The 57,671-nt window shown below is 38.9% G+C and carries 55 protein-coding genes and 3 tRNA genes (2 of these 58 cut by a window edge); 22 read left to right on the plus strand and 36 right to left on the minus strand.

All coding sequences use genetic code 11. The annotated features are described in order from the left end of the window. From trpA to UXI14_RS11150, 6 genes are all read left to right on the plus strand, one after another. Positions 1 to 442 carry the 3' portion of a tryptophan synthase subunit alpha gene (gene trpA / locus UXI14_RS11125; RefSeq protein ID WP_335966193.1) on the plus strand. The gene continues 326 nt to the left of window position 1, outside the view, so 442 of the gene's 768 nt are visible here — the last part of the coding sequence; its start codon lies beyond the left edge, outside the window; its stop codon occupies positions 440 to 442. Positions 443 to 1,380: 938 nt separating this feature from the next. Continuing rightward, positions 1,381 to 2,013, plus strand: a complete 633-nt coding sequence (locus UXI14_RS11130) for a TetR family transcriptional regulator (protein ID WP_335966194.1) — start codon at positions 1,381 to 1,383, stop codon at positions 2,011 to 2,013. A 56-nt stretch (positions 2,014 to 2,069) separates the two neighbouring features. Then, positions 2,070 to 3,377 carry a TolC family protein gene (locus UXI14_RS11135; RefSeq protein WP_335966195.1) on the plus strand — a complete coding sequence of 436 codons (1,308 nt, stop codon included), beginning with the start codon at positions 2,070 to 2,072 and terminating at the stop codon, positions 3,375 to 3,377. A gap of 18 nt (positions 3,378 to 3,395) precedes the next feature. Next, a complete protein-coding gene (locus tag UXI14_RS11140; RefSeq protein WP_277900936.1) occupies positions 3,396 to 4,478 on the plus strand; it encodes an HlyD family secretion protein in 1,083 nt (360 codons plus the stop codon). Positions 4,479 to 4,481: 3 nt separating this feature from the next. After that, entirely contained in the window at positions 4,482 to 6,077 is a 1,596-nt protein-coding gene (locus tag UXI14_RS11145; RefSeq protein ID WP_335966196.1) for a DHA2 family efflux MFS transporter permease subunit, read from the plus strand. A gap of 100 nt (positions 6,078 to 6,177) precedes the next feature. Next, positions 6,178 to 6,318 (plus strand): hypothetical protein, encoded by a 141-nt coding sequence (locus tag UXI14_RS11150; RefSeq protein ID WP_277900934.1) that lies wholly within the window; start codon positions 6,178 to 6,180, stop codon positions 6,316 to 6,318. 32 nt (positions 6,319 to 6,350) lie between these two features. Here UXI14_RS11150 and UXI14_RS11155 read toward each other — a convergent pair whose 3' ends face one another. Further along, positions 6,351 to 7,007 carry a uracil-DNA glycosylase family protein gene (locus UXI14_RS11155; RefSeq protein ID WP_335966236.1) on the minus strand — a complete coding sequence of 219 codons (657 nt, stop codon included), beginning with the start codon at positions 7,005 to 7,007 and terminating at the stop codon, positions 6,351 to 6,353. A gap of 61 nt (positions 7,008 to 7,068) precedes the next feature. On the opposite strand from UXI14_RS11155, the gene UXI14_RS11160 reads away from it, so the two are divergent. Continuing rightward, a complete protein-coding gene (locus UXI14_RS11160; protein ID WP_277900933.1) occupies positions 7,069 to 7,197 on the plus strand; it encodes a 30S ribosomal protein THX in 129 nt (42 codons plus the stop codon). A gap of 46 nt (positions 7,198 to 7,243) precedes the next feature. Here the strand turns inward: UXI14_RS11160 and yaaA are convergent, their stop codons facing one another. After that, entirely contained in the window at positions 7,244 to 8,005 is a 762-nt protein-coding gene (gene yaaA, locus UXI14_RS11165) for a peroxide stress protein YaaA (RefSeq protein WP_335966197.1), read from the minus strand. A 254-nt stretch (positions 8,006 to 8,259) separates the two neighbouring features. On the opposite strand from yaaA, the gene UXI14_RS11170 reads away from it, so the two are divergent. Further along, on the plus strand, positions 8,260 to 8,991 hold the full coding sequence (locus UXI14_RS11170; RefSeq protein ID WP_335966198.1) for a hypothetical protein: 732 nt from the start codon (positions 8,260 to 8,262) through the stop codon (positions 8,989 to 8,991). Here UXI14_RS11170 and UXI14_RS11175 read toward each other — a convergent pair. Together UXI14_RS11175 and UXI14_RS11180 are read right to left on the minus strand one after the other, a co-directional pair. After that, on the minus strand, positions 8,986 to 10,017 hold the full coding sequence (locus UXI14_RS11175) for an RluA family pseudouridine synthase (protein ID WP_335966199.1): 1,032 nt from the start codon (positions 10,015 to 10,017) through the stop codon (positions 8,986 to 8,988). The two genes, UXI14_RS11170 and UXI14_RS11175, sit on opposite strands and share 6 nt — an antisense overlap. A gap of 15 nt (positions 10,018 to 10,032) precedes the next feature. Then, entirely contained in the window at positions 10,033 to 10,602 is a 570-nt protein-coding gene (locus tag UXI14_RS11180) for a PASTA domain-containing protein (RefSeq protein ID WP_335966200.1), read from the minus strand. Between the two features lie 149 nt (positions 10,603 to 10,751). On the opposite strand from UXI14_RS11180, the gene UXI14_RS11185 reads away from it, so the two are divergent. From UXI14_RS11185 to UXI14_RS11200, 4 genes are read left to right on the plus strand one after another with little or no spacing between them, the layout of a single operon-like run. Beyond that, a complete protein-coding gene (locus UXI14_RS11185; RefSeq protein ID WP_335966201.1) occupies positions 10,752 to 11,726 on the plus strand; it encodes a D-alanine--D-alanine ligase in 975 nt (324 codons plus the stop codon). A 57-nt stretch (positions 11,727 to 11,783) separates the two neighbouring features. Continuing rightward, complete coding sequence (gene coaD, locus UXI14_RS11190; protein ID WP_277900927.1) at positions 11,784 to 12,248, plus strand: pantetheine-phosphate adenylyltransferase; 465 nt, start codon at positions 11,784 to 11,786, stop codon at positions 12,246 to 12,248. Between the two features lie 34 nt (positions 12,249 to 12,282). Beyond that, positions 12,283 to 14,505, plus strand: a complete 2,223-nt coding sequence (locus tag UXI14_RS11195) for a PAS domain S-box protein (RefSeq protein ID WP_335966202.1) — start codon at positions 12,283 to 12,285, stop codon at positions 14,503 to 14,505. Beyond that, on the plus strand, positions 14,492 to 14,899 hold the full coding sequence (locus UXI14_RS11200; protein WP_335966203.1) for a response regulator: 408 nt from the start codon (positions 14,492 to 14,494) through the stop codon (positions 14,897 to 14,899). The genes UXI14_RS11195 and UXI14_RS11200 overlap by 14 nt, the downstream gene beginning before the upstream one ends. A gap of 43 nt (positions 14,900 to 14,942) precedes the next feature. Here the strand turns inward: UXI14_RS11200 and UXI14_RS11205 are convergent, their stop codons facing one another. Then, positions 14,943 to 16,604 (minus strand): SulP family inorganic anion transporter, encoded by a 1,662-nt coding sequence (locus UXI14_RS11205; protein WP_335966204.1) that lies wholly within the window; start codon positions 16,602 to 16,604, stop codon positions 14,943 to 14,945. Between the two features lie 167 nt (positions 16,605 to 16,771). Here UXI14_RS11205 and UXI14_RS11210 point away from each other — a divergent pair, with 167 nt between their 5' ends. Continuing rightward, positions 16,772 to 18,511 (plus strand): M14 family metallopeptidase, encoded by a 1,740-nt coding sequence (locus UXI14_RS11210; protein WP_335966205.1) that lies wholly within the window; start codon positions 16,772 to 16,774, stop codon positions 18,509 to 18,511. Positions 18,512 to 18,533: 22 nt separating this feature from the next. Here the strand turns inward: UXI14_RS11210 and UXI14_RS11215 are convergent, their stop codons facing one another. Further along, positions 18,534 to 19,115, minus strand: coding sequence for an NUDIX domain-containing protein (locus tag UXI14_RS11215; protein ID WP_335966206.1), 582 nt, complete (start codon positions 19,113 to 19,115; stop codon positions 18,534 to 18,536). A 7-nt stretch (positions 19,116 to 19,122) separates the two neighbouring features. On the opposite strand from UXI14_RS11215, the gene pyrE reads away from it, so the two are divergent. After that, positions 19,123 to 19,761, plus strand: coding sequence for an orotate phosphoribosyltransferase (pyrE, locus tag UXI14_RS11220; protein WP_335966207.1), 639 nt, complete (start codon positions 19,123 to 19,125; stop codon positions 19,759 to 19,761). A gap of 15 nt (positions 19,762 to 19,776) precedes the next feature. Continuing rightward, on the plus strand, positions 19,777 to 20,169 hold the full coding sequence (locus UXI14_RS11225; protein WP_335966208.1) for an SRPBCC family protein: 393 nt from the start codon (positions 19,777 to 19,779) through the stop codon (positions 20,167 to 20,169). Positions 20,170 to 20,250: 81 nt separating this feature from the next. Here the strand turns inward: UXI14_RS11225 and UXI14_RS11230 are convergent, their stop codons facing one another. The 9 genes from UXI14_RS11230 to porV all read right to left on the minus strand — a co-directional run bounded on the left by UXI14_RS11230 (position 20,251) and on the right by porV (position 29,929). Beyond that, positions 20,251 to 21,729: a DUF389 domain-containing protein gene (locus UXI14_RS11230; RefSeq protein WP_335966209.1), complete on the minus strand. Its 1,479-nt coding sequence runs from the start codon at positions 21,727 to 21,729 to the stop codon at positions 20,251 to 20,253. Positions 21,730 to 21,740: 11 nt separating this feature from the next. Then, on the minus strand, positions 21,741 to 22,814 hold the full coding sequence (locus UXI14_RS11235) for a mannose-1-phosphate guanylyltransferase (RefSeq protein ID WP_335966210.1): 1,074 nt from the start codon (positions 22,812 to 22,814) through the stop codon (positions 21,741 to 21,743). A gap of 5 nt (positions 22,815 to 22,819) precedes the next feature. Continuing rightward, positions 22,820 to 23,419, minus strand: coding sequence for a SprT-like domain-containing protein (locus UXI14_RS11240; protein WP_277900917.1), 600 nt, complete (start codon positions 23,417 to 23,419; stop codon positions 22,820 to 22,822). Between the two features lie 12 nt (positions 23,420 to 23,431). Next, positions 23,432 to 24,115: an SDR family oxidoreductase gene (locus UXI14_RS11245; protein ID WP_277900916.1), complete on the minus strand. Its 684-nt coding sequence runs from the start codon at positions 24,113 to 24,115 to the stop codon at positions 23,432 to 23,434. Between the two features lie 20 nt (positions 24,116 to 24,135). Beyond that, positions 24,136 to 25,137: a M28 family peptidase gene (locus UXI14_RS11250; protein WP_277900915.1), complete on the minus strand. Its 1,002-nt coding sequence runs from the start codon at positions 25,135 to 25,137 to the stop codon at positions 24,136 to 24,138. Positions 25,138 to 25,299: 162 nt separating this feature from the next. After that, positions 25,300 to 26,943, minus strand: a complete 1,644-nt coding sequence (locus UXI14_RS11255; RefSeq protein WP_335966211.1) for a pyruvate dehydrogenase complex dihydrolipoamide acetyltransferase — start codon at positions 26,941 to 26,943, stop codon at positions 25,300 to 25,302. A gap of 5 nt (positions 26,944 to 26,948) precedes the next feature. Beyond that, a complete protein-coding gene (gene pdhA, locus UXI14_RS11260) occupies positions 26,949 to 27,947 on the minus strand; it encodes a pyruvate dehydrogenase (acetyl-transferring) E1 component subunit alpha (protein ID WP_277900913.1) in 999 nt (332 codons plus the stop codon). 153 nt (positions 27,948 to 28,100) lie between these two features. After that, positions 28,101 to 28,592, minus strand: coding sequence for a cytidine deaminase (cdd, locus tag UXI14_RS11265; protein ID WP_277900912.1), 492 nt, complete (start codon positions 28,590 to 28,592; stop codon positions 28,101 to 28,103). A gap of 188 nt (positions 28,593 to 28,780) precedes the next feature. Then, positions 28,781 to 29,929: a type IX secretion system outer membrane channel protein PorV gene (gene porV / locus UXI14_RS11270; RefSeq protein WP_335966212.1), complete on the minus strand. Its 1,149-nt coding sequence runs from the start codon at positions 29,927 to 29,929 to the stop codon at positions 28,781 to 28,783. A gap of 475 nt (positions 29,930 to 30,404) precedes the next feature. Here porV and gldJ point away from each other — a divergent pair, with 475 nt between their 5' ends. Then, entirely contained in the window at positions 30,405 to 32,048 is a 1,644-nt protein-coding gene (gldJ, locus tag UXI14_RS11275; protein ID WP_335966213.1) for a gliding motility lipoprotein GldJ, read from the plus strand. 67 nt (positions 32,049 to 32,115) lie between these two features. Continuing rightward, positions 32,116 to 33,393 (plus strand): UDP-N-acetylmuramoyl-tripeptide--D-alanyl-D-alanine ligase, encoded by a 1,278-nt coding sequence (gene murF, locus UXI14_RS11280; protein WP_335966214.1) that lies wholly within the window; start codon positions 32,116 to 32,118, stop codon positions 33,391 to 33,393. Positions 33,394 to 33,482: 89 nt separating this feature from the next. On the opposite strand, the gene UXI14_RS11285 is transcribed toward murF, so the two are convergent. The 12 genes from UXI14_RS11285 to UXI14_RS11340 all read right to left on the minus strand — a co-directional run bounded on the left by UXI14_RS11285 (position 33,483) and on the right by UXI14_RS11340 (position 43,051). After that, the gene (locus UXI14_RS11285; protein ID WP_335966215.1) at positions 33,483 to 34,316 is read right to left on the minus strand and encodes a ferritin-like domain-containing protein; all 834 of its coding nucleotides are present in this window, start codon (positions 34,314 to 34,316) and stop codon (positions 33,483 to 33,485) included. Positions 34,317 to 34,337: 21 nt separating this feature from the next. After that, the gene (locus tag UXI14_RS11290) at positions 34,338 to 35,066 is read right to left on the minus strand and encodes a ferritin-like domain-containing protein (RefSeq protein ID WP_335966216.1); all 729 of its coding nucleotides are present in this window, start codon (positions 35,064 to 35,066) and stop codon (positions 34,338 to 34,340) included. 333 nt (positions 35,067 to 35,399) lie between these two features. Further along, a complete protein-coding gene (locus UXI14_RS11295) occupies positions 35,400 to 35,675 on the minus strand; it encodes a GIY-YIG nuclease family protein (protein WP_335966217.1) in 276 nt (91 codons plus the stop codon). A gap of 27 nt (positions 35,676 to 35,702) precedes the next feature. Continuing rightward, positions 35,703 to 35,777, minus strand: a tRNA-Val gene (locus UXI14_RS11300). 58 nt (positions 35,778 to 35,835) lie between these two features. Beyond that, a tRNA-Val gene (locus UXI14_RS11305) sits at positions 35,836 to 35,913 on the minus strand. A 69-nt stretch (positions 35,914 to 35,982) separates the two neighbouring features. Then, a complete protein-coding gene (locus tag UXI14_RS11310) occupies positions 35,983 to 37,191 on the minus strand; it encodes a folylpolyglutamate synthase/dihydrofolate synthase family protein (protein WP_335966218.1) in 1,209 nt (402 codons plus the stop codon). Positions 37,192 to 37,196: 5 nt separating this feature from the next. After that, complete coding sequence (locus tag UXI14_RS11315) at positions 37,197 to 38,093, minus strand: energy transducer TonB (protein ID WP_335966219.1); 897 nt, start codon at positions 38,091 to 38,093, stop codon at positions 37,197 to 37,199. A 1-nt stretch (position 38,094) separates the two neighbouring features. After that, positions 38,095 to 38,481 carry a biopolymer transporter ExbD gene (locus UXI14_RS11320; RefSeq protein WP_277900904.1) on the minus strand — a complete coding sequence of 129 codons (387 nt, stop codon included), beginning with the start codon at positions 38,479 to 38,481 and terminating at the stop codon, positions 38,095 to 38,097. A gap of 81 nt (positions 38,482 to 38,562) precedes the next feature. Continuing rightward, positions 38,563 to 39,252 (minus strand): MotA/TolQ/ExbB proton channel family protein, encoded by a 690-nt coding sequence (locus UXI14_RS11325; RefSeq protein WP_277900903.1) that lies wholly within the window; start codon positions 39,250 to 39,252, stop codon positions 38,563 to 38,565. A gap of 54 nt (positions 39,253 to 39,306) precedes the next feature. Next, positions 39,307 to 40,671, minus strand: a complete 1,365-nt coding sequence (gene nhaD, locus UXI14_RS11330) for a sodium:proton antiporter NhaD (protein WP_277900902.1) — start codon at positions 40,669 to 40,671, stop codon at positions 39,307 to 39,309. A 30-nt stretch (positions 40,672 to 40,701) separates the two neighbouring features. Beyond that, positions 40,702 to 41,928: a Glu/Leu/Phe/Val dehydrogenase dimerization domain-containing protein gene (locus UXI14_RS11335; RefSeq protein WP_335966220.1), complete on the minus strand. Its 1,227-nt coding sequence runs from the start codon at positions 41,926 to 41,928 to the stop codon at positions 40,702 to 40,704. Between the two features lie 64 nt (positions 41,929 to 41,992). Continuing rightward, positions 41,993 to 43,051 carry an anhydro-N-acetylmuramic acid kinase gene (locus UXI14_RS11340; RefSeq protein WP_335966221.1) on the minus strand — a complete coding sequence of 353 codons (1,059 nt, stop codon included), beginning with the start codon at positions 43,049 to 43,051 and terminating at the stop codon, positions 41,993 to 41,995. Between the two features lie 85 nt (positions 43,052 to 43,136). Here UXI14_RS11340 and UXI14_RS11345 point away from each other — a divergent pair, with 85 nt between their 5' ends. From UXI14_RS11345 to UXI14_RS11365, 5 genes are all read left to right on the plus strand, one after another. Further along, a complete protein-coding gene (locus UXI14_RS11345; RefSeq protein WP_335966222.1) occupies positions 43,137 to 44,279 on the plus strand; it encodes an acyl-CoA dehydrogenase in 1,143 nt (380 codons plus the stop codon). Between the two features lie 347 nt (positions 44,280 to 44,626). Continuing rightward, positions 44,627 to 49,147, plus strand: a complete 4,521-nt coding sequence (gene gltB, locus UXI14_RS11350; protein WP_335966223.1) for a glutamate synthase large subunit — start codon at positions 44,627 to 44,629, stop codon at positions 49,145 to 49,147. A gap of 1 nt (position 49,148) precedes the next feature. After that, a complete protein-coding gene (locus UXI14_RS11355; protein WP_335966224.1) occupies positions 49,149 to 50,609 on the plus strand; it encodes a glutamate synthase subunit beta in 1,461 nt (486 codons plus the stop codon). 178 nt (positions 50,610 to 50,787) lie between these two features. Then, positions 50,788 to 52,053, plus strand: a complete 1,266-nt coding sequence (locus UXI14_RS11360) for a DUF819 family protein (protein ID WP_335966225.1) — start codon at positions 50,788 to 50,790, stop codon at positions 52,051 to 52,053. Positions 52,054 to 52,102: 49 nt separating this feature from the next. Then, positions 52,103 to 52,834 carry a DUF4369 domain-containing protein gene (locus UXI14_RS11365; protein WP_335966226.1) on the plus strand — a complete coding sequence of 244 codons (732 nt, stop codon included), beginning with the start codon at positions 52,103 to 52,105 and terminating at the stop codon, positions 52,832 to 52,834. Positions 52,835 to 52,971: 137 nt separating this feature from the next. Here UXI14_RS11365 and UXI14_RS11370 read toward each other — a convergent pair whose 3' ends face one another. The 9 genes from UXI14_RS11370 to UXI14_RS11410 all read right to left on the minus strand — a co-directional run. Beyond that, on the minus strand, positions 52,972 to 53,409 hold the full coding sequence (locus UXI14_RS11370) for a hypothetical protein (RefSeq protein WP_277900894.1): 438 nt from the start codon (positions 53,407 to 53,409) through the stop codon (positions 52,972 to 52,974). A gap of 119 nt (positions 53,410 to 53,528) precedes the next feature. Further along, positions 53,529 to 53,966, minus strand: a complete 438-nt coding sequence (locus tag UXI14_RS11375) for a hypothetical protein (protein ID WP_335966227.1) — start codon at positions 53,964 to 53,966, stop codon at positions 53,529 to 53,531. A gap of 106 nt (positions 53,967 to 54,072) precedes the next feature. After that, entirely contained in the window at positions 54,073 to 54,687 is a 615-nt protein-coding gene (locus UXI14_RS11380) for a MarC family protein (RefSeq protein WP_335966228.1), read from the minus strand. 173 nt (positions 54,688 to 54,860) lie between these two features. Next, a tRNA-Thr gene (locus UXI14_RS11385) sits at positions 54,861 to 54,934 on the minus strand. A 102-nt stretch (positions 54,935 to 55,036) separates the two neighbouring features. Then, the gene (locus UXI14_RS11390; protein WP_335966229.1) at positions 55,037 to 55,312 is read right to left on the minus strand and encodes a hypothetical protein; all 276 of its coding nucleotides are present in this window, start codon (positions 55,310 to 55,312) and stop codon (positions 55,037 to 55,039) included. Positions 55,313 to 55,359: 47 nt separating this feature from the next. After that, a complete protein-coding gene (locus tag UXI14_RS11395; protein WP_335966230.1) occupies positions 55,360 to 56,328 on the minus strand; it encodes a type I phosphomannose isomerase catalytic subunit in 969 nt (322 codons plus the stop codon). A 30-nt stretch (positions 56,329 to 56,358) separates the two neighbouring features. Beyond that, positions 56,359 to 56,766, minus strand: a complete 408-nt coding sequence (locus UXI14_RS11400) for a 6-carboxytetrahydropterin synthase (RefSeq protein WP_335966231.1) — start codon at positions 56,764 to 56,766, stop codon at positions 56,359 to 56,361. Continuing rightward, complete coding sequence (gene idi, locus UXI14_RS11405) at positions 56,763 to 57,299, minus strand: isopentenyl-diphosphate Delta-isomerase (RefSeq protein WP_335966232.1); 537 nt, start codon at positions 57,297 to 57,299, stop codon at positions 56,763 to 56,765. The genes UXI14_RS11400 and idi overlap by 4 nt, the downstream gene beginning before the upstream one ends. Positions 57,300 to 57,502: 203 nt before the next feature. Then, a protein-coding gene (locus UXI14_RS11410) for a type IX secretion system membrane protein PorP/SprF (protein ID WP_277900887.1) crosses the window boundary here: on the minus strand, positions 57,503 to 57,671 show its 3' end. It continues 779 nt past the right edge of the window; only the last 169 of its 948 coding nucleotides appear in the window; its start codon lies beyond the right edge, outside the window; the stop codon is at positions 57,503 to 57,505.

Here is a 57,671-nt window from a genome sequence, read left to right on the forward strand (position 1 = left end):
TTGTAAAAAATGTGCCGAAATAGGGATCGATGGCCTTATTGTTCCCGACCTTCCCGTAGATGTGTACCACGAAGAGTATCAACAAATATTCGAAAAGTATGGGCTCATTAATATATTTTTAATTACGCCGCAAACTTCTAATGAGCGCATCCGGTTTATAGATTCGGTTTCCAACGGATTTATTTACATGGTGAGCTCGGCAAGTGTTACCGGGGCCAAAAATACTTTCGGGAATGCACAAACCGAGTATTTTAAAAGAATAGACGGCATGCAATTAAAAGCACCGCAAATTGTTGGCTTTGGTATTAGCAACAACCACACGTTTAATGCCGCAACGCATTATGCCAAAGGCGCCATTATTGGCTCTGCATTTATTAAAATGATTACCGAAAAGGGAATTGAAGGCATACCAGCGTTTGTTTCGTCCATTAAAAATACTTAAAATCAAGGTTTCATTGTATATAAAATCCGATGGTTTTAACTATCGGATTTTTTTTATGCCGCTATCACCTTGAATTGTATGGTGCGGGCTTTGCATCATCTATTTTTCAATTAATTGTTTTCATTAGGCATATCTTATCGTAATAATTCAACCTAAACTATGCTACTTGACCATTCAGAAATTCAACTTCAGTAAAAAAATTTTATTCTTATAAATAAAGAAACAGCATATAACCATGTAGGGGACTAAAATTTGTTTATTCCTGCAAGGTTTTTGAAACCTTGTAGGTATTCTATTGTGGCAATGTACTCCTACAAGGTAAAAAGAAGACCTTGCAGGAGTTCTCGAAATTCAACTTCAGCAAAAAGATTTTATTCATATAAATAAAGCAACAGCATATAACCATATAAGGCCCATACCTAAGTGCGTAGATGCCGTACCTAAGTACGTAGGGACTACACTTAGGTGCGTAGGGACAATACTTTACAACGTAGGAACCGTACTTAGGTGCGTAGGGATAGAACCTATCTATCACGGCGTCTTACTTAGATAGGTAGTTTCTATACTTAGCATGGTAGGAGCCGTACTTAGCTCGGTAGGAACTGTACTTAACACCGTAGGGAACGTACTTATAACCGTAGGGACAATACTTAACTGTTATGGTATTATACTTTAATAACAAAACTCTATTAGTATTAATAAAGTAATAAAACCTTGTGGCAAAGCAATACAACCTATGGGCTAAGCTATTGTTAATGTAGCAATTTTTATGGAAGCCTGTAGGGTTTATATCCCGCTTGTGCCCTGCTCCTTCTAGTACGGCGTGAGCCTTGCTACAACTATAACGTTATATGTTAAAATTTGATTATTTAAAAATTAAACAAACGTTTAAATTAAACAATTGTTTAATTTTGCATCGGTTTTTAAAAACTAGGAAAATGGAGTTTAACGAAAAGCAAATACACATATTTGAAGTTGCAGAGCGGATGTTTGCAGAAAACAGCTATGACGGCACCTCCATACGGGCCATTGCCAAAGAAGCAGGCATTAACATTGCCATGATTTCGTATTATTTTGGTTCGAAAGAAAAATTGTTGGAACAATTATTAAACTATAAAACAGCTAATTTTACCATTGAACTGGAAAGTGCCTTGTCTTCCAGTGATGATTATCTAAAAAAGGTAGACAATATTATTACCCTTCTTGTAAGGAGGATACATAAAAACAGGCGGGTATATAAAATTATCCATTTTGAATATTCCAACGGCAACAGGCAAATAGATTTTGAAAGTTACCTAAAAACAAAAAAGGAAAATTATGCCATTATAGAGCGGTTTATTAAAGATGGTCAACTAGCCGGTGTTTTTAGTAAAGATGTAAATATCCCTTTGATTGTCCCCACCGTTTTGGGCACTTATTTCAATTTTTATTACAACAAAAGATCGTATGAAGCAACCTATCAATTAGACCCAAATGTTTCGTTGGACGATTTTGTCCACACCACTTTAACAGATCATATAAAAAGAACAATTAAAGCATTATTGACCTATGAAATGCCCATTGGCAATTAACTACCAATTAAAAACAGGGCACTACATACGGCTATAAAACAAATAAACAACAACAGATGAAAATTAAAATTATACTCATATGCCTACTTGGCATACTAGGTATTAAGACCATGGAGGCGCAACAAACTACGTTAACGCTGGAAGAAGCCATAAAACTGGCCCTTTTAAACAGCGATGCCTCTAAAATAGCAGATACTAAGGTGAATACTGCCGAATACGAAGTAAAATCGGCCAAAAGCAACCGGTACCCAGATTTAGATATCTCGGGGCAATATCAACATTTAACAAAAGTAAATGCCGACATAAAACTAGACACAGGCCAAGATGCCGATGCCGGTGGTGCAGCCCCGCCGGACATTAGTTATTTAATGCTCGGGCAGGCAACGGCATCGGTACCGCTATTTACCGGTTTTAAACTCTCTAATTTGGTAAAGGCAAGCCAGAACAGTTTACAGGCGGCAGTCTATAATGCCAAAAGCGAAAAGGAAAAAATAGCCCTTAATACCGTAAGCACCTATGTAAATTTATACAAAGCACATAAAACCGTTGAACTTATTGAAGAAAACCTTAAAAGTGCACAACAGCGGGTCAAGGATTTTACGGCAATGGAGCAAAACGGCCTGTTGGCCAGAAACGATTTATTGAAGGCACAATTGCAGGAATCTAACATTGAAGTAAGTCTGGAAGAAGCTAGGAAAAACGAAAGCATTTTAAACTACAATCTTATTACCATGCTAAAAATGCCTTCGGATGCCCAAATATCCATAGGCGATGCCAATTTTGAACTGGTTTCAACCGCACAATTGTCGGACAGTATTCAACGTAACGACCTTAAATCGTTGTATTTTCAAGAAGAAGCGGCCAAAAACAATATTAAAATAGCACAAAGCAAATATTACCCAAGTCTTTCATTAATGGGCGGTTATGTAGCCCTTGACGTTCAAAATGTAATGACCATTACCGATGCCATGAATTTTGGTGTTGGCGTGTCGTACAACCTGGCCGATATTTTTAAGGCAAAAAGCGATGTAAAAGTTGCCAAGAGCAAGGCCCGGGAACTAGAATATACCATTGATATGGTAAGAGATCAAATAGATGTACAGATAGAAGATGCCAATCAAAGCTATAACCTGGCAACTAAAAAATACGAAGTTTACCGGAAAGCAGAAGAGCAGGCCACGGAAAACTACCGGATCGTAAAAGATAAATATGATAACGGCCTGGTAGATACCAACGATTTGCTAGAAGCAGACATCGACCAGCTTCAGTCTAAAATAAACCTGGCTTATGCCAAGGCAGACATTACCCTGAAATTTTACGAGCTTCTAGATGCTCAAGGACAAATAAATACAGATATAAAATAAACTACTATCAGCAATAAAATGGAACAGAAGAAAAAAACAAATAAGAAATTTGCCATTATAATTGGTGCTTTAATCGTTATCGGGATTATTTATGGAGCATACAAGTTTGTGCATTCATTATCTCACGAAGAAACAGACGATGCACAAATAGAAGCCAACATGAACCCAATTATACCCCATGTAGGCGGTTATATTGAAAAAGTAATGGTAACCGATAACGACAGGGTAAAAAAAGGCGATACCCTTTTTATTATAAACGATCAGGATTACCAGGTAAAACTGGAGCAGGCAAAAGCCGCATTGGCCGCCGCCGAAAGTCAACTGGTAGTTGCGCAAGCCAGTGTTGGCTCCTACAAGGCCAATGTGCAAACCTCAACAGCGCAGGTAAGCTCGGCAAAAGGGAATATAGAAACTGCGGAAATTAAATTATGGAGAGCAGAAAACGATTTTAAACGTTACGAAAACCTGTATAAAAATCATTCCATTACCGCACAACAATACGAAGAAGCACTGGCCGCCAAACAAGCCGCAGAAAAAGAGCTGGAAGTACTTAAAAGCCAACAAAAAGCAAGTGCCAGCCAGCGTAACGCTGCTGTTTCCCAAACAGAAATATCGCAAAAGCAAATTGCTGTTGCAGAAGCCAACGTAAAAAGTGCTCAAGCACAACTGGATGCAGCAAAACTAGATATAGGTTATACCATTGTTACCGCCCCGATAGACGGTCAGCTTTCCAATGTAGATTTACAAGTGGGGCAATTTGTACAGCCCGGACAATCGTTGTTTTATTTAGTAAACACAACCGATAAATGGATTGTTGCCAATTTTAAAGAAACACAACTTGAAAAAATGGCTATTGGCCAAAAAGTAACCATCGAGGTAGATGCCTATCCCGGCGAAGATTTTGAAGGTACCATAACCGCTTTTTCGCCCGCAACCGGAGCCAAGTTTTCTTTACTTCCGCCAGACAATGCTTCTGGAAACTTTGTAAAAACCATTCAGCGTTTACCGGTAAAAATAGACTTTACCAAGGATAACGATGCCGAAAAACTGGCAAAACTTCGTTCGGGAATGAACGTAATTGTAGATGTACATTTAAAATAAGATATGGCCGAAGCACAAGTTAAAGTTCAAGATGAAAATAGTTTGGTGGAATATGGTTTCACCAGGGTCATTATAACCATTACGGCTATTCTTTGTGCCCTTTTAGAAATTATTGACACTACTATTGTCAACGTTGCGCTAAATGACATGAGAGGAAGCTTGGGAGCCTCCCTTACCGATATTGCATGGGTAATTACCGCTTATGCCATTGCCAATGTAATTATTATCCCGATGACCAGCTGGTTGTCTAAACAATTTGGAAGGCGTAATTATTTTGCGGCTTCCATAATGATATTTACCATTGCTTCTTTTTTATGTGGTAATGCCACCAATTTATGGGAGTTGGTTGCTTTTCGTTTTATACAAGGAATGGGAGGCGGTGCCCTGTTGGTTACCGCACAGACCATTATTACAGAAACCTACCCCGTTGAAAAAAGAGGAATGGCACAGGCTATTTATGGTATGGGCGTTATTGTAGGCCCAACACTGGGACCGCCATTGGGAGGATATCTGGTAGATAATTTCTCGTGGCCCTATATATTTTATATCAACGTGCCCATTGGTATAATTGCCACTTTTTTAACTATTCTTTATATTAAAAGCCCTAAATACGGTGAAAAACTGAAGGCCTATCAAGTAGATTGGTGGGGCATCGTTTTTCTGGCATCGTTTATTGGCTCGTTACAATTTGTCTTGGAACACGGCCAACAAGACGACTGGTTTGCCGATCCTACCATCTTGATATTAAGTATTGTATCTATATTTGGTTTGTTATTGTTTATTTGGAGGGAATTGGTCTATGAGCATCCAATTGTAAATCTCCGGGTGCTTAAAGATTACAACCTGAAAATAGGGACTATTTTAACCTTCATCCTTGGCTTTGGACTGTATGGTTCCACGTTTATAATCCCGATATATACACAATCTATTTTAGGATGGACAGCAACCGATGCCGGGTTATTACTGGTCCCAAGCTCCATAACCACAGCTTTAATGATGCCTATTATTGGGAAATTATTGGAGCGGGGAGTTCCGCAAAAATATTTGGCCGCCATTGGTTTTGTAGTGTTCTTTGTTTATAGCTATTGGATGTTTAACCTCATGACCCCCGACACAGGTTCTGAGCATATGTTCTGGCCATTGGTAGCCCGTGGTTTTGGCTTGGGGTTATTATTTGTGCCCATAACCACGCTCTCGCTTTCTACCTTGAGGGGAAAGGACATTGGCGATGGCGCTGCATTTACGGGTATGATGCGCCAATTGGGAGGATCTTTCGGGATTGCCATTATAACCACTTTTGTGGCGCGTTTTACACAACAGCACCGTGTGGACCTTATCCCGAACCTGTCTAAAGTAGATTTTGAGGTACAAGAGCGTCTTCATGCCTATCAACAAATGTTTATGTCCAAAGGTTTCAGTGTTAACGAATCGCTCCAAAAAGCCTATCAATTAATGGAAGGGTCCATTACCTTACAAAGCACTGTATTATCCTACATGGACATATTTTTATACTTGGGTATTTTGTTTTTAATATGTGTGCCATTTGTATTGATGATTAAAAAGGGAAGCAGTAAGGTAAATGCCTCAGCAGCTCATTAAAATAGTAACTGTTAAATAGTTAACAAGATTTTACAATAGCTTTAATAAGGTTTTCATGTTTAGTTTTGTACCTTGAATATAACTTAAAAAAGCAAAAGTTATGAGCAAGATTAAAGATAAGAAATGGAAACGCAAACACGAGCAGAACAACCCGACCAATCCAACGGGTAACAGAAATATCGACACCAACAAGTTTGATATTGATGAAGAAACGATTAAAGATCAGCAGAATAAAAAGTAAAATCCCCTATAGAAAAATGTTAAGCAAAAAGTTTACTTAAAATGCTTGACATACTGAAGCACCCTAAAATCGATTGTATTGAAATTGGGGTGCTTCTTTTTTAACGCCTTGTAGGCAGGAATTGCCCCTACCGCCCTATTTGCAGCCCCGGACGGCGACGTTAACGAAACCGCTTTTACCATACGGTTTGCTATATAAAATTGATAAATGCGGGGAATGTTCAACGAAATTGCCTCTAATTTAATTTGATGCTCTTTTAATTGCTTTCTGAAGAGATATTCAGGTCCGTTTTTGCTGTTCCCGCCCATGAACAGCAATGTGTCGATAAAAGGAAATTCTTTTAAGTACCAAAGAATGTTACGGGTCTGGACATTCTTCATTCCAAGATCTGAAGCATCTACTTTTTCCCTTTCCGCGGAAGCGACAATATCGCATATACCAATGCCATAATCGTTCAAAAATTGTTTCCGTTGGGCAATGGCTTCTGGCGTTGGCTCAAAGAGTAAATTCAGTTTAAAAATCCTGTTCAATATTATCCATAGGTAACCATCGCGGCTTCCGTAGCAAAAATCAACATCGCCTTCCTTAAATTCCTTATTGCAAAAACGCGGTGGCGGCAAGGTACCAACAATTAATTTTGTGGCTGTTTTAGGGATGTATGGGGCGTATGGATGCTGGTGTTTAAACATATATTTGACTTCTGTTGACAAAATAACTAACTTTAAGGAATAACAAAAATGAATTTGAATTATGGGAAAAGGAGATAAAAAAACAAAAAGAGGTAAAATTTCACGCGGTTCTTACGGTGTAAGACGGCGTAGGAAAATAAAAAAACGCACTCCAGTTGAAGAAAAGGTAAGTGTGGACACGAAGAAATAAAAAAAGCGGAGCTACGTATGTATAAAGGCTCCGCGTTTTTTTAGATTTATCTAACAAACACTAATTCATTTTCCTTTTTGGTATGTTCTTCGCTAAAACCATAGCCGTCGTAATTAAAGCCTTTTAAATCTTCAATGGTTTCTGCATTGGTATCGATAATATAGCGCACCATGGACCCGCGGGCCTTTTTGGCAAAAAAGCTAATTACCTTTAGCTTTCCGTTTTTCCAATCTTTAAAAATGGGGGTAATTACCGGGACTTTTAGCTTTTTTTCGTCTACTGCACCAAAATATTCATTGCTTGCCAAATTAATGAAAAGTTCGTCTTCCGTCAATTGGTCATTTAGTTTAGCGGTAACTTTTTTCTTCCAAAAATCGTAAAGGTTCTTGTTTCTTCCAACCGTAAGCTTGGTGCCCATTTCCAATCGGTAAGGCTGGATTAAGTCCAAAGGCTTCAACACCCCGTAGAGTCCACTTAAAATACGCAACTTTTCTTGCAAAGGCTTCATTTTTTCCTGCGGAATTGTATAAGCATCCAACCCCGTATACACATCACCATTAAAGGCAAAAACAGCCGGGCGGGCATTTTCAACGGTAAAAGGAGTTTTAAATTCTTGATTGCGTTGCCAGTTTAGTTCTGCCAAATTATCAGAAATACCCATTAAAGACGATAGCTTCTTTGGATTTTTCTTTTTAAGGGCTCCATTCAGTTTTTCAGCTTCCTTTAAAAAATCTGGTTGCGTATATTCTTTTGTTGGCAATTCACTTTCAAAATCCAATGACTTTGCCGGGGAAACTACTATTTTCATTTATATTGATTTTGAACAACAAATGTAACATCTTACATTGGTTTTTTGTATAAGAAAGATTCATTGTTTTCTATAGAAGAATTGGTTTTAATTATTATAATGAATATATACAATACAATGTGTTAAAACACTTTTCTGCAAAAATTATATACTATTTTTTTACTTTGAAAACAGTAGTTAGAAAATATAAATTTTTATGTATGGAATATAATTTATATATTTAGAATGCGAAAAAACACGTAACACAAAAAAATATGCCTCCATACACAAAAGATGAGCTTACAAGCAACCTAGCAGATTTTCATTTATTAATTATTTTTTGCGAAGCCTACGGAAAAGAATATGCTTCTACCGATCAACGGTTACATATAGAATGTTTGCACCGAACGTATAATACGGTCAAGGAATTAATGGCAAATATAAACAACTACAATGCGATGCTCAATGTTGCTATCTTTGAAAAACAGCAGGCCTTTAACGGTCTTGAAGATATGTGCAATAAAATTATTGACTATTTAATTATATATACCGAGAACAATGAAGCCGTAAAATATGTAAAAAGTTATTACGACGATATTGTTCAGGTAAGAAATGAGCAAAAGGTAAATGCATACATTAAAGACTCGTATTCAAACCAAGAGCCGTACATTAATTTAATAGCACATTTTGGAAACATGATTAACGAGCTGGCAGAATCCAACGAATATTCGCCATACCATACCGATATAAAATTGGAGGCCTTAAAAAAGAAATTTAGAATTATGGTAAAGCGTAGTTTGCGCCATAAAGAAATCATGGACGAATATTCGGACTCGCTTGTTGAAAGGGACAACTATTTTTACAACAAAACCGAAGGGATTATTGAATTGGCCAACAATATTAAAGAATACATAAAAACCTCTTTTGGCGAAAACAGCCACGAGTTCAAGCAAATAAACGGATTGGAATTTAGGCATACCGTTCCATCTGAAAAGCAGAGACTATAACTCCTGGTGCTTTGCATAATTTCGCCATTTTTCCAGGCATGCTACCATGTCTTCGGGCAAGGGTGCTTCAAAACGCATAAATTTGCCTGTTTCGGGGTGCTCAAAGCCTAAAGTTTTGGCGTGCAACGCCTGCCTTGGCAGTACTTTAAAACAATTCTCCACGAATTGTTTGTATTTAGAAAAGGTGGTCCCTTTTAAAATTTTATGGCCTCCATAGCGCTCGTCATTAAATAAAGTGTGCCCTATGTATTTCATGTGCACCCTTATTTGGTGCGTTCTCCCGGTCTCTAACCTACACGACAGCAAAGTAACGTACCCAAAACGTTCCAAGACTTTATAGTGCGTTACAGCATCTTTTCCATGGTCGCCATCGGGAAAAACAGCCATTTGCAACCTATTTTTTGGATGCCTTCCAATGTTTCCTTCCACAATCCCTTCGTCTTCTGCAAAATTGCCCCAAACCAATGCTTGGTATTCACGTTCGCTGGTTTTATGGAAAAATTGTTTGGACAAGTGGTTCAATGCATGCTCGGTCTTGGCCACCACCAATAGCCCACTGGTATCTTTATCTATACGGTGCACCAGGCCCGGACGCTCGTTACTGTTAAGCGGCAGGTTTTCAAAATGGTATATCAAAGCATTTATAAGCGTTCCCGAATAATTTCCGTGCCCGGGGTGCACGACCATCCCGGCAGGCTTATTTACAACCAACAGGGTATTATCTTCAAAAACAATATCCAAGGGGATATTTTCCGGAGTAAGCAAATATTCATGCGGCGGGTGCTCAAACAAAACTTTAACTTGGTCGTTTGCCTTTACCCGGTGGTTCGATTTTACGGCGGTACCATTTACATATATATTCCCGCCCTTTGCAGCCTGCTGTATTTTATTTCGGGTAGCATTTTCAATAAAGTTCATTAAAAATTTATCTACCCGCAAAGGTTCCTGCCCTTTTCCGGCAGTAAAACTATAATGTTCGTAAAGTTCGTCCTCCTGATTAAAATCGTCTTGTGTATCCTCAGCCATTTTTCAATTTACAATTTATTCCACCGAAACATTGGCCCTGTTCCCGTTGCCGCAAACCAGTTCTACCTCGGTGGTTTTGGGCAATTGGTGCCCCGGAAGTATATTTTTTCCTTCATAGCGTACATAATACACCATGTCTTTACCAATTTCGTTTACATAAGTTACCTTTCCTACGCTAAGGCCAACCGCTTTAAGCATGGATTCGGCATTCCTTTTGGTAACTTGTATTACGTTTGGAACACTTACTTTTCTATAGCCCGAAGGGTTAATGGTTAAATATATTTTTCTTCCTTCCTTGACTTCTTTGTTTGCACTGGGATCCTGCTCGATGACCGAAAAACGCGGATAATCGGGATTGTAGTTTGTAGAGTCCAGTACAACATAATTCAGGTCTGCCTTTTCCATAATCTCTTCAACTTCCCGGAGGGATTTTTTAGAAAGGTCGGGGACCAAGACAAATTCGCCGTGGTTGGTGGTTACCTTTAAGTATTGCATAATTAAAATTACCAATACCACAACGGCCAGTATTGCAAGTGCTATTTGCTTTAAAAAGGTCTTGCTTGTTATAAATTTTATGAAACTCATCTTTCTTTATTATTCAGCAAAGATATAAAAACTCAACACCTAATTTATTTCTATGGCTGTTTTTAGTGCTAAAGTCTTTTTATGCCGATTCTAAATTAATTTATTAATACATTTGATACAACGATAAATTTCCTATTATAATATTAAAAATGAAAAAAAACATTGGTGTTGTTATGGGCGGTTACTCCTCTGAGTACCAAATTTCACTAAAAAGCGGGCAAGTGGTCTGCAACCATCTGGATACTGAAAAATACAATATTTATCCCCTCCATATTTTAAAGGACAAATGGGTTTATATTACTGATGACAAAAAAGAAATTCCAATAAACAAAGGCAATTTCACCGTTACCCAAAATAACAAAACCATTGAATTCGACTGTGTTTTTAATGCCATTCACGGCACGCCCGGAGAAGACGGTTATTTACAAGGATATTTAGAGCTGTTGGGCATCCCACATACCTCCTGCCCCATGTACCAAGCTGGACTTACCTTTAACAAAAGAGACTGCTTGGCGGCCTTGAAGCCTTTCGGGATTAAATGCGCCACATCCTTCTATCTCAATAAAGGACAAGAAATTAATATCCAGGCCATTGTTGAAAAAGTTGGGTTACCTTGTTTTGTAAAAGCCAACAAAGCGGGTTCGAGTTTTGGGATTTCTAAAGTGAATGAAAAAGAAGCGTTACTTCCAGCAATCGAAAATTCTTTTAAAGAAGACGATGAGATTATTATTGAATCGTTTTTAGACGGTGTTGAAGTGTCTGTTGGCGTTATTACCTACAAAGGCAACGTAACAGTGCTGCCCATTACCGAAATAGTATCCGAAAACGATTTTTTTGATTATGAAGCTAAATACCAAGGAAAATCACAAGAAATTACACCGGCAAGAATTAGTGATGAAATGACCCAAAAAGTAATCCATACTGCCAAAAAAGTATATGAAACCCTAAAGATGAAAGGTTTTAGCCGGAGCGAATACATTTTTGTGGATGGCGAGCCTTATTTATTAGAGGTCAATACCATTCCCGGAATGACTGCCGAAAGTATTTTGCCACAACAGGCGGCCAAAGCCGGAATATCGTTAAACGATTTATTTGACAACGCTATTGAAGAAGCAATAAAATAGCAAAATCTATTTTGCTATATTTACAATTCCTTAACCCTTTTACAAAAAGAATGTAAAATGCGAAGAGCTATTTTTCCAGGGTCTTTCGACCCTATTACATTGGGACATTACGACATTATAACAAGAGGCATCACACTTTTTGACGAGCTGGTTATTGCCATTGGGATTAATGCGGAAAAAAACTATATGTTTACCTTGGAAGAACGCAAGCATTTTATTGAAGAAGCCTTTAAAAATGAGCCAAAAATAAAGGTGATGACATATGAAGGGCTAACGGTAGACTTTTGTAAAAAAATAGACGCACAGTTTATTTTAAGGGGCCTGCGGAACCCGGGCGATTTTGAATTTGAAAAAGCCATCGCCCATACCAACAGGAAATTATCGGAAATAGAAACGGTGTTTTTGTTAACTTCCTCTGGAAAAAGCTATATTTCTTCATCAATTGTAAGAGATGTTATAAGAAATAAAGGCGATTATACCGGTTTGGTACCCGATACCGTAAGGCTGAATAATAAAGAGTAAAACAAAAACTGGCTTAGCAAAAGCCGTATATATTATGACGAACCTACTTATAATCAAGCAATGCCCAACCCCAATGGCTTTGCTAGATAAAGATTTGCACTTAATTGGCGCCTCGGATGCCTGGTATAAATTCACCAAAGCACCGATGGAAAACGCCCCTAAAATACCTTTTACCGACATCTTGCCTAAAGGCACCCGGTCGTTGGTAAATGCCGTTCGCGAGAGTAAGGAAAAAAGCAGGGTTATAGAAGGAGAAGATTACAATTACCAGCCAGAAGGAAAAATACAATGGATCTATTATAAAATTCAACCTTCAGACAACGAATTCATCATATACCTAAACGATATAACTTCAGAAAAAGAAAACCTGAAAACTAAAATTTTTCTTGAAGAAACCAGCAAGGTCGCCCAAATAGGAAATTGGTTTTACGATGTTAAAAACGATCTTTTAGAATGGACGGTTGTTACCAAAAAAATATGCGACGTTTCACAAGATTATGTTCCTACACTCGAAAAATTCCTTCAATTCTTTAAGGAAGGAAAACATGTAGAACAAGCCTTAAAAAACATTAACAGCGCCATTAACAAAGGGAATGATTTTGATCTGGAACTGCAAATACTTACGGCCAAAGGAGAAGAAAAATGGGTGCGTTTTCGCGGGCACATTGAAAAAGCAAAGGACAAAGCGGTTAAAATTTATGGCACTTTGCAAAATATAGACCCTCAAAAAACAACCGAACTGCAATTGGCACTTCAGGAAAAACAAATTAAAAGCTCCAAAAGAGCACTTGCCGAGAACAAACAGGCATTTAAAAGCATTTTTAATTCTACTTTTCAGTTTACAGGATTTTTAAACATAAAAGGAAGGCTTGTAGACATTAATGAGCCCGCACTGAATTTTGGCGGTATTGAAACAGAAGACGTTATTAATAAATATTTTTGGGACACCTATTGGTGGCAGGGCTCCATAAAAGAACAAAAAAAACTTAAAAAGAACTTTAAAAAGGCCATAAGGGGCGAATTTGTAAGGTACGAAGCAAAAATCTTGGATAAAAACAACAACAAGGTGTATGTTGACTTTTCCCTCAAGCCGGTATTGGACCATAAAAAAAGAGTGAGTTTCCTTATTGCAGAAGGCAGGGTAATACAGGAGATGGTCGAAGCCAGAAAAAAGCTTAAGGAAAGCGAAAAACTGCACCGCACGCTCTTGGAGCTTTCTCCAACCGGGCTTGCCCTTAACGATGCCATGTCTGGGGAATTTCTGGACATGAACAATTCTTTTAAACAAAGTACCGGATATTCCAGCAACGAACTCCTTAAAATGACGCATCTGGACGTTATTCCAAAAACCGATAAAAACAAAGAATTAAGGGTTTTAAAAGAAGTCCTCAACCAAGGAAAATACGGTCCGTACGAAGGGCATTACCTTAATAAAAACAAGCAATTGGTGCCTACGCTGATAACGCGTGTGCTCATTACCAATTCTACCGGAAGAAAACTTATTTGGTCTGTTATACAAGATATTACCCATATAAAAGAAAAAGAAGAAGAACTTCTGGAAGTTATCAATGTGGCCAGCGAACAAAACAACCGCCTGCTTAACTTCGCACATATTGTATCTCATAACCTGCGGTCGCATGCATCCAATTTTTCCATGTTGATAGAACTCTTGGGCGTTGAAGAAGACGTTTTTAAAAAGGTGGAAATTATTGACATGCTCAATTCTGCTTCGGGAAATATGCTCGAAACCATTTCAAACCTAAACGAGATTATTGCAATCAATACAAACCTGAATATAAAAACCGAAACCGTTAACCTTAAAGCCGAAATAGACGAAGCCTTTACAAATATTAGCGAACTTATTAAAAATTCTTTTGCCGAAGTAGAGAACAATGTTCCCGAAGACATTGACATTAAAGTTGTTAAAGCTTATCTAGAAAGTATTTTATTGAATATCTTTACCAATGCCATTAAGTACAAAGCACCAAACCGGTACCCCGTAATAAAAATAAATGCCGAACAGATAAAAGGTTTTACGGTTTTAAGCGTTGAAGATAATGGCAGGGGAATCGATTTGGAAAAACATGGGCACAAACTCTTTGGAATGTACAAAACTTTTCATGGAAATAGCGACGCCCGCGGTATAGGCCTCTTTATAACCAAAAACCAAATAGATGCCATGAAAGGGAAAATAGAAGCCGAAAGCGAAATTGACAAAGGAACGAAATTTAAAATTTACTTTAATGAAAACTATTAATGCTATATGTTTGATCGATGATGACCCGATAACCATTTTTAGCGTTAAAAAACTTATCGAGGTTACCAAGATAAGCGATTGCATATTAACGTTTAGCAATGGACAAGAAGCATTAAATTATTACCAAAACACGTCTAACGAAGTATTTCCCGAACTTATTTTACTGGACCTAAACATGCCCATAATCGATGGCTGGGAATTTATAGATGCATTTAGCCAATTGCCCATAAGCAAAAAAGCACTAATCTATATTTTAACCTCGTCGATAAACCCGGAAGACATTCAAAAGGTAAAAATCTACAACAACAAATATCCTTTTTCGGTAAAGCATCTTATAAAGCCAGTAACCAAAGACAAATTAAGTGCTTTGGCCGCCATTGTTCCCAGTGAATAAATCTTTTACCAAAAACAAACTAAGTTTTGTTTTGGCAATAATGTTAAAATTTATATTCTGAAAGCGATTTCGGGAATTTTTCTGGATTTGCGGCCAAATGGTATCTTGGGTCGTCTATGGCATCTATAATTACCTCCCTGAACTTAGGTGATGACTTATACAATAAAGCTTTACAATCTTCACTTAAGTGTTTTAGTTTTATCTTTTTCCCTGCGGCCTCGTATTTTTCAACTACATTAAAAATTGCTTCTATGGCCGAATGGTCACTAACCCTCGATTCAACAAAATCAACTTCAACCTGTTCAGGGTCATTTTTTACATCAAACTTATCGTTAAAAGTCGCTATAGAACCAAAAAACAAAGGCCCCCAAATCTCGTATACCTTGGTACCGTCTTCTTTAAAACGTTTCCGGGCCCTGATTTTTTTGGCGTTTTCCCAAGCAAAAACAAGTGCCGAAATTATAACGCCCACAAAAACGGCAATGGCCAAATCGTAAATAACGGTAACTGCAGAAACCGTTACCAGTACAAAGGCATCTGCTTTTGGTATTTTTCTAATAATCCTGAAACTGGACCATGCAAAAGTTTCAATTACCATCATAATCATTACCCCTACCAATGCTGCAATTGGAACTTGTTCTATGTATTTATCTGTAAACAAAATAAAAGTCAATAGTGTTACGGCCATCATAATTCCAGATAAACGGCCACGGCCTCCCGCATTTATGTTAATTACTGTTTGGCCTATCATTCCACAACCGCCAGTACCTCCAAAAAGCCCGCTCAACATGTTTCCTGCACCCTGTGCCATACATTCCCGGTTGCCATTGCCACGTGTCTCGGTTAATTCATCAACCAGATTCATGGTCATAAGAGATTCTATCAAACCTACACAAGCGGCCAAAAAGGCGTATGGCAAAATAAAGCCGAGCGTATCCAAGTTAAAAGGGAGGTTTTGCCACAATTCCATGTTTGGGGTTGGCAATTCGCCCTTAAGGCCCGTCCCACCCCCTTCAACAATATAAGAGCCTACTGTACTTACCTCTATTCCTCCAAAGATTACAATAGCGGTAGTTATTAAAATAGCCGTTAAGGAAGCCGGTACTTTTTTGGTAATTTTTGGCAAGACCCAAATAACAGCCATGGTAAGCAATACAAGTCCAATCATGGTATATAGTTCCTTACCTTCCATGGGGATATTAATATATTTTTTAACACCTTCGGCAGTAACTTCAAGTTTTTTATGCGTGAACATTTTTACCTGTGCTATAAAAATAACAATGGCAAGGCCGTTAACAAATCCCATCATAACCGGGTGCGGTATCAACCTAACAAACCTTCCCAATTTGAATATTCCTGCAATAATTTGGAAGCCCCCCATAAGCACAACTGCTGCCAACAGGTAATAATACCCCATATTGTCTATTGGCGCGTCAAACAGCATTCCTTTTGCGTGCCCTTCTGAAATCAGGCTTACAAAAATAACGGCAACGGCACCTGCCGCACCCGAAATCAACCCGGGACGACCACCAAAGATGGCGGTAATCAACCCAATTATAAAAGCCCCGGACAAAGCCACCAATGGATCTATTTGGGCCACGAACGCAAAGGCCACAACTTCGGGGATCATTGCCAAAGACACCGTTATACCAGCTAATACATCATCTTTTGCATTCGGGACTATTTTTCTAATAAACTCAGTCATAATAATTTATTCTTCTCAATAGGGCTCATTTTAATGCCATAAACCTATTTATGAGGTAGTTAACAATAAAAGTTTGCAAAACTAACTCAATTTTTCAGTTAGACAAATAGATTGCCCTACTATATTGTTATATTTTTAATTAAGTTTGAAGCTTAAATTTCCTCCCTATGAAAAAAGCATTGCTTATAACAGTCGCTATTGCAACTTTTGCAAACCTATATGCCCAAAACGATAATTTTACTACCGAATTTGAAAAATCGGGCGGTGTTGCCACGGCCACTTACAACCAAACAATTGCTTATTATAAAGAACTTGCAAACACCTATTCCAGTATTACCATGATGGAAGAAGGCCCTACAGATTCTGGTGAGCACTTAACCTTGGTTTTGCTTAACCCCGAGGGCAATTTTGATCTTGAAAAAGTAAGGAAAAACAAAAGAATACTGTTTATAAACAACGGCATACACCCCGGGGAACCAGATGGGATCGATGCCACCATGATGCTTTACCGGGACATAGCTCAAGGAAAAATTAAAGTTCCCGAACATACCGTTCTGGCAACCATTCCTATTTATAATATCGGGGGCTCCCTGAACAGAAACAGTACGTCAAGAACCAACCAAAATGGTCCGGTTGCGTATGGGTTTAGGGGAAATGCACGTAATTACGACCTCAATCGGGACTTTATAAAAAACGATACGAAAAATGCAAAATCTTTTGCTAAAATATACCATTTCCTTCAACCGGATGTTTTCATAGATAATCACGTTAGTAATGGTGCCGATTATCAATATGTACTGACGCATTTATTTACCCAGCATGACAAATTAGGTGCAGCGGCCGGGAAATATCTTTACAATAAGCTCATGCCCGAACTCATTACTTCGTTAAAAGATAAAAAATACGATATAACGCCTTATGTAAATGTTTTTAATCAAGTGCCCGAAAAAGGTTTTTCTCAATTTTTTGATGCCCCCCGATATTCCACAGGCTATACCACTTTATGGAATACCCTGGGGATGATGGTTGAAACCCATATGCTTAAACCATACGACCAGCGTGTATATGGTACCTACGAACTTATGAAGAGCATGATAGCCCTTATTGAAAAAGACTATAAAGAAATAAAAAAGGTGCGGGAAGAAAGCAATGCCTCCTTTCTAAATGCAACGACATATACCGTAGCTTGGGAAGTAGATAAAAGCAAACATTCTACCTTGGACTTTAAAGGTTACGAAGGTGAGCATATTACAAGTGAAATTACCGGCCTGCCACGATTAAAGTACAACAGGAACAAACCCTTTACAAAAGAAGTTACTTATTACGATTATTTTAAACCCGTAAAAAAAGTAAATATCCCTGATGCTTATTTAATCCCCAAGGCCTGGAACGGCGTTGTAAAAAGGCTACAATTAAATGGCATAACGCTTACAAACATGGCCGAAACAAAAGAAATACCTGTTGAAGTATACCACATTGCCGATTACGAAACCGGGAAAAAGGCATACGAAGGACATTACCTACATAAAAACACCTCGGTAACCAAAAGTAAAGAAACTGTTTCAATTCCTGCAAATACTTATTATTTGGTTAAGACCCATCAACCAGGCATACGGTATATCTTGGAAACATTGGAGCCCGAAGCGGTAGATTCTTTTTTCAACTGGAACTTTTTTGATAGCATCCTTCAGCAAAAAGAAGGGTTTTCTCCTTATGTTTGGGAAGACAAAGCCCTGGGATTCCTAAAAGCAAACCCTGATATTGAAAAAGAATTTCAGGCCAAAAAAGAAAAAGACACTGCTTTTGCCAAAAATTGGTATGCACAATTGGATTGGATACACAAAAAGTCTCCAAATTATGAGAAAGCACATTTAAGATACCCGGTTTACAGGATTGTTAAGCTATAGAAGTTGGAGCTTAATTTTGATTTTAGAAAAGGGTTTTTATATTTTCATATGAATTTTCCATGAGTTTTGGTATATCGGTATCGGGGCGCCATTCGGCTTTTTCAATATTTTCCTTGCATTGGGGTACCAGTGCCCCTTTATACTTGCTCTTCATTAAAAACCAGTGGGTTTCCTTAAGCTTATAGGTTCCGTTTCTTTTAAAAACGTGGTAGGTTTTGTTTAAAAAGGAGTCTATTTTAAGTTTCTTCACACCTGTTTCTTCTTCTACTTCGCGTATAGCGGCTTCTTCTATGGTTTCGCCCTTGTCTACTTTTCCTTTTGGAAGATCCCATTTTCCATTTCTGAAGATAAAAAGGTTTTCATTATCCTGATTTTTAACCAAGCCACCAGCGGCCACAACCAAAGGGATTTTCTTAAGAAATTTTTTCATTAAAACCGTACCGTCTTCATAATAAATATGAGCACACTTTATTTTGCCTTTATTAAGTTGCTTGATAACGTCATCAATATCAACCGTATCCATAAGAAACAATTTAAAATCTGTTTCCTTGGATATCTGGTTGGTTAAAATAATGCGATGTTCATTTACAAAAACTTCATACATTTGCATCATGGTTTTAGATAAAGATACCGCTAAAAAGACAGCAGAACTTTTATTGCAAATTAATGCAATAAAGTTGAATCCAAAAAATCCTTTTACATGGGCTTCCGGATGGAAATCTCCCATTTACTGCGACAATAGAATTGTTTTATCGTTTCCACCAATCAGGAACTACATCCGTGAGCATATGGCCAAACAGCTTGAGGAACTCTTCGGCAAACCAGATGTTATTGCTGGGGTGGCCACAGGAGCCATTGGAATTGGCATGCTCGTTGCCGAGGTGTTAAATCTCCCTTTTGTGTACGTAAGGCCAGAGCCAAAAAAACACGGGAGGGGAAACCAAATTGAAGGTTTTCTTGACGGCGGACAAAGCGTGGTAGTTGTAGAAGATTTGATAAGTACCGGAAAAAGTAGTTTGAATGCCGTACAGGCGCTAAAAGACGAAGGTGCCGTGGTTAAGGGTATGATTGCCATATTTTCATATGGTTTTGACGTGGCCAGCAAAAACTTCGAAAACAACAATGTAACATTATATACGTTAAGCAACTACGAGCATTTATTGCAACAAGCGGTAGATACAAACTATATTAACGAAAAAGAATTAAAAACCCTTCAGGACTGGAGGGAAGACCCGGGCAACTGGAAATAACAACATTGATTTAAAATGAAGCTAGAGACACAAAAAAAGACTGTAAATAAATCGGCAGCGGAATTGTTTGATTTTTTGGCCGATGTAAAAAATTTTGAAAAGCTAATGCCCGAAAACATTAGCAAGTTTGAAGTTTTAGAGGAAGACAAATTTCTTTTTGCACTAAAAGGGATGCCCGAAATTGTTTTAAAAATGAAGGAAAAACAACCGCACAGCAAATTGGTTTTAGGAGCTGCAAGCGATAAACTTCCCTTTACGCTCACGGCAAACATCAATAGTATTGAAGCAAACAAAAGTGAGGCAAATCTGGTTTTTGAAGGCGAATTTAACGCCATGATGGGTATGATGATTAAAGGCCCCATAACCAGTTTTATAAATACCCTTACGGATAATATGGCTAACGTGTGATTTTTTTAGATTAACAAAGACTATATAAAAAGGTCCGATATTATTTTATGCGGACCTTTTTTTTATTGAAAAAATATACTATCAATTAAGTTGCTTAACCTCCACTTTCTGGTTGTTCATACGCACTTTAAGCCATTCGGTCAACTTTTTAAATTCGGTTTCTTTTTTCGTTTTAGAAATTTTATCGCCCCAGCGGATAATGAAAATGGGAATGGTGTCGGTTTTTTTAAAATCTGTTTTTAATTCGTTTCCAAAACCTAGTTCAACTACATCATTATAGTTAATTTTCACTTCTTTGCTTATGGCCTCAAAGGGAATTTCGTTGTAAGCAAATTTGTTTAAACGCTCTACCTCCTGCTCCAAGACCTTAATCTGCTCGTCTTTAGTAGCAATCTCCTGCTTTTTAGATTCGTACAACTCGCTTACATATTTGTATTTTTCTTCAGAGTCATTCTGTTCGCCTCCCATAATAATCAAGTTTGCATCTTTAAGTTGTGGGTACGATTTCATTTGGGTTTTCCATGTTTCCACAATATTATCGGGTATAATCTCGTCTCCCATAAAAACCAATTCGATATTAGGTTCGCTCCCTTTGTTATAATCTATTGAAGTGTACTTATCCAGCAAAAAACCTCCCCCGGCAAACTGGTATGTTTTTATTTTTTCGTTAATAAAAGCATTGGCCTGATTTTTAAAATTGGACTCCTGCAATACATCATAAAAAGTCATTCCTGCCGGAATCATTACCAAAATGGCAAATAAAGAAGCCAATTGCGCAATACGTTTTCTCTTTTTGGAATTTGCATATTTAACCATTGGAAACCGTAATATCTTCAATACCAAAAAAGTTGCCAATGCAATAAAAATAGTATTGATTATAAAAAGGTACATGGCCCCAAAGAAAAAGTCCCAATTCCATTTAGCCAACCCAAATCCGGCGGTACATAAAGGCGGCATCAAGGCCGTTGCAATGGCCACCCCAAAAATAACACTGGCTATGGTCCCTTTTTTGGCCCTTGCAATTACCAAGGCCATTCCACCAAAAAAGGCAATCAATACATCCCGAATATCAGGTGCTGTACGTGCCAATAACTCTGAAGATTCATCTCTTAACGGAAATAGTTTAAAAAACAAAAACGCTGTTAGAATACTTAAAATAACCATCACGGCAAAGTTTTTAAGAGACCTCCTAAGCGTATCAATATCGTTTATTGCCAAAGACATCCCAATTCCCAGAATCGGGCCCATTAGCGGAGATATTAACATGGCACCGATAACCACGGCCGTAGAATTGGCATTCAAGCCTACCGAAGCAATAAATATAGAGCATATTAAAATCCAGGAAGTATGCCCCTTAAAAGGAATGTCGTTAATAATGCTCTCTTTGGTAGCTTCTTGGTCGGTATTGTCCCTTATATCCAGAAGATCGCCAAAAAATGTTTTAAGGCTCCCCAAGAAACCCGAGAAATCTTTTTTCATTTTCTCTTCACTAGCATTCTCTGTGTTGTCGGTGGGGGTAATGTTGTCTTGGCCTAAACCATTTTTTTTGTTTTCTTCCATAGGTTTTGGTATTATGTGTCGCTATATTTTTCTTTCATTTTTTTTAAAAGGTCCTTCACTTCTTGTTCCTTTTTTTTGGGATAAATTAAAAGTTTATCTTTTTCGTCTATAATTATATAATCTTTAAGGTCGCCTATTACAACTGTTTTATTTTTTGATGTATGCACAATGTTTCCTTTTGAATTCTCCAACAGTGCTTTGGCATTTACCACAACGTTTTCATTGTCGTCTTTAGGAAGTTCGTCGTACAAAGAACCCCAAGTCCCCAGATCATTCCAATCAAAGCTTGCAGGCAATACATATATATTTTTGGACGGCTCCATTACCGCATAATCTATAGAAATATTTTCGGCTTCTGGATATGTGGTATTGATAAATGCTTGTTCTTTTTGAGTATTCATTACCGAAAAACCGTTTATAAATTGATTAAACATGGTTGGTTGGTGTTTCTCGAAAGCTTCTAAAATACTTTTCGCGCTCCAAATAAAAATCCCGGCATTCCATAAAAAGTTACCTTGTTCCAGAAAAACCTTTGCAGTTTCGTAATCGGGCTTTTCTCTAAATTGTTCTACTTTTTTAACAGTATCGGTTTCATTTTTTTTATGCTGAATATAGCCATAGCCTATATTGGGAAAGGTTGGTTTTATGCCAAGCGTCATCAATACATCGTCGGCTTTACATGTTTCAAAACAAGTTTTAAGGTCTTTGGCAAATGCTTCTTCATCTTCTATCCAATGATCGCTTGGTGCGACCACCAATAATGCATCTGGATTTTTTTTCTTTATTTTTAACGATGCATATAAAATACAGGGGGCCGTATTCCGCATAACCGGTTCCAAAACCAATTGTTCCTTTTTTATTTTTGGCAATTGCTCCATCACCAAATTGCCATATTCTTCATTGGTAAGAATGTAGATATTTTCGGCAGGAATCGACCTGTTTAGTCTATTGAATGTTTTTTGTATAAGGGTCTCTCCAGTTCCCAAAATATCATGAAATTGCTTTGGCAATGCAGCTGTGCTAACAGGCCAAAAGCGGGAACCTATTCCCCCCGCCATTAATATTGCATATAAATTTTTGTTCATTAAAATCAATTAGTGAGTAATTCAACCTCGGCATTTGGCTGAAACAAGTATATTTTACCAGAGCTCATTTCGATGCATTCATATCGTTTTACCCTTTTATTTCCCTTTTTAAACACTTTTCCGTTATATATTTTAAAAATGCTTCCCATGGGAAGTTCAAATATATAATTTTTATCGTTTTGCGGATCAAATTCTTTTAGTGCCACAGACAAATGTGCATCGGTATCACTGCTAGCCTTTGGGTTTTTAAAATGCCTGGCCAATACCGGAAGTAAAGACGACGGAAAAATTTCTGGACGTATAAATGGCAACATTAATTGCTGAAACGTATATTTCCACTCATTACCATGTGGCTTAATATGCCTCCCATATTTGGTAAAGGCCACCAAATGTGCTATTTCGTGCACCAAGGTTATTAAAAAACGATACTTGTTTAGATTGGCATTTACCGTTATTTGATGACTTCCGTCAGGCAATTTTCTATAATCGCCGTGCCGGGTCACTCTTTCGTTAACAATTTTTAAATGCACATGATTTTGTTTTATCAACTGGAAACATGGTTCTGCGGCTCGTTCCGGAAGGTATTTATTTAAAACATTATGCATAATAACTCTTTTTTAAGGAGTACTGTTACTAACCTGTAATAGTTTACCATTGTAAAATTGATGCCCTTTTTGTGAAAAATCGGCTATATAAGCTGCCATTTCCTTAGCGGTTGTAGGTGCATTATACCCCGGAAATGCCTCTTGCAACATTTCTGTTTGTACCGCCCCCAGTGCCAGTACATTAAAAGAAGGACCTGTTTCTTTGTATTCTTCTGCCAAAAGTTCGGTTAGCGTAATTACTGCCCCTTTTGAAGAGCTATATGCCGCCAGGCCGGGAAACTTCATACTGCCCTGTACACCCCCCATGCTACTTATGGTCAACACATGCCCATTTTTGGGCATAAAAGGCAATACAACCCGTATTAAGGCAGCTACGCCAAAAACGTTTACCTTGTATACATTTTCATAATCTTCGGTTGAAATTTCAGCAAAAGGCTTGTTTACCAATCTTCCGGCATTATTTATCAGGATATCTACATGTTGCCAATCCTTTTCAATGTATTTTCTTACGCTTTCCAAGTTGCCTTCATTGCAGATATCGCAATTAAAAGCTTCAACATTTTTCAGGTTCAGCTGTTTTATGGGGCCGGCATTTCTGGACAAAGCCAATACATGGTGCCCTTGTCCTGCTAAAAGCTGCACCAGTTCATACCCTATCCCTCTGCTTGTTCCTGTTACAATTATATTTTTTGCCATTCTCTATACCGATTTTTCAATCAGTTCATTTTAATTTCATCAGTTGGCACATTTGCCATTTTTTCGAGCACAGGCGTCATTTCGTTTATTACTGTTGCCATATGTTCAAAATCCATTTCTCCAACTTCATCGTCTACGTGATGGTAATACTCATAATTTTCAAAGTCAAAGGTACAAACAGTTTGTGATGGCACATTGAATTCCGTATAAAAAGGATAATTGTCCGACCGTTTAAAAAGCTGATATTCTCCTGCTTTTGGTAAAAACCCTACAATGTCTTTCCCGGCATAGGTATTAATTTTTTCGGCCATATTGGTTTCTTTGTACCCAGTAATATACATTAGTTCTTCGCGTTGCATGGGAACACCGATCATTTCAAAATTAACCATGGTATACAAATTAAAGTTTTCCTTTTTAAGTTTTGACGCTAAATGTTTGGAACCCAACAGTCCCTTTTCTTCAGCAGAAAAAAGTACAAAAAGTAAACTCCTTTTATTAGTTTTATGCGTGCCAAAATATTTTGCTATTTCCAATACCGCTGTAGTCCCGGAAGCATTATCGTTGGCACCGTTGGCTATAGTGTCGCCATTTACAGGTTTCCCAGAACCTATATGGTCGTAATGTGCACCAATAACAATATACTCGTTTTTTAAACGGGCATCGTTTCCTTCTACAAGACCAACAATGTTGAATGCTGGCGCGTCAAAATTAGTCAAGGTATCCCTGTAGGTTTTAAAATAAGGTTTTATGCCGTTTGTTTTAAAAATGTTTTCGATATAATTGGCAGCTTCGTTAATACCTTCACTCCCTGCTTCCCTTCCGTTTAGCCTATCGGAAGCCAAAAAAGTAATTATTTGCTCTACTTCTGAAGCATTGGAAACCGAAACTTCTTTGCTTTGGGCATCCAATACAACCTCTTTAGTCTTATCGGCCTGCGAAATTTGCTCGGATACAGGAACGGTAGACGATTTACAGCCTAAGGCCATAATTGATACGGCAAGTATAAATAATTGTTTTTTCACACGTTTATGGTTTAAATATCATTAATAAAATAGAGAAAGTCACAAAAACCATGATTTCTCAGTAAAAAAAGCGAATCAAAAAAGATTGATTTTAAATATACCAAAAATCCCGCATAAAGCGGGATTTTTAAGATATAATGAAAATATAATCATGTTTATTTTTTAAGCCAACATGGTTACCGGGTTTTCCAAATATGCCTGCAAAGTTTGCAGGAATTGAGCTCCGGTAGCACCGTCAACGGTTCTATGATCGCAAGCCAATGTAACTTTCATGGTATGGCCAACAACGATTTCTCCATTTTTAACAACCGGTTTTTCCACGATTCCACCTACCGATAAAATGGCAGAGTTTGGCTGATTGATAATAGAGGTAAATTCTTGAATACCGAACATTCCCAAATTAGAAACCGTAAAAGTACTGCCTTCCATTTCCTGGGGTGCAATCTTTTTGTTTCTCGCCTTTCCTGCCAGTTCTTTAACCTGCGAACCTATTTGGGTCAAGCTCATTTGGTCTGTAAATTTAAGCACGGGTACCAACAGTCCGTCTTCAACCGCTACTGCCACCCCAATATGTACGTGATGGTTGTAAACGGTTACATCGTCTTTCCATGAAGTGTTTACCTGCGGATGCTTTTTAAGCGCCATTGCACAGGCCTTTACCACCATATCGTTAAACGAAACTTTAATGTCCGGCAGTGAATTTATCTGTCCGCGTGAAGCCATGGCATTATCCATATCAACTTCAATAGTTAAATAGTAATGCGGTGCAGAGAATTTAGATTCTCCCAACCTTCTCGCAATGGTTTTGCGCATTTGAGAGTTTTTCTTCTCTTCCCTACTTTCTTCCCCAGCTGGAACAAACGGCATTACATTTGCACTTGGAGCCGGGCTTCCTGTTGGAGCTTCAGCCGCCGCCGACTTACTTTCAGCAGGTGCTTTGTAATTTTCTATGTCTTTTTTAACAATCCTGCCATTTTCTCCTGTTCCCTTCACTTTAGAAAGGTCGATCCCTTTATCTTCAGCCATTTTCTTGGCCAAAGGAGAGGCAAAAATCCTTCCGTTGGAACTAGAAGCAGTAGTTGCGCTTGTTGTTGTTTCTTTTTTCTCTTCTTTAGAGGATCTGCTTGCTTCTTCTGCCGTTTTTTTCTTGGCAGGTGCTTTTCCTCCACCCTTGCTAGCTGCCAAAACTGCGTCCACATCGGTACCTTCGGGCCCGATTATGGCCAATACATCATCAACAGGGGCAGACTGGCCTTCTTCTATTCCTATATGAAGTAGTTTTCCCGAATAGAACGATTCAAATTCCATTGTGGCCTTATCGGTTTCTATTTCAGCAAGAATATCGCCTTCCTCCACATTGTCGCCTACTTTTTTAAGCCATGATGCAACGGTACCTTCTTCCATGGTATCACTTAAACGGGGCATTGTTACAACTTCTACGCCTTCTGGTATTTCACCTCCGGAAGCTTCATTGGTTGTATCATCTTCAACAGTTTCTTCTTTTTCTTCGGATGCAGGTTTTTCTTTAGAAGCAGCGCCACCATTCAACAATCCCGAGATATCTTCCCCTTCTTCGCCAATAATTGCCAAAAGAGAATCAACAGGAGCGCCATCGCCTTCTTCGATACCTATATGAAGTAACGTGCCTTCGTGAAAAGACTCGAACTCCATGGTAGCCTTGTCGGTTTCTATTTCTGCTAAAATATCGCCTTCTTCTACTTTATCTCCTACTTTTTTAAGCCACTTTGCCACCACACCTTCTTCCATGGTGTCGCTCAAACGCGGCATGTTAATAATTTCTGCCATTATTTTTAAAGTTTATGCGGTAAAAATGGATAATCTTCTTGGTCGTACACTACATCGTACATAACATTTTTGTCTGGAAAATCTGATTCTTCGGCGAATTTCTCACATTCTTTAACCAATTCCTTAACCCTTTTATCTATTTTCTGGATATCTGTGTCTTTGGCATATTTTTTCTCCAAAATAATATCCTTAACTTGAGTAATCGGGTCTATTTTTTTGTATTCCTCTACTTCTTCTTTTGTTCTGTAGTGTTGGGCATCGGACATGGAGTGCCCTCTATACCTATATGTTTTCATTTCAAGAAAAGTTGGCCCTCCTCCAGAACGGGCCCTTTCTACGGCTTCGTAAACTGCTTCGGCCACTTTTACGGGGTTCATCCCGTCTACAGGCCCACAAGGCATATCAAAACCTAAACCTAGTTTCCATATTTCCTGTTCTTTGGATGTTCTCGCAACCGAAGTACCCATGGCATAACCATTGTTTTCGCAAATAAAAACAACCGGCAAGTTCCAAAGCATTGCTAAATTAAAGGTTTCGTGAAGGGAACCCTGACGCACTGCACCATCGCCCATATAACATAAAGTTACACCATCTCTTTTGAAGTACTTATCGGCAAAAGCCAGTCCTGCTCCTAATGGAATTTGGCCACCAACTATCCCGTGGCCACCGTAAAAGTTATGTTCTTTAGAAAAAATGTGCATGGAGCCTCCAAGTCCTTGAGAAGTTCCTGTGGCTTTTCCGTAAAGTTCTGCCATTACCTTTTTGGGGTCTACCCCCATCCCGATAGGCTGAACGTGGTTACGGTATGCTGTTATTAATTTGTCCTTTTTAGGGTCGATTGCATGTAAAGTACCTGCCAACACAGCCTCTTGGCCATTATAAAGGTGAAGAAAACCCCTTACCTTTTGTTGTATGTAAACCGCTGCCAGCTTATCTTCAAACTTTCTCCAGAACAGCATGTCTTCATACCATTTCAAGTAAACTTCTTTTGTAACTTTTTTCATCTATATTTTATTTTGCCAAATATTGAGTGCCATTACCAAATGTAGAGGCACCAAAAACCCTCTTTATAACAATGGTTTTTTAAAATGCAATACAAAAGTAGCGTTTTCAATAAAAGTGTAAAAATGAAAATCTGCTTTTATCTAAGATTTTTGTTAAATATTATTTAAAGTAGCTTTGCCAAAGGTAAGCGGCAATAAATCTTTTATGGAATCGGCCTTGACTACCTTTCCCGTTTCCCCCATAAAATAAAGTGCTATGGGAGTTTTTTGGTTCTCTTCGTATTCGTAAATAGACTGTCTACATGCACCGCACGGCGGTGTTGGCGTAAGTACGTTAAAAGAATCGGAAGCAGCAGAAACAGCCATGATTTTTATGGGCTCCCCCGGAAATTGCGTGCCTGCCTGAAAAATGGCCACGCGTTCTGCACATAACCCGGAAGGATACACGGCATTTTCTTGGTTACTACCAATTATTATTTCACCGTTTTCTAGTTGAAGCACTGCCCCTACACGGAACTTGGAATATGGGGCATATGCATTATTGCGTGCAGTTACTGCTTTTTTCATGAGTTCTTTTACCTGCTCGGGCAGCTCGTCTATGGACTCAAAAACAGTAAGCACTGTATTAATCTCAAGTTTCTTCATAATGCATTTGGTTATAACACAATAGTACTACCAAAATACAATATTTATATGAATTTTATTGCTGATGATGCGATTTAAGAAATGTTTGCTTTGTGGAAGGTTACCAAAAAGACATCCTTCACCTTATGCGAATGCGTTGATATAAAAACCCACAACACGTTATTCTTCAACAACAGAAAATGCCCTAATTAATAATACTCGTCTCCCAAATTAAATGTAATGGAGAAACGCAATGTATTTTCCAATGGGTTCCTAACTTTAGAGGTTGAAAATAAATAAGACAAATCTATGGAAGTAGCCTTGAAGGTAAAGCCGGCCCCCAGCGTAAAGAATTGACGGAAACCTTTTTCCTGGTTTTCGTGAAAATACCCGGTTCTAATGGCAAAGGCTTCATTATACACATATTCTGCCCCCATGGCCCAAGTTATTTCTTTTAATTCTTCGCTAAAACCGTCCGGGGCATCGCCAAAAGAAGAGAACACCCCGGTAAAGAAACTTTCGTTATAATAATCGTCTTCGTAATCTATTTCGCCGTCGCCATTTGAGTCGCTCGGTGTTGGCACCAACAATTTATTAAACTCCAAGTTAAGCGAGAGTATGTTCATTGGATCGAATATAAAATCAAAACCTCCACCTAATTTTAGGTTTGTTGGCAAATAGCTTTCCCTGCCCTCATCATCATATTTTATTTTAGGACCAATATTAGACACGTTAAAACCACCTTTCCACCGACCATTAAAACTGTTGTAAGCTATTTCGTTGGACTGAAAATATCCTGCAATATCTACTGCAAAAGAGCTGGCAGCTGAAGCATCAACAAATTCGTCTGGAATCTTTAAGTCTGAGCGCAAAAACCTACCTGCCACGGCCATTGAAAAGTTTTCGCTCAGTTTTAATGAATACGATAAATCTATTGCCAGTTCATTTGGCCTTTCAATAATTGGGGTAAGTCCCTGAAGTGCCTCATCTTCTGTTATAAATTCAATATCGCCCAAACTAAAATACCGTATGGTGGCCGCCCAGGCACTACGTTCGTTTATTTTTTTATAAAAAGCCGCATCGAGCAGGGCAATATCGTTCACCAACTGGCTTAAATAAGGGGTATAGCTCAACCCTATACCAATTTCGCGTTTGGCAAAAGCGTATTTTGCGGGATTCCATTGTTGCGAAAAAACATCGGGACTGGTAGTAGCACCCAGTTCGCCCATTCCACCAGATCTTGCATCGGCAGCAATCGACAAGAAAGGAACGGCAGTAGTTATAACTCTTGAATCTCCCTGAGCATGTAGGAGATTTGAAAAGATTATAAGGCTTAGGAGTAAATAGTTTAGTTTCATTTAATTTTATTAAATAACAGCAAATATAATTGTTTAAAATTGTTAGGCAAACACTTAGGTTTTCCTACAACAGTATATAATTAACGTAACATTAACAAAAATGTTATACAACTTCGACTTTTTTTTAAATTTTTTTCGATAAAAATATTTTATTCGGTTGAAAAAACGCTCTATCTTCTATAAATAATTGAAAAATGATAATGAAACAAAAGCTACTAAATATGCAGAAATTATATACTTCCGTTAGGCAAACGCATACAACCTGAGTTTATTTTATGGGTTACCACATTTAAAAAAGTAAAAAATAATCGACAAAAAGATTTTTGCAACATATAATAAAATGACCATTTGCACGTTTTTACAACAGCGAAACGAACTTTGACAACATTATACCCACAATTTTGATGAAAAAAATTGAATTAAATATCTTAATTGCTATATTGCACACTTATTTAAGACAACTCAAATCTTAATTATGAAGAAGTATCTATTCAACCCATATGTATTATGTTTGGTAGCGTTTGCGAGTTTAACTAGCTGTAGTAACTCAAACAAAAACACTTCCAGGGCTACAGGATGGCAAATCAACTCTAAAGAAGGAGGCTTTCAATACAACACAAATTTTAAAGAGCAGGAAACTGCTCCAGGCCTTGTGTTTTTGGAAGGCGGAACTTTTGTTAGGGGAAAAGTGCAAGACGATGTAATGCATGACTGGAACAACACACCTACACAACAACATGTCCAGTCGTTTTACATGGATGAAACAGAGGTTACCAATAAGATGTACATGGAATACCTGGACTATCTTAAAAGTGTTTATCCTCCAGACGACCCCGCTTATGCAAATATTTACCAAGGTGCCCTACCCGACACTCTTGTTTGGAGAAACCGGCTTGGTTATAACGAAGTAATGACCAACAACTATTTAAGGCACCCTGCATATGCAGAATACCCCGTAGTTGGTGTAAACTGGGTGCAAGCGGTTCAATTTTCCGAATGGAGAACCGACCGTGTAAACGAACTTATGCTTGAAAGGGAAGGGTATCTTGCCAAGAACAGCAAATATGCCGTTGTAAACGGTGAGACCCAAGGAACGTTTAGCACAGAAACCTATTTAAACAGCCCTGAAAATGTATATGGAGGTCAAATAGACTCCTTACAAGGAAAGGCAAAAAGAGACTCTACAAACGTATTTGCAAAAAGATCAAGCGGAATTATCATGCCTTCATATAGATTGCCCACGGAAACCGAATGGGAATATGCCGCTACTGCACTTGTTGGGACCAGGGAATACAACAATTATAGAGGAAGAAAAAAATATCCTTGGGAAGGAGAATATACCCGTTCTGGAAAAAGAAAGAACCGTGGCGACCAATTGGCAAACTTTAAACAAGGAAAAGGTGATTATGGCGGAATTGCAGGTTGGTCTGACGATAGCGCAGACATTACCGCACAGGTAAAATCGTATCCTCCAAACGATTGGGGACTTTACGATATGGCCGGTAACGTAGCAGAATGGGTTGCCGATGTATACAGACCCATTGTAGACGACGAAGCAAACGACTTTAACTATTATCGCGGTAACGTATATATGAAAACGTCTATTGGCGAAGATGGAAAAGTGGAAATAGTAGGAAGGGACGGAATTAAATATGATACCTTGAGCAATGGAAGAATTGTAGCCCGCGACTTGCCAGGTGAAATAGCCATGGTTCCTATAAATGAAAATGACACGTACCTTAGAACCAATTTTGATAGAAGCGATAACAGAGACTATAGAGATGGCGACAAAGGATCTACAAGATACTACGATATGTTTAGCGATGATGGAGAACTTGACGACTCCAAAAGGATGTACAATGCCCCCGAAAATAAAATTGAAAGGGACTCTTTAGGAAATATCATCAAGCAAATCGACGAATCCAATTCCAGGACCACACTTATAAACGACGAAGTCCGTGTATACAAAGGAGGTTCATGGAGAGACCGGGCATATTGGCTTGACCCGGCCCAACGTAGATACCTACCACAATACATGGCTACCGATTATATTGGTTTCCGCTGTGCAATGTCAAGGGTAGGTTCTAAAGCCAAAGAAAAGAAAACACCGAGACACTAAAAATATTTCGACAAAAATCCACTCGAAGCCCTGATTTATTCAGGGCTTTTTTTATACTTTTATTTCTATGAAAATAGAACAACTTCACTCGTATTTTTTAAACACCTCAGGAGTAATTACCGATACCCGAAAAATAGAAGACAATTGTTTGTTTTTTGCATTAAAGGGAGAAAATTTTAATGGGAACGAATTTGCAGAAGAAGCCTTAAAAAAAGGGGCTGCTTATGCCATAATAGATCAAGAGGAATATCACACATCAAATAAAACCATTCTTGTAAACAACACTTTGGAAGCATTACAGCAACTTGCTTCCTATCATAGAAAATATTTAAACATTCCCATTATAGCGCTCACCGGAAGCAATGGCAAGACCACTACCAAAGAGCTCATCAATGCAGTTTTGTCTAAAAAATTTAGCACAAAGGCCACCAAGGGAAATCTAAACAATCATATTGGCGTGCCCATTACCTTACTCTCCATGGATAATAAAGTTGAAATGGGCGTGGTAGAAATGGGGGCCAACCACCTCAAGGAAATAGAACGGTTATGTAATATTGCAACTCCAGATTATGGATACATCACCAATTTTGGGAAAGCACACCTAGAAGGTTTTGGAGGGGTTGAAGGGGTTATTAAAGGCAAAAGCGAACTTTATAATCATCTTATAAATAACCATAAAACTGTTTTTTTTAATGCTGATGATGCTATCCAAAAGGAGAAACTAGAGAATTATCAAAAAAAATATGGTTTTAGCGCTGTTTCAGCATCCGATGTTAAGGTGAATTTGACCAGTGCCGATCCCTTTGTTGAAGTTTTATATAAAAACAAGGCAATAAAATCGCAGTTAATCGGTACATACAATTATACCAATATTGCAGCTGCCATTACCATTGGTCATTACTTTAAAGTACCAACAGAAGCCATCAAAGAAGCCATAGAAGCATACCTGCCTTCCAACAACAGATCGCAAATAATAAAGACCAACAAATATAAAATTATCCTTGACGCCTATAATGCCAATCCAACCAGCATGAAGGCTGCTTTAGAAAACTTTTCCGCTTTAAAAGACGACCATAAAACCGTAATTCTTGGAGATATGTTTGAATTAGGCCCAAGTGCCAAGGAAGAGCATCAAATAATTGCAGCTATTGCTACCGGATATAATTTTGAAAGGGTTTTCCTTATTGGAAGCCATTTTTATGAAGCCAACACACATGGCCTAAAATTTAAAGATTTTGATGCATTCAAGAAATCATTTCATACAGACTTACCCACTAAAGGAACCATTTTAATAAAAGGTTCGAGGGGAATGGCCCTTGAGCGGATATTGGATGTTCTCAACTAAAATTTTAATTTCATCCCAAAAAATATAGGCCGTTTAGTTTCTATATAAAAAACCAAACGGCCCAAAACAACCAACCATTAATCTTTAACTTATTCTTCTACAATAAACAAGCTGGCTATTGCTACGGCATCGTCTCCAGACAATGGTTCGTCATAAGCTTCCGTCGATGCTTCCATGGCAAAGGCTTCTCCATTACCCAATGTTGTTACATCAACTCCGCCATGAGTTACATTTTCTTCACCATTGTACACTGGTTGCGTAGCATCTGGCATACCAGTACCCCTTTCGTTATTGGTAATCCAGCCTTTCAACCCTCTTAATCTTCTAATTTCAGAGGCATGACGAGCTTCAACAGAGTGAATCTGCAAAGCTGCCGTTAAAAAAGGAGATCCCAATAAATTTCCTGCCTGGCCTTTATAAGCCCTAACTCCCGTATCTTCAAACGCTTGGGCCAAGGCCAATAATTGAGCATAAGCGGTATCCTGCCCTGCTCCATTTTCATTAAAAGGATCAAAAGCACCACCTGCGGTAAAATCGAAAGTTGGTTTTTCAACCGGTGTAACACCAGCCCCTTCCAGCCCAGCGATTAAAAAATCCACATGTGCCTGTTCATGCTTAGAAATTTGCATATATACCGTTTCTGGCCGTCCTGTTGGTAAAACCCCGGACTGAAGTGCCAAATCGTAAAATTCGTCTTCCAAATATTCTAATGTCAAAGCCAATTGCAATGCTCCAACCGGATCGGCGTCCATGGATTGAGCATAAGCTTTTTTGGAAGAAAGTGCAGCCAACCCAAAAGGTACGGCGGCAATTGCCGCTTTTTTACCAAGATCGCCAAAAGTTCCAAATATATCCCGTCGCGATGATTTACCATCTAAAATATTGCTAGTGGTAAAATCGTCTAAAAATTTTATAATGTTCATAGTTTTCAATTTAATAGTTAATTATGGTAAGTTATTAGCCGTGAATTCGGTTTTGATAAACCCGGTTGCAGCAACGGCAGCCAATATATCTGATGGGTCCATAGCCGCATCCAACCCGGTATCTACAGTAACTGCATCGTCACCGGCAAAATCGGCAGATCCGGGGTTAATAAGCGTTCTAATTGCCGAAGCATGCCTTGCTTCTACAGATACAATTTTACCTGCAATTAAAAGATAATCAGGATTTGAAATAAGTTTTCCGGCACCATTGTATGCAGCTACACCTGTATCTTCAAGTACTTTTGCCGTACCCAGAACCTGGTCCCTGTTTCCAAAGTCTAGATCGCCATAATCAAACTCCAAAGTTGGCAACACCAACTCTGTATTGCCTTCAACAGCTGCTGTAATAGCTGTTTTAAAGAAATCTCTATGATTTACTTCGTGGTAGTACAAATCTGTTAACACTTGCTTTTCTTCATCAGAAATACTTCCGTAGAAAGAATTAACCACTTTGGTATAAAAATCGGCTTCAAGTTGTTCCAGTGCATATGCATAATTTAATACGCCCAGATCGCCCTCTCCCAAATCGAATACTTCAGATTCGGGAGGCGGCATCATCCCTTGGTCGTCGTCACTACTACATGCCCACAATAAACCCGATCCAGCTACTGCCAAACCACCTAATTTTAAGAATTGCCGTCTGTTATTAAAGCCCTTTGGTTGATGGACTTTTATGATTTTCTTTTTCATAATTGATGTTTTTAATGATTAATCTTCTACACATACTAACGAAGAAAAAGAAAGTCCGGTTTTCATAATTTTTTGTTAAATACGGATTTAGTGAAAAGAAAGGAGGTTTTTAGTTTAGGGTTCAGAGTTTAGAGGGACGAAAAAAGATTGATCATTATTTTTGCATAAACACAACAATTGGGAATGATCCATAATACCTTTTAAGGGTTTGGGAGTACAATATGTAACAATAATAAATGTCCATTGTAAAAAAAAAGCCACTCAATCTCTTGAATGGCTTTATTTATAAGTGGTGGGCGATACTGGATTCGAACCAGTGACACTCCCGACGTGTTAGTCGGGATGCCCTGAAGCAAGCAAATTTTCAATCATACGCCTGCTTTTCCATCCCTTTATCTGTTTTTCCCGGCGGTAAGCTTCAACCTTTGAAGTAAAACGTTCTTTGTGGACAATTGCCCAATCGCTAGCCCTGCCCGTGTAACCCTTATGGTTGGCATTGTGCTTTGTTAACCGCCTCTCCAAGTCACCGCTTGCCCCAACATAATACCTGTCAAGGGTTTGGGAGTACAATATGAATAATAAATGTCCATTGTAAAAAAAGCCACTCAATCTCTTGAATGGCTTTTGTATAAGTAGTGGGCGATACTGGATTCGAACCAGTGACCCCCTGCTTGTAAGGCAGGTGCTCTGAACCAGCTGAGCTAATCGCCCGTTTTGCAATTATAACAAATGTAGAGAAAAAAAGACTTCCAATAGAAGTCTCTTAAATTGGTGGGCGATACTGGATTCGAACCAGTGACCCCCTGCTTGTAAGGCAGGTGCTCTGAACCAGCTGAGCTAATCGCCCCTCATTTGCTTGATTGCGGTTGCAAATATAGAACAGTTTTTGTTTTCGGCAAAGAAATATTTGAAAAATTTAGATGATTTCCGAAACCACAAAAGTACTGCCCCCAACATAGATCAAGTCGTTTTTTGAAGCCTTGGATTTAGCTGCCTGTAAAGCTTCTGAAACTGAGCTGTATGCTTCGCCTTTCAGGTTAAAATGCGTAGCCTTTTCAAGCAGTTTTTCTACCTCAAGTCCTCTTGAGATTTTTGGCGAACAAAAGTAATATTTTGCGTTTTTAGGAAACAGTGGCAGAATTTCATCAAGGTTTTTATCCTTTACAAAACCTAAAATTAAATGTAACTGAGTAAAATTTTGTGTCAGCAATTGAGAAATTACTATGGATAACCCTTCTTTATTATGCGCGGTATCGCAGATTATTTTTGGGTGCCCACCCAATATTTGCCATCTTCCCAGAAGGCCCGTATTTTTTACCGTGTTTAAAAGTCCGCTTTTTATATGCTCTTGGGTTACCGTAAACCTCTTTAGCCTTTCTATTGTTGCAATTACCGCTTTTATATTTTTCTTTTGATAACTTCCCAGCAAGTCGCTTTTAAAATCGGTTTTTATTTCTTCAGCTAAAAAAATAGGAGCATCCTTTTCTGTTGCCACCGATTGAAATACCGGATAGGTAAGTTCGTTATACTCGCTTATCACAACCGGAACAGTTTGTTTAATAATCCCGGCCTTTTCCCATGCTATTTTTTCTAAAGTATCGCCCAACATATCGGTATGGTCGAACCCGATATTGGTAATTACTGAAATTTCTGGGACAATAATATTTGTAGAATCGTACCTTCCCCCCAAGCCAACTTCAATGATAGCGATATCTACTTTTTCTTCGGAAAAATAATGAAACGCCATGCCTACGGTCATTTCAAAAAAAGAGAGCGATTGTTCTTCGAGAAATGCTTTATTCTTGGCAATAAAACTGACTACTGATTCTTTGGATATTTCTTTTCCGTTGATTTTTATACGTTCACGAAAATCTTTTAAATGTGGGGAAGTATACAGTCCAACTTTATATCCCGCTTCCTGAAGAATTGAAGCCAACATATGGCTTGTGGAGCCTTTTCCGTTGGTGCCGGCCACATGAACAGCTTTAAAGTTTTTCTCAGGACTGCCCAGATGTTTTACAAAATTTATGGTATTGGTAAGCTTAGGTTTAAAAGCAGTTTGACCTTGCTTTTGATACATTGGCAACCTACCAAACATCCAATCGAGGGTTTGCTCGTATGTCATTTTGTTTATTCTCCTAGTTTGAAATTAACTACTACGAACCCTATTTGACGGGAAGGCGCATTGGAATCGGCATTCCATTTATATGATTTGGCCGTTTTGCTTGCAGCTTCAAATAAACATTTGGCTGTATTTGTAGTTCCTCTTACGCCAGGTGTGGCATTGACAACCTTTCCAGATCGGTCTACTTCTATTTTTACTACAACTGTTCCATATTCGTTGCAATCCTGCACAAATTTATCGCCCGAGACCAAGCTTCTTCCATTCAAACCATACCCAACACCGCCCGAACCACTTCCTGCGCCTCCGTAATAACTGCTTGCATAGGGGTCTCCATCGGGTTGCCCTTTGTCTCCAGCTTTGTTATCGTTTCCTTCGCTTCCCGTTGCGGTCCCGTCGGAACTGTTAAGTCCACCCATCATGGCATCGAGCTGCTTTTTCTTGGCTTCCTGCTCTTGCCGTACACGTTCTTCTTCGGCCTTGCGTTCTCTTTCTTTGCGTTCGGCTTCGGCCTTTGCCTTGCGCTCGGCTTCTTCTTCGGCCCTTTTTTTCTTTGCTTCGGCTTCTTTTTGTTTTTTAATAACTATCGATTCTTCATTATCCTGCGTCACCACTTCTTCTGCCTCGGTTTGAGAAACTTCTTTGGGAGCCGATGGTTCTACTACTTCTTCCTTGGGCTGTTCTTCTACTTTTGGCTTTTCAACAGGTGTGCTCTTTATTTTTTCTTTAGGTTGAACATTCCCGCTTCCAAAGTCGGTTGTACCAAAATTTACCGAAATACCGCTTTCAATAGGCGGATCCAGATAAGATAGCCCAATATAAAACATAAGAAATAGTAGCAACGATAACAATATCGTGGTTAATGTAAACGATTTTTTCTTATGTCGTGTATCTAGTAAAGACATTTTATTCTGGTCTTACAGCCAATATTACTTTGTAATTGTTCTGGTTTGCTATATCCATAATATTAACGGCATTATCGATAGGCACACTTTTTTCTGCCCGTAAAATTATGGTTGGTTTATCTACATCTTTCAGTCTGCGCTTTAACTCGGTTTCTACAAATTCGGATTTTACTTTAACATTATCAACAAAAATATCCAAGTTTTTATTGATGCTCACAGAGACGTTTTGTGTATTTGTTGATTTTCCTTTCGCCTTGGGCAAAAGCAAGTCTAATGCATTTGGAGAATTTGAGGTAAGCATAAAGAACACCAGAAGCAGAAAGACAATGTCTGTCATGGAACTCATGCTGAATTCCGGCGACACTTTATTTCTTCCTTTTAATTTCATCTGTTTTATGTTTGGTATTTTATGAATAACTACATGGCTTGCGAAAAGCAGGCCATGTAGTTTAAAAGTATGTTGTTAGTATTAAACGGGTTCATCCAAAAGATCCAGGAATTCTACCGCATTGGCTTCCATGTTGTGCACCACCTTGTCTGTGCGCACCACTAAATGGTTGTAACCAATATATGCAATAATCCCTACAACAAGTCCGGCCACTGTTGTTGTCATGGCGGTGTATATACCTCCCGCCAATTGGCCCATTTCGGCCTGTCCCCCGCTGGTTGCCATTTGGTGAAACGCGATAATCATCCCGATTACGGTCCCAAGGAAACCAATCATGGGTGCAGCACCGGCCACGGTTGCCAAAATACTTACATTTTTCTCCAGCTTATAGACCTCTAAAGTACCTGCATTTTCTATGGCCTTATTGATATCGTCTAAAGGTTTTCCTATTCTGGAAATTCCTTTTTCGGTAAGCCTTGCCACCGGCGAATCTGTTTGGGCACATAAAATTTTTGCAGCTTCCAGTTTTCCATTAGATACATGGTCCCTAATTTGATTCATAAAATTTTTATCAATCCTAGATGCCGCTTTTATGGCAAAAATGCGTTCAAAGTATATGTAAAGGGCTACAAATAACAATACAAAAAGCACTGCTATAATTATAATACTTCCGGTTCCACCATTTACAATTAAATCTATAACCGACAGTGTTTTTTCTTCCGAAAGCGCTTCCTGAGCCACCTCCTGGGTTGCTTCTTGAAATAATATCATATATTATTAATTTGCTTAATAGGTTAAGTTTATAACGATAATATCAGAATAAAATTATACGTTTAAGATGAAATTTCTCATAATTACAAATATAACGGCACCCCCTAAGAAACCGGCCAATGCCAACCAGGCTATTTTTTTAAGATACCAAAAGAAGTCTATTTTTTCCATTCCCATGGCCACAACCCCGGCAGCCGAACCAATAATTAACATACTTCCACCGGTACCTGCCGAATATGCAATAAAGTGCCAAACCGGGTCGTCCATCCCTACAGAGAACATCCCCATACTGGCGGCCACCAATGGCACATTATCTATTATGGCCGAGCCTACACCTAATATAAGCACTACAATGTCCGACACTTTTTCTCCATGAGATTCAGTTCCCAACATAGGCATAGCAGCATCCATTTTTTCGGCAAAATGGAAAAGCATCCCCAAAGATTCTAACGCTGCAACTGCCATTAATATACCCAAGAAGAATAAAATACTGGGGAGTTCTATTCTTGAAAGAGAATGGTGAACCGGACTGTGGTGTCCTTGAAAGTCTCCACTATCTTCGCTAACACCGGAAAGAGCGAATTTTTTATTACTATATATTTCGGCAAAAGTTGCCACTACAGCCAAAGAAAGCATCATACCAACATATGGTGGCAAATGTGTAATGGTTTTAAAAATCGGCACAAATATAATTCCGCCCAAACCTAGATAGAGCATAACGGTACCGTATTTTGATTTTTTGATGTCTTCTGTAAAATCGCCATCAATTTTACCTTGAAATATTTTTAAACGGGAAGCTATTAAAGTTGGAATAATCATACAGAAAATTGAAGGAAGCAATACGTGCTCTATCAACACGGCCGCCGTAACTTTATGCTGGATCCATAACATTGTGGTGGTTACATCTCCAATAGGCGACCACGCTCCACCGGCATTTGCCGCAATAACGATAATACCGGCAAACCATAGGCGTAAGTTTCTATCGTTCAATACTTTTTGCAATATGGTTATTAGCACAATGGTAGCTGTAAGATTGTCAATAATTGCCGATAATATAAATGCCAAAATACTGAACACCCAAAGTAACTTACGTTTGCTTCGGGTTTTTATGTACCCTTTTATTGTTGCAAAGCCATCGAAATAATCAATAATTTCAACAATGGTCATTGCGCCAAGCAAGAAAACCAGAATTTCGGCCGTTTTCCCCAGATGGTGCAATAAAATGTCGTCTATATGGGTTGCCTCCAATTCTTTAAGTTCTGCATTAACCTCAAACACATCCATGTGCGTCAATGCTATTATGGCCCATAAAAGGGCCATCATCCCCAAGGCGGGTATTAATTTATCTATTTTTAAGTTGTGTTCTAGTGTGATTGCCAAATAACCAAGAACGAATACAAGAATAATAATTGTCTCCATAGGATAGTTGTTAGTATATATATTTTGCGTCTAAATTAACTGTTTTAAAGCGATTTCAAAAGCGGTGCTGCTAATATTTATTTTTGAACCACTGTGTTTAAATGTATTTTGCAGTGCTTTTTGTATGGTACTTGAAGTATCATCAAATATTGCCTCGTCGGTCATTTCCGTACGGCGCTCCATAAAATAGGCAAATACCCTCGCCATACCGCAATTGGATATAAAATCGGGAATTAAACTAATTCTTTGGTCGGTATGTTCCATTATGGGCCCAAAAAATATTTCCTTATCGGCAAAAGGCACATTTGCCCCGCACGATACTACTTCGAGCCCTGTCTCTATCATTTGCGATATCTGTTCTTTTTTAATTAAGCGCGAAGCGGCACAAGGTAAAAATATTTCTGCTGGCAATTTCCATATTTTTTCGTTCATTTCTTCAAACGGAACCATATCCGGAAGATCCAACGTATTGCCTTTCTTGTTCAGGAAGAATGTTCTAATTTCATCAAAAGTATAGCCTTCTTCATTAATAACACCTCCATTAATATCTATGATACCTACTATTTTTGCCCCCATTTGGGACAGGTAATAAGCGGCTGCGGCACCTACATTTCCAAAGCCTTGCACAATGGCTCTTTTTCCTTTTACCGAACCTCCGTAAATATTATAAAAATGCTTTACGGATTCTGCAACGCCAAAACCGGTAATCATGTCGGCCACTGTATATTTTCTTTTTACGTCTGGGGAATAGCTCTCGTTTTCCAATACTTTTATAACCCCTTGCCTCAATTGTCCGATGCGATTAATTTTATCGGCTTCCGAAGGTTTAAAGTGCCCGTTAAAAACTCCTTCCTGCGGATGCCAAACACCACAATCTTCGGTAATGGGGATAACTTCGTGGATTTCGTCTACGTTTAAATCGCCCCCGGTCCCGTAATAACTTTTCAGTAATGGGGAAACGGCTTTATACCAGCGCTCCAACACTCCTTTTTTTCTTGGATCTTTCGGGTCGAAATTAATTCCGGATTTTGCTCCGCCAATGGCTGGCCCGGAGACGGTAAACTTCACCTCCATTGTTTTTGCCAGCGAGAGTACCTCGTTTGCATCCAGCCCAACGCGCATTCGGGTCCCGCCTCCTGCGGCGCCGCCTCTTAATGAGTTTATGACTGTCCATCCTTCGGCCTCTGTTTCAGGATCTTTCCAATTAAAAATAATTTCGGGGGACTTTTCTTCGTATTGTTTTAGTAATTCTTTCATTAAATTATTAAAGTGTTCACAAATATATAAAACTAAAAAAGCTGATCTCGATTTTTACATTTTTTTAAGGAATGTATATTTTCCCGCTGCTATGATCTCGATGAGCTCCCGTTATGCTTTTTAAACAATTAATTTCGTTTCTGGTGCGCAATACGCCCAACAGGCCAAAAATAATGGCCTCTTTAAATTCTATAATGGCTTTGTCTGGCAAGATAATGTTTGCCCGACTTATTTGCCGTAACCTCTTTATTAAAAAATCATTATATGCGCCGCCTCCCGTAATTAATACGGTCGATTTACTGGTTAGTACCATACTTATTTGTTGTGCTATATGTTCTGTATAGGTACGAAGTATGCCTTCTATATTAAGCGGATAGTGGTCGATTATTGGGATAATCTCGCTTTCTACCCATTCTATACCTAAAGACTTTGGTGGTTTCTTGCTATAATAAGGCAAAGAATTTAATTGAGCAAATAATTTTTGGTTTAATGTTCCCGAAGCGGCTATTTTCCCCCGGTCGTCATATTCAAGACCCAATTTTGCAACATAATGGTTCAGCACGTTATTGGCAGCACATATATCGAAGGCCTTATAAACTCCTTGTTCTTCAGTGGTTACATTGGCAAAACCGCCTATGTTTAAACAAAAATCGTATTCGGGAAAAAGCAATTTATCTCCAATTGGCACCAATGGCGCTCCTTGCCCGCCCAATTCTACATCTTCAACACGAAAATCGCATACAACCGTTTTGTTCAGTTTTTTGGCCATAAAAGGCATGTTTCCTATTTGGTAGGTAACTCCTTTTTCGGGTTCATGAAAAACGGTGTGCCCATGAGAAGCTATAAAATCGATATCGATTATTTTATATTTTGAAATAAATGCAAGAATTACTTCTGTCAGATATTTGGTGTATTCTTCATCGAGTTTCTTCAATGAATCCGATTGTAAATGAATTGCATTTTTTAGTTTCTTTTTTAGTAAGCCATTATAAGGTATTGTTTCTGAATGAATTACCGAAAACTCCCAATCTGATTTTTTTTCAAATTGAACATTCACCAAATCGATTCCATCCAAAGAAGTGCCCGACATCACTCCTACAACGTTGTAGTATTGCTTTTTCATCTGTGTAAAAATAAATAAGAATGATTGAAAATGTTACATTTTAAAATTATATTTGGTAAATTTTATAAAAATATCACAAAATAGAATGGATTTTAAACTTTCTGAAGAACAATTACTCATAAAAGAAGCTGCTCGCGATTTTGCAAAAAACGAATTACTTCCCGGCGTCATTGAAAGAGACGAAAAACAGGAATTCCCCAAGGAACAAGTAAAAAAAATGGCCGAACTGGGTTTTCTGGGAATGATGACTTCCCCGGAATATGGCGGAAGCGGCATGGATACTATTTCCTACGTTATGGTCATGGAAGAAATCTCTAAAATAGACGCTTCCTGTTCTGTAATCGTTAGCGTGAACAACTCTTTGGTATGTTGGGGATTGGAGAATTATGGAACCGAGGAGCAAAAGAAAAAATATTTAACCCGTCTGGCCTCGGGCGAGATTATTGGTGCCTTTTGCCTATCTGAACCCGAAGCAGGAAGTGATGCAACATCGCAAAAAACTACCGCTATAGAAAAAGATGGCCATTATATTATTAATGGTACCAAGAACTGGATTACAAATGGGGGCACCGCCGATGTTTACCTTGTAATTGCACAAACACACCCAGAAAAAAAACACAAAGGCATTAATGCGTTTATTCTTGAAAAAGGAATGCCCGGTTTTGAGATTGGCCCAAAAGAACAAAAATTGGGAATCCGCGGTAGCGATACACATTCGCTCATTTTTAACGACGTAAAGGTTCCCAAAGAAAATAGGATTGGCGAAGATGGCTTTGGCTTTAAGTTTGCCATGAAAACACTGGCAGGCGGTAGAATTGGAATTGCAGCACAGGCGCTTGGGATTGCATCGGGTGCTTACGAACTTGCAAAAGAATACTCTAAAGTAAGAAAGTCTTTTGGCACAGAAATATGCAACCACCAGGCAATAGCCTTTAAACTGGCCGATATGCACACACAAATTGAAGCCGCCAGGCACTTGGTCATCAAAGCTGCATGGGACAAAGACAACGGGCACGATTACGACCTTTCTGGGGCAATGGCCAAATTATACGCCTCCCAAGTGGCCATGGATACCGCCATTGAAGCGGTACAAATTCACGGGGGCAATGGTTATGTAAAAGAATATCACGTGGAACGGCTTATGCGGGATGCAAAAATAACCCAGATATACGAAGGCACTTCAGAAATACAAAAAATTGTAATTTCAAGAGGTCTTTTGGCGGAATAGGTGTTTAAAATTTTAAAATTCTCTCATAAAAAACACATAATACACAAACTAACCCCTAAAAAAATAGGGGTTACTTCTATTATTGCAAAATAAAAACACTGAGCCCCTTTCGTTTTTTTGAAAAATTATCAATTAATCAAATAAAAAATGTCAGCACCCCCTATAATTAAAGGGATTAACATTTTTTTGTCCTTGAATTAACGATTTGATAATTTGCCCCACCCCAAAATTTTGATATTGAATTTTTAATAAGCTTTAATTCAGAACGCCTAATTAATTACACTTTTTAGATATAAACACTGAAAAATTCGCATGTTTCTTGTTAGTTTTGTGGAAACCACGTAATTATGAAGCCACAACAACAAGGATTATACTCTCCGGAGTTTGAACATGACAATTGCGGTGCAGGTTTTATCTGTAACCTAAATGGAGTAAGAACCAACGATATCATCCATAAAGCCCTCGATATATTGATACGCTTAGAGCATCGGGGAGCTGTAAGCTCGGATGGGAAAACTGGTGATGGCGCAGGGATTCTAATAGAAATCCCACACAACTTCTTTAAGCAAGTTTGTAAATTTGATATCCCCGAACCAAAGGAATATGCGGTAGGAATGCTTTTCTTGCCAAAATCGCCAAACCAGTCTCAAATATGCATCAATATTTTTGAAGAAAACATTAAAAAACAAGGGCTCAATATTATTGGGTGGCGCGATGTCCCTGTAGACCATAGCTGTATTGGTGAAATTGCTGCCGAAACAGAGCCTTTTACCAAACAGGTTTTTATTGGTAAAAATGGGCAGGACCTTAGTGAAGAAGCATTTAATGCAAAGCTCTTTGCCGGAAGAAAAATAGCCGAACATGCCATTTTAAATTCCAACCTCTCTGAAGCAGGATATTTTTACTTTTCAAGCTGTTCTACCAACACCATTATATACAAAGGCCTTTTAATGCCTCAAGACATTAGTACTTATTATAAAGACTTAATGCAACCAGAGGTGGTTACTAAGTTAGCCTTGGTACACCAGCGTTTCTCAACAAATACTTTCCCTACCTGGGATCTGGCACAGCCTTTTCGCTTGATGTGCCATAATGGGGAAATCAATACGCTACGGGGTAACTTAAGTAGGATGAAGGCTAGGGAAGAGCTCTTTAAGAGCGAAATATTTGGAGATACCATTAAGGAAATCCCGCCTATTGTCCTTGAAGGAAAATCAGATTCTGCTTCCATGGACATGGTTTTGGAGCTTCTGCTACAAACGGGCCGATCGCTTCCCGAAGCTATGATGATGATGGTTCCCGAAGCATGGGAGAAACACCAATCGATGTCCGACACTAAAAAAGCTTTCTACGAATACAACTCATGTATTATGGAACCTTGGGACGGGCCCGCCTCTATTCCGTTTACCGACGGAAATTACATAGGTGCCCTGTTGGACCGAAACGGATTAAGGCCTTCCCGGTATACCGTTACCAAGGATGGATATGTAATTATGTCGTCTGAAACCGGAGTTATCGATGTAAAACCGGACAATGTTGAATTGCACGGCCGACTCGAACCGGGACGTATGTTTTTGGTAGACATGAACGAAGGAAGGATTATCGGCGATGAAGAAGTTAAAGAAAGTATCGTAACCAAACGTCCTTATAGAAACTGGCTAGACAAAAACCTATTGCCACTTGCAAAAATTGCTTATACCGGTAATAAAACTCCTGTCGAGAAAGAAGCCTTTTTAACAAGGCAAAAGCTATTTGGCTATACCAATGAAGACATAAAAACCCTAATTACCCCAATGGCCACCCTTGGAAAAGAAGCTATTGGCTCTATGGGTACAGATACACCATTGGCTGTATTGTCTGATAAACCACAATTGCTTTTCAACTATTTCAAACAATTATTTGCGCAGGTAACAAATCCACCATTAGACGGTATCCGCGAAGAAATTGTAACCGATATCAGTTTGTCTATTGGTGGAGACAGGAACATCTTCGACATAGTTCCCGAGCAATGTAAAAAACTTAAAATCCAAAACCCGGTTATCTCCAACGAAGACCTGGATAAGATTAAATATATTAACCACCCGGACTTTAAGGCCGTTTCAATTTCAATCCTTTATGACATCAATAAAGGGTTGAATGGCCTTGAAGCACGTTTAGACGAAATAGTGGACGAAATCTGTGCCGCTATCGATAAGGAAAATTGCAACATAATTATCCTTTCAGATAGGAACGTGTCCAGCACCATGGCACCAATTCCTTCAGCTCTGGCATGTTCTCATGTACACCATGCACTTAAAAAGAAGGAAAAAAGGTCTTCCGTAGGAATTATTATTGAATCTGCCGAACCAAGGGAGCCTCATCATTTTGCCCTCTTGTTCGGATATGGCGCAAGTGCCATCAACCCGTATATGGTAAACGAAATAATTGCCAAATTGGTAGCCGACGGAGAAATAAACGCCTCTTTTGAAGAAGCCATTATCAACTTTAACAAGGCCATAGGAAAAGGAATTGTTAAGATTATGAACAAAATAGGGATTTCTACCCTGCATTCCTACCGCGGGGCGCAAATATTTGAAGCGCTCGGCCTCAACAAAAAGTTTGTCGATAAATATTTCTGTAATACCACAACCCGTATTGAAGGTATTGGTATTTACGAAATTGAAAAGGAAATTCAAAAACGCTTTGCCAAAGCCTATACAGACGACGAAGATTTATCTAACCTTGATTTAGAGATCGGGGGCGATTACCGCTGGAGAAGAAATGGAGAGCGCCATATGTTTAACCCAACCACGGTTGCCAAGCTTCAACAGGCCGTAAGAACCAATAAGTACAGTAGTTACAAAGAATATTCCGAAATGATCAACGAGCAAAGTGAACGCTTGATGACATTAAGGGGAATGTTCAATTTTAAGGAATTAAATCCGATTCCGCTTGAAGAGGTAGAACCTTGGACAGAAATTGTAAAGCGTTTTAAAACCGGGGCCATGTCTTTTGGTTCCATTAGTAAAGAAGCGCACGAAAATCTGGCCATTGCCATGAACCGTATTAAAGGGAAAAGCAATTCTGGCGAAGGAGGGGAAAACCCAGACCGTTTTCACAAGGACCTTAACGGGAACTGGAGAAACAGTGCCATTAAACAAGTAGCATCTGGGCGCTTTGGGGTTTCTATTAACTATTTAACCAATGCGCAGGAAATTCAAATAAAAATGGCCCAAGGGGCCAAGCCCGGTGAAGGAGGCCAATTGCCAGGACCAAAAGTAAATCCGGATATTGCAAAAACGAGAAACTCCACTCCTTACGTAGGTCTTATTTCACCACCGCCACACCATGATATTTATTCTATTGAGGATTTGGCGCAATTAATATTCGACCTTAAAAACGCCAACAGGGAAGCCCGGGTAAATGTTAAACTGGTTTCTGAAGTGGGTGTTGGTACCATTGCGGCCGGAGTTGCAAAAGCAAAAGCCGATGTGGTTTTAATTTCCGGCTACGACGGAGGAACTGGTGCTTCGCCACTAACTTCCCTGCGTCACGCCGGTCTACCTTGGGAACTAGGTATAGCAGAAGCACAACAAACTTTGGTGCTCAACGACCTTAGAAGCAGAATTGTAATGGAATGCGACGGACAGCTTAAAACTGGGCGCGATGTGGCCATTGCCTGTTTACTAGGTGCCGAAGAATTTGGCTTTGCAACAGCTCCATTGGTAGCGTCAGGTTGCATCATGATGCGTGCTTGCCATCTCAATACGTGTCCGGTGGGCATTGCTACCCAAGATCCCGAATTGCGCAAAAACTTTAAAGGGACCCCAGAGCATGTTATCAATTTTATGTATTTCATCGCTCAGGAACTACGTCAAATTATGGCGGACCTAGGCTTTAAGTCGATTGATGAAATGGTGGGTCAAAGTCAGAAATTAGACATGAACAAGGCCATTCAGCATTACAAGGCACAAGGAATAGATCTTTCAAACATACTTTACAAACCAAGGGTTCCAGAGCATGTCAAGCTTCATAATACCGAAAAGCAAGACCATCAACTGGAAAATGTGCTCGATTTTGATATTTTAAGCCAAGCACACCCGGCCGTGTACCGAAAAGAAAAAATGAGCTTGGATTTCCCTATTACCAATATAAATAGGACAACCGGTGCAATTTTAAGTAACGAAATATCAAAAATCCACGGAGAAAACGGGCTGCCCGAAGACACCTTAACTTTAAACTTTAAAGGTTCCGCAGGCCAAAGTTTTGGCGCATTTGCCACAAAAGGCCTTACCTTGAAGGTAAACGGTAATACAAACGATTATTTTGGAAAAGGATTGTCTGGCGCAAAATTAGTAGTAAAAGTTCCCGAAGAATCCACTTTTAAACCTGAAGAAAACATAATTATCGGTAACGTTGCCATGTATGGCGCCGTAACCGGAGAAGCATACATAAACGGTATTGCCGGAGAACGGTTTTTAGTAAGAAACTCTGGTGCAAAAGCTGTTGTAGAAGGTATTGGTGACCATGGATGCGAATATATGACCGGCGGTGTTGCTGTTATCCTGGGCAAAATAGGAAGAAATTTTGCAGCAGGAATGAGCGGTGGGATTGCATACATCTATAATCCAGACAACGCATTGGATACCAACAACTTCAATATGGAAATGGTGGAACTGGAAGAACTTTCAGACAACGACCAAATTGAATTGAAAAACTTAATTGCCGAACATATTAAGTATACTGACAGCCCGTTGGCAAAACGCATTATGGCCGATTGGAATAAAAACTGCCAGAAATTTATTAAAGTAATGCCAACAGAATATAAAAAAGCACTGGAAATGCTGGCAAAACAAGAAAAAGAAGTTAAACAATTAACAACAGCATAAAATGGGAAAACTTAGAGGATTTTTAGAATACGATAGACGCGGCGAAGATACTATTGCTGTTGATGAACGTGTGAAAAATTACAACGAGTTTACCAAAGAACTCGATACCGAAGAATTAAACAAACAAGGTGGACGCTGTATGGACTGCGGGATTCCGTTTTGCCATAGCGGTTGCCCCTTGGGAAATTTAATACCCGACTTTAATGATGCGGTCTATAAAAACGATTGGGACAAGGCATTGCGAATACTCCATGCCACCAACAATTTCCCCGAATTTACTGGACGCCTATGCCCTGCCCCGTGCGAATCGGCATGTGTACTAGGGATTATCCAGCCTCCCGTTTCCATCGAACTTATTGAAAAATATATTGTAGAACGCGGATTTAAAGAAGGATGGATAAAACCAAACCCGCCCAAAAACCGCACCGGAAAAACAGTTGCAGTTGTAGGTTCTGGCCCTTCAGGGCTTGCCGCAGCCCAACAATTAAACAGGGCCGGGCATACCGTTACCGTTTTTGAACGTGACAATAAAGTGGGTGGCCTGCTCAGGTATGGAATTCCAGATTTTAAATTGGAGAAAAAGGTAATAGACCGCCGTGTGGACATTCTTAAAGCAGAAGGGATTGAATTTAAAACCAACGTGCACGTTGGTAAAAATTACGATGCCGAAAAACTTAATGAATTTGATGCCGTTGTACTTTGTGGCGGGGCTACCAAAAGAAGACCGCTCCCTATAGACGGTGCCGATGCCAATGGCGTGGTACAGGCTATGGAATTCTTAAAAAGAAACAACGAAGTAGTAGATGGTATTAAAGAACCTACCGAAGCTTTACATGCCAAAGGAAAAAACGTAATTGTAATTGGCGGTGGCGATACGGGCTCCGACTGTGTAGGAACTTCTAACCGTCATGGTGCTGCTTCGGTTACTAATTTTGAGATTATGCCAATTCCTTCCGAATCGCGTTCAGAAGAAAACCCGTGGCCTTTCTGGCCGTTTACGTTAAAAACAAGTTCTTCTCATGAAGAAGGCGTAAAACGTAATTGGAGTATTTTAACCAAAGAATTTATAAAAGACGGGGAAGGAAACCTAAAAGCCATTAAAACCGTTGAAGTTAAATGGGTTAAAATTCCCGGAGAACGTCCGCAATTGCAAGAAATTGATGGCACCGAAAAAGAATGGCCGTGCGAACTTGCCCTATTGGCACTCGGTTTTACGGGGCCAGAAGCAACTTTAAGCGAGCAACTAGGGCTACAAACCGATTACAGAAGCAATATAAAAGGCGATAGCAATTACCAGAGCAATATCCCGCATATTTTTACGGCCGGAGATATGCGCAGGGGGCAATCGTTAATTGTGTGGGCCATTTCCGAAGGAAGGGAAGCCGCACATCATGTAGATAAATTTTTAATGGGGTCCTCTTCCCTTCCCATAAAGGAAAAAGGAGATTTGCCCGCTGCATAACCGCATATCCATATAGATTCCTCAGGTTATGGGGTTTTGTTTAGCGAGTTAAATATTTATTTTTATTAGTTTAGGGACATAGCCGACTTGATGTATTTCAAGTCGGCTATTTGCTTTAAAAGAATCGTTGGTGTTGCTATTTGTTTTCATTTTCGTATTTTCCCGAAAATTTTAATCAATGCAAGATTCTCCCGTATTTTCAAACGACACCATTGTATTTGGCATCATTATGCTATGCTTGGGTTTTGTTTTTTACACTTCGGCCATAAAAACAGGTTTCTGGAACAAATTTTATAAGGTGGTACCATCTGTACTTATGTGCTATTTGTTGCCTTCCCTTTTTAATTCCTTCGGAATTATCTCTGACGAAACTTCCAATTTATATTTTGTGGCCAGTAGGTATTTATTGCCTGCATCGTTGGTATTAATGACATTAAGTATCGACCTAAAGGCTGTTTTTAACCTTGGACCAAAAGCATTGATTATGTTTTTTACGGGAACCATAGGAATAGTAATCGGCGGGCCCATTGCCATTTTGTTAATTTCCCTAGTTTCGCCAGATACTGTTGGCGGTGTTGGTCCAGATGCTGTTTGGAGAGGATTGGCCACATTGGCCGGAAGTTGGATAGGCGGCGGCGCAAACCAGGCTGCAATGCTTGAAATTTTTAAATACAATCCCGAAAAATATGGCGGAATGGTACTGGTAGATATCGTGGTTGCCAACCTTTGGATGGCCGTGGTACTGCTTGGAGTTGGAAAGAGCAACAAAATCGATAAATGGTTAAAAGCAGACAATACCGCGATAGACGACCTAAAAAATAAAGTAATCGCCTTTACCGAAAGCATTACGCGCACCCCCACCCTATCTGATTATATCATGATTTTGGCCATTGCCTTTGTTGCCGTTGGCGTTGCACATTGGGGCGCCGGTAACATTTCAGATTTCTTAACGTCGAACTTTCATGCCGTGAGCGACAAGACCAGTGCCTTGGCATCGTTTGGGTCGCAGTTTTTTTGGATGATTACTATTGCCACCCTTATCGGGATTGGACTATCGTTTACAAAATTTAAAAATTATGAAGGTGCCGGAGCCAGCAAATTCGGCTCCATATGTATCTATATTTTAGTGGCCACCATTGGTATGAAAATGGACATTTTTAAAATATTCGACAATCCCGGTCTTATTGCCATTGGTTTGGTGTGGATGAGCATCCATGCGCTCTTGTTGTTGGTTGTGGCAAAAATTATAAAAGCCCCCTATTTTTTCTTGGCCGTGGGGAGCCAGGCCAACGTGGGCGGGGCAGCTTCGGCTCCTGTGGTTGCCGCCGAGTTTCATCCATCTTTGGCTACCGTTGGGGTTTTGTTGGCCGTATTTGGTTACGCTGTGGGTACCTATGGCGCAATATTTTGTGCTTATTTAATGGAATTGGCATCTAAAGTGTAGTAATTTTTATAAGAATTATGCATATTTGCCCTTCAGAAAAAAAACAAACATGTACCGATTACTTATTGCTTCAATTATAGCCACTGTTTTTGTTTCCTGCGGAAAAGAACAAAATAATATGACCGTTAACGGAACAGTTGACGGTTTACGAAAAGGGACTTTATATTTTCAAAAAATTAACGACAGTACGCTAGTTACGCTCGATTCTATTGAAATTGACGGAAATTCAAACTTTAGCTTTTCAACTTCCATAGAAAGCCCCGAGGTTTTTACCTTGTATCTCGATAAAAACGATGGCAACCTGCTTAACGACAGGCTGGATTTTTTTGGAGAGCCCGGCAACATTACCATTAAAACCACCAGGGACTATTTTGCACCCGAAGCAACAATAGAAGGTTCCAAAAGCAACGATACCTGGACCGAATATAAAAAGATACGCTCTAAATTTTCGGGTAAAAACCTGGAATTGATAAAAGACATCCTTCAGGCAGAAAAAGATGGGGATACAGCACTTGCCGATTCGCTAAATTTAGTTTCCAAAAGAAACAATACAAGAGAATACCTTTACACACTGAATTTTGTGCTCAACCATACCGATTCTTATGCCGCGCCCTATATTACTTTGGCCAATGTATACAATGCCAACATTAAGTATTTAGATTCCATAAACAACTCGTTAACGCCAGAGGTGGCCCAATCTAAATACGGTAAAATGCTCGCCAAGTATATTGGTGATATTAAAGCACAACCGCAAACATCTACAAAAGACTCTGTTCAGTAAAAATAGGTTTCCACAACCAAAAACACCTCAAAAACCATTTGGATACGTTAAAAAATACACCCGCCCGGTGAAAAACTCCAATGGATACGTTATACAACCTATCGGAACATGTAAAAAACCGCAATGGATAGGTTTTATTAAGTAAGCCATCCACGTTTTATGGCCCTATTGGAAAAAGCAATAAGAAAAGCAGCTATAAGTATTACCAGTACGGGCATGATATATGCCACCGAGCCATATGCTTCGGGGGTTTTGGCTATAAACAAGCTGTACCCCATTTGAATAAAAATGGCAATGAGGGAAACTACAAAAATGGGTTTTGCCCATTTCTTTTTGGCCAGTAGGCCTATGCTTCCCAGTAAACCGCCAAATACTGCTATTCCATATACAATTTTGGTCCACATAGGGTTATTCTCGTAAAGTTCCCTTTGTGCGTCCGGTAGCGCCTGTAAAGCTTCGTCTGTCATGGTAACATCTGATATAAAAGCACCAACACCCATAAAGTTCCATAATAGGGCAAGTATTGCAACGAACCAAAACCACCAAGGTATTTTGGTTGATAATTGATTAGCCATAAGATATGTTTTAATTGGTTTGCCTTATAAAAATACAATTTTTATTCCCTGTAACATATGCATCAGCAGAATCTCTATGAAATAGTATATCGATTTTCGCGATTATTTCACAAAAAAAATTAATTCAGCCAGCCTTTTTTAATAGCATAACGGGATATAAATACATGAAAAATACCCGCCAGAATTATAAATACGGGCAGGATAACCGCTTCGGGGCCAAAGGTCTCTAAAGAAGTAACGGCAATAATGCTATAGACCATTTGTATGGTCACCGCTATTAAGGAAATAATAAAAAGTAATTTTGCCCATTTTTTCCTTAACAAAAGCCCTATACTTGCCAAAACACCAGTAAAAGCAGCCAGTGCGTAAATAACTTCAATCCATGTCGGGTAAGACATTAGCAATTTCCGTTCGGTATCGGGCAGGGCCAGCAAAGATTCGTGAGACATGCTAATATGCCCTATAAAAGAGCCCGCGCCCATTAAATTCCACACTAAAGCAAATAGAGCTATAATCCAAAACCAAATAGGTATATAATCGGTTTCTTTTTGAGCCATAATCCTTTAATTTTAAATGAATTATTCCCCCTAAGATACATTATATAAATTAGAGTTTAAAATGAAGCCTTTATAAGTATCCCTATAAAGATGAAGGCGGGAAACCTTATTTAAGCACCACGAAAAAGTCTCTTAACCCCGTAAGGATACTCTGTACGGCATAGGCGGCAAGGATTAGCCCCATTACTTTACTAATTACCGATATTCCATAGGCACCCATTCTTTTTTGTATATGGTTTGCCGCAAGCAACAATACACATGTTATGGCAATTACCACCAGCACCAATATGGTTGTTATGGCTTGCTGCTGCATTGTATACACGTGGTTGTCGGTCATTAAAACCACTGCCATTATTGCCCCAGGCGATGCAATGGAAGGGATTGCTATAGGAAAAATGGTAACATGTTTATAATCTTTAATAGAATCTATCTCGCTGTTGGGTTTTCCTTCGCCAAAAATCATTGTAAGGGCAAAGAGGAACAAAATTACCCCGCCCGATATCTGAAAAGCATCCAGGGACACTTTCATCCCTTCCAAGATAAGCTGCCCAATAATGATAAAGAACAACAATATTAAATAGGCCACTGCACATGCCCTTATGGCTATTTTTCTTTTATGCAGGATGTCAAAATTTTTGGTTGCCTCCAAATAAACGGGTACAGACCCCAGCGGGTCTATAACGGCAAATAAAAAAAGTATTGTTGTAATAATTTCGTTCATTCCAATAGATGTGTTTACCAATTAAGCTAAGCAGTGAGGCCATTTACTTCGATAAATATACAAGAAGTTTTCTACAAACCTTTATCTTGTGGAAGAGGAAGACAAAGAAATTACCAAAAAAAAAACGGTGTGTAAAAAATAAAAAAGCCCCTCCGTTATGGAAGGGCACTTTGAGCCGATAGAGGGACTCGAACCCACGACCTGCTGATTACAAATCAGCTGCTCTAGCCAGCTGAGCTACATCGGCGTTTGCATTAAAAAGCGTGCAAATATAATTCTGAAAATCATTTTTGCAAACTTTTTATTTAAAAAATAACCTTTTAGGTGCCATGGCATCCCAAGTTACTTTTTAAGCTGCGGATAATTTATTTAATTTTTCTACCAAGGATTGTGCCTTGGATTCCAGTTCTTTGTTAACTTCTTTTAAATGAGTGCTCCTGTTGTCTACTTTTTTATCGTTGACCTTTTCAATAAGTGCATCGAAGGTTGCAATTGCTTCGTCAATAATTTTATCGCCCTCTTTGGAATTGGAGGTATTGGTGCTAATTTCCCAAATGTAAACAGCTTCTATAATGTCCCCCAGAACATTGTTAATATCTCGTTTTAAGTCTCTTATACTTGCCATAACTTACTATTTAATATGTCGAACTCATTTGCAAAAATACGGCATTTTTAGATATGAACTTCCAAAATCTTCGCATCCTTGGCGCTTATGCTAACTTCGTTTATGGAAGCAGGAACCAATATGGTCTCCCCTTTATTTAGTTTTTCTGTAGTATCGCCAGCGGTAATCTGGGCCTGGCCGTCAACGCATATATAAATACTAAAAGAGTCGCGGTTTACCAGTTGTTTTACAAAAGTACCGACTACGTTGAGGTAGTTGGTGATAAAGTATTTGCAGGTTACCATGTTGTTGGACGAGTTGTATTCTTTTTTATAAGAAACCTTATAATCGTCTTTCTTTTGGTAATCTATTGCATCTATTGCCAGCTCTGTGTGCAGTTCCCGTGTGTTCCCATCTTTATCCTTACGCTCGTAATCGTAAATACGATATGTAACATCGGATGTTTGCTGAATTTCGGCCAGCAGGATTCCCGAGCCTATGGCGTGTACTTTTCCGGTATTGATAAAAAACGTATCGCCTGCCTTTACTTCTTGTTGGTTTAAAATCTCTAAAAGTTTTCCTTCCTTTAAATGTTTTAAATAGGTTTCTTTAGTAAGCGTTTCGTTAAACCCAACAATAAGTTTCGATCCGGGATCGGCCTGCATAACATGCCACATTTCGGTTTTTCCAAAAGAATTGTGCCTTTCTTTTGCCAGGGCATCGTTTGGATGCAGCTGTACGGATAGATCCAATTTGGCATCTATAAATTTAATGAGGATGGGAAATTTATTTCCGAAGCGTTCATATACCGACTCCCCCAATAATTCTCCTTTATGGGTATCTATTAATTCTTGTAAGGTTTTTTGTTTTAAAGCTCCGTTGCTTACCACGGACACGTTATTTTCTACGCCAGAAAGTTCCCAGCTTTCCGATGCGGTTTTTGTTTTTACATCTTTGTCAAGAACTTCTTTAAGCTTGGTGCCTCCCCATAGATATTCTTTAAAAATGGGCGTAAATTTTAATGGGTATAATTTCATTTTTAGTATTTGATATATTGGTTAAACAACCTACTCTCCTCGGTAGGTAACAAAATTTCTGGGAGTTTCGTAGAGCACCACTTCGAGGTCGAATTTTAACAAATGTGGCTTTAGCCGATTGTAAATTACAACTGCTATGTTTTCTACGGTCGGGTTTAAGTCTTTAAATTCGGGCACCTCAATATTTAAGTTTTTATGGTCCAGGTGCTCTTCTATTTCCTGTTGGACAAGGTTTTTTAAAATCTTAAGATCGATAACAAACCCCGTTTCAGGATCTATCTCTCCGGTAACGCTAACAATAAGGTCGTAATTATGCCCATGATAATGCGGATTGCTACATTTACCAAACACCGCTCTGTTTTTTTCGTCGTTCCAGTCTTTTCTATACAACCGGTGGGCGGCGTTAAAATGGGCCTTTCTACTTACTTTTAATCTCATAGTATTGTTTCGGATTGTTCTTCTATGTGCGAATAGAATTTTTCAAAAATAATTTTGAACCATGCTGTATAGTCTCCTGGGTTTACTTTCATGTCTTTTTGAATATCTTTTAACGACATCCATTTCCAGCTGGCCACTTCATCGGGGTTGATATTGGGTTCTCCATTGTATTTCCCAACAAGTATATGATCGAATTCATGCTCGGTCAACCCATTTTCGAAAGGGGCATGATAAATAAACGACAGTACCTCTTCCAGTTCGGCGGTAAAACCCATTTCTTCCTGAAGCCTGCGTTTTCCTGCATCTACATTGGTTTCTCCTTCGCGTTGGTGGCTACAGCATGTATTGGTCCATAGGCCCGGCGAATGGTATTTATGGCCTGCACGTTGTTGGAGCATTGTTTGCCCTTCATCATTAAAAATAAAAACCGAAAAGGCCCTGTGCAGCATAGCTTTTTCATGTGCTTCTATTTTTTCCATCAATCCAATTTGCTGATTGTTTTCATCAACAAGAATTACTTTTTCTTTTCCCATGAACATCTTTTCAAATCATTTTAAATTGAAGTTTTCCTTCTATTCGGCATCTAAAATAATTCAACAAATCTACAAAAATGGTTAACCATATCATAAAACAAAAAAATCCTGCCAAAAAGCAGGATTCTTCAATTGAATGTTCTAAACGTATTGCTATTAACCTGAATTTAGAATAATAAAATTCAGGTTATTAATGAACGTATTTAGAAAAACCTTGGGGTCGTTACCCTTTTATAGTTTCTTGAAAACTCATATCTTAAAAACACTTCTACGGTGCCACCGTTAAATTGCGTGCCGCCAAGTTCGGTAACCTCCCGGTCGTATGCCAGGCCTACGGCCAGAGCCTCATTGAGCTGAAATCCTAACATTCCC

The organism is Galbibacter sp. PAP.153 (genome assembly GCF_037029175.1).
GTDB classification, from domain to species: Bacteria; Bacteroidota; Bacteroidia; order Flavobacteriales; family Flavobacteriaceae; genus Galbibacter; species Galbibacter pacificus.

Coding starts and splice junctions, on each gene's coding strand:
- UXI14_RS11130 (WP_335966194.1), top strand. CDS start 1,381: ATGGAGTTTAACGAAAAGCAAATACACATATTTGAAGTTGCAGAGCGG.
- UXI14_RS11135 (WP_335966195.1), top strand. CDS start 2,070: ATGAAAATTAAAATTATACTCATATGCCTACTTGGCATACTAGGTATT.
- UXI14_RS11140 (WP_277900936.1), top strand. CDS start 3,396: ATGGAACAGAAGAAAAAAACAAATAAGAAATTTGCCATTATAATTGGT.
- UXI14_RS11145 (WP_335966196.1), top strand. CDS start 4,482: ATGGCCGAAGCACAAGTTAAAGTTCAAGATGAAAATAGTTTGGTGGAA.
- UXI14_RS11150 (WP_277900934.1), top strand. CDS start 6,178: ATGAGCAAGATTAAAGATAAGAAATGGAAACGCAAACACGAGCAGAAC.
- UXI14_RS11155 (WP_335966236.1), bottom strand. CDS start 7,007: ATGTTTAAACACCAGCATCCATACGCCCCATACATCCCTAAAACAGCC.
- UXI14_RS11160 (WP_277900933.1), top strand. CDS start 7,069: ATGGGAAAAGGAGATAAAAAAACAAAAAGAGGTAAAATTTCACGCGGT.
- yaaA (WP_335966197.1), bottom strand. CDS start 8,005: ATGAAAATAGTAGTTTCCCCGGCAAAGTCATTGGATTTTGAAAGTGAA.
- UXI14_RS11170 (WP_335966198.1), top strand. CDS start 8,260: ATGCCTCCATACACAAAAGATGAGCTTACAAGCAACCTAGCAGATTTT.
- UXI14_RS11175 (WP_335966199.1), bottom strand. CDS start 10,017: ATGGCTGAGGATACACAAGACGATTTTAATCAGGAGGACGAACTTTAC.
- UXI14_RS11180 (WP_335966200.1), bottom strand. CDS start 10,602: ATGAGTTTCATAAAATTTATAACAAGCAAGACCTTTTTAAAGCAAATA.
- UXI14_RS11185 (WP_335966201.1), top strand. CDS start 10,752: ATGAAAAAAAACATTGGTGTTGTTATGGGCGGTTACTCCTCTGAGTAC.
- coaD (WP_277900927.1), top strand. CDS start 11,784: ATGCGAAGAGCTATTTTTCCAGGGTCTTTCGACCCTATTACATTGGGA.
- UXI14_RS11195 (WP_335966202.1), top strand. CDS start 12,283: ATGACGAACCTACTTATAATCAAGCAATGCCCAACCCCAATGGCTTTG.
- UXI14_RS11200 (WP_335966203.1), top strand. CDS start 14,492: ATGAAAACTATTAATGCTATATGTTTGATCGATGATGACCCGATAACC.
- UXI14_RS11205 (WP_335966204.1), bottom strand. CDS start 16,604: ATGACTGAGTTTATTAGAAAAATAGTCCCGAATGCAAAAGATGATGTA.
- UXI14_RS11210 (WP_335966205.1), top strand. CDS start 16,772: ATGAAAAAAGCATTGCTTATAACAGTCGCTATTGCAACTTTTGCAAAC.
- UXI14_RS11215 (WP_335966206.1), bottom strand. CDS start 19,115: ATGTATGAAGTTTTTGTAAATGAACATCGCATTATTTTAACCAACCAG.
- pyrE (WP_335966207.1), top strand. CDS start 19,123: ATGGTTTTAGATAAAGATACCGCTAAAAAGACAGCAGAACTTTTATTG.
- UXI14_RS11225 (WP_335966208.1), top strand. CDS start 19,777: ATGAAGCTAGAGACACAAAAAAAGACTGTAAATAAATCGGCAGCGGAA.
- UXI14_RS11230 (WP_335966209.1), bottom strand. CDS start 21,729: ATGGAAGAAAACAAAAAAAATGGTTTAGGCCAAGACAACATTACCCCC.
- UXI14_RS11235 (WP_335966210.1), bottom strand. CDS start 22,814: ATGAACAAAAATTTATATGCAATATTAATGGCGGGGGGAATAGGTTCC.
- UXI14_RS11240 (WP_277900917.1), bottom strand. CDS start 23,419: ATGCATAATGTTTTAAATAAATACCTTCCGGAACGAGCCGCAGAACCA.
- UXI14_RS11245 (WP_277900916.1), bottom strand. CDS start 24,115: ATGGCAAAAAATATAATTGTAACAGGAACAAGCAGAGGGATAGGGTAT.
- UXI14_RS11255 (WP_335966211.1), bottom strand. CDS start 26,943: ATGGCAGAAATTATTAACATGCCGCGTTTGAGCGACACCATGGAAGAA.
- pdhA (WP_277900913.1), bottom strand. CDS start 27,947: ATGAAAAAAGTTACAAAAGAAGTTTACTTGAAATGGTATGAAGACATG.
- cdd (WP_277900912.1), bottom strand. CDS start 28,592: ATGAAGAAACTTGAGATTAATACAGTGCTTACTGTTTTTGAGTCCATA.
- porV (WP_335966212.1), bottom strand. CDS start 29,929: ATGAAACTAAACTATTTACTCCTAAGCCTTATAATCTTTTCAAATCTC.
- gldJ (WP_335966213.1), top strand. CDS start 30,405: ATGAAGAAGTATCTATTCAACCCATATGTATTATGTTTGGTAGCGTTT.
- murF (WP_335966214.1), top strand. CDS start 32,116: ATGAAAATAGAACAACTTCACTCGTATTTTTTAAACACCTCAGGAGTA.
- UXI14_RS11285 (WP_335966215.1), bottom strand. CDS start 34,316: ATGAACATTATAAAATTTTTAGACGATTTTACCACTAGCAATATTTTA.
- UXI14_RS11290 (WP_335966216.1), bottom strand. CDS start 35,066: ATGAAAAAGAAAATCATAAAAGTCCATCAACCAAAGGGCTTTAATAAC.
- UXI14_RS11310 (WP_335966218.1), bottom strand. CDS start 37,191: ATGACATACGAGCAAACCCTCGATTGGATGTTTGGTAGGTTGCCAATG.
- UXI14_RS11315 (WP_335966219.1), bottom strand. CDS start 38,093: ATGTCTTTACTAGATACACGACATAAGAAAAAATCGTTTACATTAACC.
- UXI14_RS11320 (WP_277900904.1), bottom strand. CDS start 38,481: ATGAAATTAAAAGGAAGAAATAAAGTGTCGCCGGAATTCAGCATGAGT.
- UXI14_RS11325 (WP_277900903.1), bottom strand. CDS start 39,252: ATGATATTATTTCAAGAAGCAACCCAGGAGGTGGCTCAGGAAGCGCTT.
- nhaD (WP_277900902.1), bottom strand. CDS start 40,671: ATGGAGACAATTATTATTCTTGTATTCGTTCTTGGTTATTTGGCAATC.
- UXI14_RS11335 (WP_335966220.1), bottom strand. CDS start 41,928: ATGAAAGAATTACTAAAACAATACGAAGAAAAGTCCCCCGAAATTATT.
- UXI14_RS11340 (WP_335966221.1), bottom strand. CDS start 43,051: ATGAAAAAGCAATACTACAACGTTGTAGGAGTGATGTCGGGCACTTCT.
- UXI14_RS11345 (WP_335966222.1), top strand. CDS start 43,137: ATGGATTTTAAACTTTCTGAAGAACAATTACTCATAAAAGAAGCTGCT.
- gltB (WP_335966223.1), top strand. CDS start 44,627: ATGAAGCCACAACAACAAGGATTATACTCTCCGGAGTTTGAACATGAC.
- UXI14_RS11355 (WP_335966224.1), top strand. CDS start 49,149: ATGGGAAAACTTAGAGGATTTTTAGAATACGATAGACGCGGCGAAGAT.
- UXI14_RS11360 (WP_335966225.1), top strand. CDS start 50,788: ATGCAAGATTCTCCCGTATTTTCAAACGACACCATTGTATTTGGCATC.
- UXI14_RS11365 (WP_335966226.1), top strand. CDS start 52,103: ATGTACCGATTACTTATTGCTTCAATTATAGCCACTGTTTTTGTTTCC.
- UXI14_RS11370 (WP_277900894.1), bottom strand. CDS start 53,409: ATGGCTAATCAATTATCAACCAAAATACCTTGGTGGTTTTGGTTCGTT.
- UXI14_RS11375 (WP_335966227.1), bottom strand. CDS start 53,966: ATGGCTCAAAAAGAAACCGATTATATACCTATTTGGTTTTGGATTATA.
- UXI14_RS11380 (WP_335966228.1), bottom strand. CDS start 54,687: ATGAACGAAATTATTACAACAATACTTTTTTTATTTGCCGTTATAGAC.
- UXI14_RS11390 (WP_335966229.1), bottom strand. CDS start 55,312: ATGGCAAGTATAAGAGACTTAAAACGAGATATTAACAATGTTCTGGGG.
- UXI14_RS11395 (WP_335966230.1), bottom strand. CDS start 56,328: ATGAAATTATACCCATTAAAATTTACGCCCATTTTTAAAGAATATCTA.
- UXI14_RS11400 (WP_335966231.1), bottom strand. CDS start 56,766: ATGAGATTAAAAGTAAGTAGAAAGGCCCATTTTAACGCCGCCCACCGG.
- idi (WP_335966232.1), bottom strand. CDS start 57,299: ATGGGAAAAGAAAAAGTAATTCTTGTTGATGAAAACAATCAGCAAATT.